Source organism: Pseudomonas sp. GM33, assembly GCF_000282295.1.
GTDB lineage: Bacteria > Pseudomonadota > Gammaproteobacteria > Pseudomonadales > Pseudomonadaceae > Aquipseudomonas > Aquipseudomonas laurylsulfatiphila.
The window spans coordinates 1-57671 of record NZ_AKJO01000073.1; the positions used below are offsets into that span (position 1 = coordinate 1).

Genomic DNA, 57671 nt, shown 5'->3' on the forward strand with positions numbered 1-57671 from the left:
AAACTGCGTAACTCTTTGTTTATCAAGGAGTTTTCTGTTTCGACTGCGCCGGAAGTGGGGCGAATTATAGGCCTCCAGAATCTGCCGTCAAGCACTGATTCAGGTTTTCTACCGATATGTGCAAAAACACTGCTTATATATAGACGCGCCTGCGGGGAATGCGCAGTATATTGCCCAACACACATAGAAACGCCCCTGGTTTCCATATTTCGGACGATGCCACCTAATGAATGATCAGCCTCGCAGCCTGGCCTCTACCCTGTTCTCGGTTGGGCTGCTGCTCATAGCCATGGCGTCGATCCAGTCCGGAGCTTCCCTGGCCAAAAGCATGTTCTCCGTTGTCGGTCCCCAAGGGACGACAACATTACGGCTGATTTTTGCCAGTGTGATCATGATGCTGATACTGCGTCCATGGCGGGCAAAGCTCACCGCCAGGTCCCTGCGCACCGTCATCGTCTACGGGATGGCACTGGGCGGTATGAACTTCCTCTTCTATATGTCATTGCAAACCGTACCCCTGGGCATCGCAGTGGCGCTTGAGTTCACCGGCCCATTGGCCGTGGCGATCTACGCCTCGCGTCGCGCGATCGACTTTTTATGGATCGCCCTGGCTGCCGTCGGCTTGCTGCTGCTGATACCGACTGGAGAAGCGAGTGCAGGAATCGATCTGGTGGGCGCCGGTTATGCCTTGGGGGCGGGGGTCTGCTGGGCACTGTACATTCTGTTCGGGCAAAAAGCGGGGGCCGATAATGGCGTGCAAACCGCAGCGCTGGGGGTAATGATCGCTGCGCTCTTCGTAGCCCCTATCGGCATTGTCCATGCTGGTTCCGCTTTGCTGACCCCTTCATTGATCCCGGTTGCCCTCGGCGTCGCCGTCTTGTCCACAGCCCTCCCCTACACCCTGGAGATGGTCGCTCTGACCCGCATGCCTGCCAGAACCTTCGGCACACTGATGAGCATCGAGCCCGCCTTCGGCGCGTTGTCAGGCTTGCTGTTCCTTCATGAATACCTCTCGCTGTCGCAGTGGATGGCAATCATGTGCATCATTCTGGCCTCCGTCGGTGCAACCATGACCATGGGCAATGCCACCAGGCCAGCAGTCGCGGCAGATTGATAGCAGATATGACGCAGGTCTGGTATTTACCGCTCAATTAGGCCATGTTTAGCCCCGCCCCCAGAGTCATGCCATGGACAATTTCAGATAGAGATATCGTTACGCTTCAAGCGAAAGCGAATGCAGCCAGACCCGGGCACAAGATCCGGGGACGCTATAAGGACAGTAATGAAACGATTTTTGATGCTGATCGCCGTACTTGCAATTGCGGGCTGCGCAGCGACATCCGACACACAGATCAAGCACGGCAAGAAAGGACTCCACATCAACTGTTCCGGACTGTCTTCGTCCTGGGACAAGTGCTACGCCAGCGCTGCCAACTCCTGCGCGCCCAAGGGATACAAGGTCATCGCCAAGTCGGGAGACGCCGTGGAAGAGCCCGGTGATTATCCGTTTGGCCTCAATCCCGCGGGTTATACCAGCCGCAGCATGATTGTCATCTGCAAATAGGCAGGGCCGTCGCGTCAGGTTCCCGAACTTGCGATCTGACGGCCGATTTCCTCGTAGCTGGACTTCAGCACCCTGCGCTGGACATCCGGGCTAGCCAGCATGCGCGCTACGACCAACGCGCCAATGCATTGCGACAGAATCGCCCACGCCAGGCTGTCGCTTTGCAAGACACCTGCCCAACTTTCCTGAAGACGGCAAATCCAGTGCTCAGCCTGTTGGCGGACATTCACATCGGAACGGGCAATTTCCGCCCCCAATGCCGGTAACGCACAACCGGTTTCCGGATTCTCGACGTGAGACATGCTCAGGTACATTTTCAGGCAGCGCTCAAGTTTGTCACGGTCCTGCCCTTCCCCCAGCCGCGCCAGACTTTGACCCAACTCACGTTCGACAATGGTTGCAAACAACTCGTCTTTCGATGAAAAGTGGCTGTAGAAGGCCCCACCACTCAAGCCAATGGCTTTCATCAGGCCGTCCACACCCACCGTTGAAAAACCGGACTTCTTGGCCGACAACGCGCTGCTTTCCAGCAGCTTTTGCCTGGTTTCCAGCTTGTGACTGGCTGAATAACGCATTGTCTTTCCCCTGAGTTGCTCACCTTGACGTCTGTCGAATCATAGCATAACGTTCGTTTAGTTAACGATCGTTTACCAAAGGGATCAACCCATGAATAACAAGAAGGTCGTATTGGTCGTCGGTGCAGGTGATGCAACGGGCGGCGCCATTGCCAAGCGGTTTGCCCAGGAAGGCTTTGTCGCCTGCGTCACCCGCCGCAGCGCGGACAAGCTCCAGCCACTGGTGGAGGCCATCGAGACTGATGGCGGAGAGGCCCACGGGTTTGCCTGCGATGCACGTAAAGAAGAGGACGTGATCGCGCTGGTCGAGCAGATCGAAAGCCAGATCGGCCCCATCGAAGCATTTGTCTTCAACATCGGCGCCAACGTGCCGTGCAGCATTCTCGAAGAAACCGCCCGCAAGTATTTCAAGATCTGGGAAATGGCCTGTTTTTCCGGTTTTCTCAATGCCCGAGAAGTGGCCAAGCGCATGGCCAGGCGCCAGCGCGGCACGATCCTGTTCACCGGCGCCACCGCAGGCATGCGTGGTGCTGCCGGGTTCGCCGCATTTGCCGGCGCCAAGCACGGCATTCGAGCATTGGCGCAAAGCATGGCCCGGGAGCTCGGGCCGATGAACATTCACGTTGCCCATGTCATCGTCGATGGCGCCATCGATACCGATTTCATCCGTGAAAGCTTCCCCGAGAAATACGCGACCAAGGATCAGGATGGCATCCTCAATCCCGAGCATATCGCCGAAAACTATTGGTACCTGCACAGCCAGCCCCGCGATGCCTGGACCTTCGAGCTGGACCTTCGCCCCTGGAGCGAACGCTGGTAATCGCCCACACACAACAATAAGACGAGCGCCTTGAACATGAGCAAAACCGTGGAGTTCTACTTCGACCTCGGCAGCCCCGCCACCTATCTGGCCTATACCCAGCTACCGAAGATTTGCGCACAGACCGATACCCGGCTGGTCTACATTCCGCTCTTGCTGGGCGGCGTATTCAAAGCCACCGGCAATGCTTCTCCAGCGACTATCCCGGCCAAGGGCCGCTACATGTTTCAGGACCTGGACCGCTACGCCAAACGCTACGGCGTGCCCCTCAAATTCAATCCGCACTTCCCGATCAACACCTTGATGCTCATGCGCGCCGTAACGGGCATGCAATTGCGCCACCCGGAACGCTTTGCCGCCTTCCTCGACTGCCTGTTCAAGGCCATCTGGGTAGAGGGTCGCAGCCTGGACGAACCGGCAACCGTCGCCGCAGTGCTCAGCGAAAACGGCTTCAACCCACAGGAAGTGCTGGCCCTGACCGCCGATGAAGAAATCAAGACGGCGCTCAAGGACAACACCGAAAAAGCCGTACAGCGAGGCGTATTCGGAGCTCCGAGCATGTTTGTCGACAACCAGCTGTACTTCGGCCAGGATCGACTGGACTTCGTGCTCGAAGCCCTGAGTTAGACCTCGATGACCAACCGCCCCTTTGCCGCTCCCGACAAGAGCAGTGTATGGGCGGCTTCTGCCGACTCCAGTGTGAACGAGTGCGGGTCAAGCAACGGCACGAGCTTACCCGCCTCGATCAACCGCGCCGCCTCGCGCAGAATCTCGCCGTGATGCTCGCGTCCCTGGCCCGTCAACAGTGGCAGCAGGGTGAAGACACCGGAATAAGTCGCCCCGCGAAAGGACAGCGGTGCCAGGCTGTGCTGGCCCCACCCCAGGCAACTGAGTACATGACCGTGATACACCCGGGCAGCCTTGAATGACGCATCCAGCGTTTCGCCCCCCACTGTGTCATAGACAATGTCGAAACCCTCACCGGCCGTGTGCTCGGCCACATAGTCTTCGACCGAAGACTTGCGGTAATCGATAAACGTCGCGCCGAACCCTTCGATGATCGATTGCTGCCCGGCCGAGCCCGTGGCAAAAACCTCAGCACCAAAAGCGCGGGCGATTTGTACCGCTACATGTCCGACGCCCCCGGCACCGCCATGAATCAATACCTTCTGCCCGGGTCGAACACGAGCCCGGTCCACCAGGCCTTCCCAAGCGGTGATCAGCACCAGTGGCAATCCGGCCGCTTCGCGCATGCTCAGGTTGTGCGGTTTGCGAGCCAACAGGCGGGCATCGACCGCCGCGTATTCGGCCAATGAACCTTGAATACCACCAATACCGGTGGCCATCGCGTATACCTCATCCCCCGGCAGCCAGCCACTGACGCCCTCGCCCAGCGCCTCTACGGTCCCGGCCAGATCCATTCCCACGATCGCCGGCAGTGGTTGCCCCGCATGAGTCGCCTGCCCAGAGCGGATTTTTCCATCCAGTGGATTCACACCGCTGGCCTTGATCCTGACCAATACCTGCCCGGCCTGTGGCACGGGCCGCGCGATGGAAACCAGGCGTAACGGGGCATTGGCCGAGTCGATCATCAGAGCGCGCATGTTCAGTGAGTCAGTCATTTCGCCATCTCCCATCAGAAGTGAATACAGGGTGAATCTTGCCTCGCCCTATACATGCCGATAAGACGCTATATCGCTATAGTGATCATGCCGATACAGCATCAATGAGAAATACCGTGGACACACTCAATGCAATGGCGATTTTCGTACGGGTGGTTGAGCGTGGCAGCTTTTCCGCCGTTGCCCGGGAGTTGCAGACCAGTCAGCCAACCATCAGCAAGGTGCTGCAAGCGCTGGAAACCCGATTGGGCGGAAAGCTGATTGCCCGCAGTACCCGCAAGCTATCGCTGACGGACGAAGGTCAGCGCTACTACAACGAATGCCGGATCATCCTCGCTGCCGTGGATGCGGCGGAACACAGCTTCCAGTCCGGCCGGGAGCGGGTTGCAGGGCCTCTGAAAATCGGTTCGTCGGTCAGTTTCGGCCGCTTGCATATCGCCCCCCGATTGCCGGACTTTCTCAGGCACTACCCTGACGTACAGATAGACCTGCAACTGAACGATCAGAACCAGGATCTGGTCAGCGAAGGGCTGGACGTCACCTTCCGGATCGGTGCCCTGAACGACAGTGGCCTGATCGCTCGCCTGGTGGGTACGACCCATCGGGTGACCGTCGCATCACCTGACTACCTCAGGCAATACGGGCAACCGCAAACACCGCAGGAGCTGGACAGGCACAACTGCCTGATGTTCAACCTGCTGAGCAGTCAAAACCTGTGGGTTTACACAAAAGATGCGCAGCGTCATGAGGTGCGGATCAAGGGCAATGCGCAGAGCAACAGTTCCGAGGCGATCCGCGAACTGGTGCTGGGGGGATTGGGGATTGCGCTGTCGCCGGTGTGGTTGTTCAGCGAGGATCTGAAAGCCGGGAGCGTGACGGCGATTCTTGAGGACTACACGGCGCAGTCGCTACCGATTCATGCCGTGTCCCCGGCGAATCGTCGCCAATCCGCCAGGGTCAAAGCCTTTGTTGACTACATGAGCCGGGCGCTGGAGACAGCGCCCGAACTGAAAGCAATCAAATAGCCGCGGTACGGGTGTTCAGCCACTCGAGGGCTGCGCCCTCGACCAATGGGCTCAGGCGTTCGCGCACTTCGGCGTGGTAGGCGTTGAACCACTGCTTTTCGTCTTCGCTCAGCAGCGAGGTTTCCAGGCAACGGGTGTCGATCGGGCAAAGGGTCAGCGTTTCGAACTTCAGGAACTCACCGAATTCGCTTTTGCCTGCCTCACGGTTCATTGCCAGGTTTTCGATCCGCACGCCCCAACGGCCCGGACGATAGGTGCCCGGTTCAATGGACGTGATCATGCCCGGTTGCATCGCCGTTTGCGGGGCAGGCGCAGCCTGATAGGCGATGACTTGCGGACCTTCATGAACGTTGAGGAAGTAACCGACGCCATGACCGGTGCCGTGACCATAGTCGACACTTTCCGCCCAGATGGGCGCACGGGCGATGGCATCGAGCAGCGGCGACAGAATGCCTTTCGGGAACTGCGCGCGGGACAAGGCAATCACGCCCTTGAGCACACGGGTGCAATCGCGCTTTTGCTCATCGGTCGGGGTGCCCACCGCAACCATCCGCGTGATGTCAGTGGTGCCGCCCAGGTACTGGCCGCCGGAGTCGATCAACAGTAGACCGTCCCCTTCGATGACCGCGTGCTCCTCTTCGGTGGCGTGGTAGTGCGGCATCGCGCCATTGGCGTTGTAGGCGGCAATGGTATTGAAGCTCAGCGACACATAATCCGGACGGCGCTCACGAGCAGCAGTGAGTTTTTCGTCGATGGTCAGTTCGGTGATGCGCTCATTGCCCAGCGCCGAGTCCAGCCAGGCGAAGAATTCGCACAGTGCTGCGCCGTCCTGCTCCATGGCCTGACGGATGTGTTCGGCATCGGCCAGGCTTTTTTGCGACTTGGCCAGGGTGGTCGGGTTCAGGCCCTCGATCAGTTTCACCCCGCTGTCGAGGTTGTCCAGCAACCCCGCCGTGACTCGCGCCGGGTCGACTTGCAGGCTCGCGCCGCTCGGCACGGCGCGCAGTGCGGCAGCGACTTCGCTGTAATCGCGCAAGGTCACGCCATCCTGTTCAAGGATGGCGCGCAGTTCGGCACTGACTTTGCTCAGGGCGACAAACAGCGTGGCCTGTTGCTGGTTGATCAAGGCGAAGGAAACGAATACCGGGTTGAACGACACGTCGCCGCCACGCAGGTTGAACAGCCAGGCGATGTCATCGAGGGTGGCGATGAAATGCCAGTCGGCACCGCGGGCCTGAAGGGTTTCACGCAGTTTGGCGAGTTTTTCGCCACGGCTGACGGTCGCCTGTGGTGGCAAGTGCTGATAGATCGGTTCGTTCGGCAGGCTTGGGCGGTCGCTCCAGACTCCGCCAAGCAGGTCGATGTCGGTGCGCAGACGGGCGCCACGCTCTTCGAGTTTAGCGCCCAGGGTCCGTGCCGACGCCACGGCCATGACCGCGCCATCGACCGCGACAACGCCACCCTCGGGGGTTTGCTCGGCCAGCCATTCCAGTGGCCCGGGTTGACCCGGTTGCAGCTTGACCAGGTCAATGCCGCTGCCCTTGAGTTCCTTGGTCGCCTGCTCCCAGTAACGGCTGTCGGCCCAGACGCCGGCAAAATCCGGGGTCACGATCAGGGTGCCGACCGAACCATGGAAACCCGACAACCACTGGCGCCCCTGCCAGTAACCCGGCAGGTATTCGGACAGGTGCGGGTCGGCCGACGGCACCAGCAAGGCGTGTATGCCCTCCCGGCTCATCAGTTCGCGGGTTTGCGCCAGGCGCTGGGGCACCGATCCATTGATCGAAAGCTGCGTATTCATCGTGTCTCCTGCTAACCACTTCATCATTATTGTTGAGTGCCGATCAACGTCGGCGCTTCGTCGCCCTATTGCCAGAATGCCGGAGCACTGGCGCAGGCTGCCTTGATCAGTTGAACCGCCTGGTCGATGTCCTGCTCGGTGGTAAAACGCCCGAGGCTCAAGCGGATGGTGCGGCTGGCCGAGCGGGCATCATGCCCCAGGGCCAGCAGCACATGGGATGGGGTATTACTCGCGGAATTGCACGCCGAGGTCGCGGAAAACGCGATCGAGGACAGCAACGCCGCCGGGTTGAACTCGCCTTCTGCGAAGGTCAGGCTCAGGGTATGGGGAATGCGCCGGGTCGGGCTGCCGTTGAGACGCACGCCGGGAATGTCCTGCAATTGCTCGAGCAAGCGTTCACGCAATCGCACGATGGTGGCTTTCTCTGCATCGAACGCAGCCGCCGCCAGTGCAAAGGCCGAACCCATGGCCACGATCTGATGGGTCGCCAGGGTGCCCGAACGCAATCCGCCCTCATGCCCGCCGCCATGGATCTGCGCCTGCAATCGTTGTTGGGCACGCGGCCCGACGTACAACGCACCGATGCCTTTGGGGCCGTACAGTTTATGCGCGGAAAACGACATCAGGTCCACCGGCCACTGCCCGAGGTCGATCGCCACTTTGCCCGCGCCCTGTGCGGCGTCGACATGGAACAACGCCCCGCGTTCACGCACCACCTGACCGATGGCCGGAATATCGTTGAGCGTCCCCAGTTCGTTGTTGACCAGCATCAGCGACACCAGGAAGGTGTCCTCGCGCATGGCTTCGCTGACCGCTTGCGCGGTGATCAGCCCATCGGCATCCGGCACCAGGTACGTCACGGCGACACCGGCATCCTGCAGTTGCCTGGCGGTATCGAGAATGGCCTTGTGTTCAATCTGGCTGGTGATGATATGGCCACCGCCAGTGCCGCGGCCCTGGGCTACGCCCTTGAGCGCGAGGTTGTTGGATTCGGTGGCGCCTGAGGTCCAGACGATCTGTTCAGCTGTCGCGCCGACCAGTTCGGCGACCTGGCGTCGCGCCTGCTCAACCGATTGCCGGGCCTGTTGACCGAAGACGTGGGAGCTGGAGGCCGGGTTGCCGAAATTGCCGGTAAAGCCCAGACACTCGACCATCACCTTGATGACCCGCTCATCCACCGGCGTGGTGGCGGCGTAATCGAAATACAACGGACGTTTGTTCATAAAAGACTCACAGAGCGTGTTCCGGGATCAGGAAGCTCATGACTGTAAACGGCAAAGCGCAGCCTTGTGAGCTGCGCGCTGTTTTCAGAACGTTACCAATACCTGATCGGATGCCGTTAAAGAAGGACTACTTCATTTAATAGTGCGTAGGAACGCTCCTGAAAAGTCAGCTTAACAGGCATCGGGCAACCGGTTGAAGCAATGCGTCAGCTAAAGCTTTCGAGCAGCAGCGGATACAGCGAACCCACGAGCAGCGCGGCCATGCCCCAATTGAACAGGCGCAGCCAGCGGCGATCCTTCAGAACGTTGCGCAACAGCGTGCCGCAAGCGGCCCAGACACCAACGCTCGGCAGGTTGATGATGGCAAAGACGGCCGCAATCACGATCACATTGGTGAAGTAACCCTGCATCGGCGTGTAGGTGCTGATGGCGCCAATGGCCATGATCCAGGCCTTGGGGTTGACCCACTGGAACGCGGCGGCGCCCAGATAGCTGATCGGTTTCGCCTCGCTCTGCTGACTCTCCGACATGGGCCCGGAATGAGCGATTTTCCACGCCAGATACAGCAAATACGCCGCACCCAAGTAACGCAGCACGGTGTAGAGCAATGGGTAAGCCTGGAACGCCGCGCCAAGGCCGAAACCGACCGCCACCACCAGTACAAAGAAGCCACAAGTGATGCCGAGCATGTGCGGAATCGTGCGGTTGAAGCCGAAGTTCACCCCGGATGCCAGCAACATGGTGTTGTTCGGACCGGGTGTGATCGAGGTGACGAGGGCGAACAGGGCAAAGCCCAGCAGCAGGTCGAGTGAGAGCGTCATGGGTGGCAGTCCGTCAGGGTCGGTCAGGTGTTGACCCTATCGCACACCTAGGGCGAAACCCATGGACAGTTACGCGAAACTTGGAGCAGTACAGTTTTGCCTCAGCTTGGACGACCGTGAAGCTGTACAGATCGCCCGGCGTTCATTTCCCCCTGGTTGTCGTAGCTGAACGACTTTTGCGGCTGGCCGAGCAATTCGGCTTTCTTCGCGTGGTATTCGTCGAAGGACAATCCGCGACGGTTCAGCGCCTCCAGCGCCAGTTCTTTGCTTTCTTCAGCCGTGTAAGGGCGAAGCTCCGGGGAAACATGGCTGGCACATCCGGCGAGTACGGAGACAGCGAGCATCAGCAAAGTGGCGATCATCGGTTTCATTTCTGGCGTCCTGGCGACTGGGTTCGAGGCAATGAACACAGGCTACCCGCGCGTTCCGGGTAGCAGAAATCAACGCTTTCAATAGTGGCTATCAGGAAATGACGATCATTGTCCTTATCAACACTTGTCCAGAGCACAGGCCCGGAGCGCATTGGCTGGAGCCGACCTAATGGCATTTGTGTGGCGTTGCTGCTCGTCGGGCGCTCGGTGAGGCGAAAGCGGCTGGCCTATATTTATTCGGCTGTACAACGAAGCAGGTACTTTCCATTCACAGAACAAGAACAGGGAGATCCATCATGAGTGTCAAACCCATTCCGGAGGGGTATCACAGCATCACCCCCTATCTGGGCATCCAGAAAGCTGCCGAAGCCATCGATTTCTACAAGAAAGCCTTCGGCGCCATTGAGGTCATGCGCCTGGCCATGCCCGATGGTGGCATCGGTCACGCCGAACTGCGCATCGGCGATTGCCCGATCATGCTGGGCACGCCGTGCGATCAGGGACCGTTGAGCAATCCGGACAATTCGCCGTCCGTGGGTCTGCATTTGTATGTCACCGATGTCGATAAGTCCTACAAACAGGCCATCGATGCCGGTGCCACCGTTGTATCCGAGGTCAAGGATCAGTTTTACGGCGATCGCTCGGGGACCTTGAAGGATCCCTACGGGCACCTGTGGTTCCTGGCGACGCGCAAGGAAGACCTGACTCAGGAACAGATTGAACAACGGGCGAAGGAGATGTTTCAGCAGGGTTGAAATCTTCGCGAGCAGGCTTGCTCGGAATCTGTGGGAGCGGGCTTGCTCGCGAAGGCGGTGTGTCAGGCAACATTGACTTTGAATGTGCCGTCCCCTTCGCGAGCAAGCCCGCTCCCACCGTTTGATCTTCAGTGAATGTGAATCCTGCGGCCGGCCGTGCGCGGGTTGCTCTGCCTTTCTGCCTATCGAGAAATATTTTCTTTCACTTCCCCTTTCGGGATTTCCTTTGCTCATCCGTCTTACCTAGATGCAGTCCTGTCGCGTAGGCAAAAGCCACGACTGGACCTTCAGGGCGCTCATCCCTGCGAAGCCCGCAGCCGAGCGGCCTCTCATCCAGGCAAGACCTTCAATATGTCAAAGAAATCCCGCTCAAAAATCTGGTTCCTGGTCCACAGCTGGCTGGCGCTGCCGATCTGGTTTTTCGTGCTGATCGTCTGCGTGACCGGCACCCTGGCAGTGATCAGCCAGGAGATCGTCTGGCTGGCCAACCCGCCCATGCGCGCCAGCCAGCCCTCGGACGATGCACCGCTGCTCAGCTATCAGCAGGTCATCGAGGCCATCAACAAGGCCGAGCCGCAGACCGTGGTGCAGAGCATCAGTCGGCCCGACGAGTCGCACTTCGCGCTGGATGTCGAAGTCAGCTATCCCGACGGACGCTCGGTGGTGATTTATGTCAATCCATACAGCGGCGTGATCCAGGGCGTAGCGCCGGAGTTCAACTTCCGCGCCTTCACCCGGGCGCTGCACGGCTGGTGGCTGGTGCCGTTCACCAACGGCTACAGCTGGGGCTGGTACCTGGTGTCGTTTCTCGGCTTGCCGCTGCTGGCTTCGCTGGTCACCGGGCTGGTGGTCTACAAACGCTTCTGGAAAGGTTTTTTCCGCCCGACCCTGCGGATTCGCCACGGCGCGCGGATTTTCTGGGGCGACTTCCACCGCTTGAGCGGCATCTGGTCGATCTGGTTCATCGCGGTGATTTCCATCACCGGCACCTGGTTTCTGATCCAGGCCTTGCTGTTCGATAACCAGATTTCCATCTCCACGGAAAAGATCATTCCGGCGATGTCCCGCGAAGCGGTACCGCTGTCGCCCGATGGATCGCCCCCGCCGCGCATCGACCTTGATCGCGCGATTGAAATCGCCACGCAGAAAATCTCCGGACTGGAAGCCAGCTTCGTCAGCCTCCCGGGCAATGCCTACAGCCATCTGGATGTCGGAGGACGCGGTTGGTATCCACTGATGTTCCAGACCGCGACCCTCAACCCGTATACCGGCGAAATCGCCGCCTCTCGCCTGATTTCGGACCGTTCGACCCTGGAGTTCGTCACCGAATCCATGCGCCCGCTGCACACCGGCGACTTCGGTGGCCTGTGGATCAAGCTGATCTGGGCGTTCTTCGGCCTGTTGCTGAGCATGATGGTGCTCAGCGGCTTGCTGATCTGGACCAAGCGCACGGCACTGGCGACGGCCAATGCCTTCAAGCGCAGCAACAGGACACCACGCGGCGCCACGGCGCAGCCGGCCACCCGCAAGGAAACCTCGGAGGCCAACCTGTGAGCAAAGACATCGCGGTCTCACAACCCTCGCGCCTGAGCGTGCTCTGGCACAAATGGCGCTTTCACCTGAACGTCCTGTTGCTGCTGATTCCACTCGGTTTCATGCCCAAGTACTTCGCGGATGAAGCATTGATGCGTGGCGACAGTGGCCTGGGCGAACGCGACGTCGGCGAAGTCCAGGTCGGCCCCTGGAGCCTGCGCCTGGCGGAGTTGCGCAACGCCGCCCCCACGCTCGATGGCCCGGCCGGCTACATGAAGGGTTTCAACGCGGCCCTGTGCGAGGCCTGTATCGGACAGGTCAAGGCCACCTACCTGCGCATCGGCAAACCCCGCAGCCTGCGCGCCGCCGGCGTGATTTTCTTCGGCACACCGTACCGCATGGGCGCTTCACTGCCCGTTCCGGAAAAGACCACGGCCGACGCCGAACTGTGGATCACCATGGAAGGCTGGGACGGAGCCATGCATCAGGCATCCATTCCTTTGAGCCAGGCCTCCCCCGCCACCCTCGCCTGGCTGAACAAACAAGGAGGCAAACCATGATCAACCCGCTTCGTCCACTCACCACCCTGTTGCTGCTGCTCTGCGCCGGCTTCAGCGCCAGCGCCCTGGCCCACAACCCGATGTGCGAATGCAAGGCCATCGACGCCGAGCAGATCAAATGCACCGGCGGTTTTTCCGACGGCAGCGGCGCTCCCGGCGTGACCCTCGATGTGATCGGCTACGACGAAACCATTCTGGTGCCTGGCAAACTCGGAGCCGATTCGACCCTGACGTTCAAGAAACCCGGCGCCGAGTTCTATGTGCTGTTCGACGCGGGCCCCGGTCACGTGGTGGAAATCGACCAGGCGGACATCCAGGCGCCATGAATACTTCAACGACCCAAGTGGTGCGCCCGGCCGGTGCCGGCCACGAAACCCTCTACGTCCTGCTGCTCTGCCTGATGATCCTTGCGGTCGCCGGTTCGGTGGTGCTCTGGCGCGGGGAATCCCATGAGGTGAGCAGCGTCAACAGCCACCAACTGGATGCCCGCCGCGACCTCAGCGCTGCCGAGCAAGGCATCTACGCCGATTTGCGGGTGACCCTGGACGAGATCCATTTCCTGCGCCAGGAACAGCAAACCCTGCCGACGCCCGAGGCCCTCGCCGACGAGGGTTTTGCCCCGTTTGCCCAGGATGCCAGCTCCGTCAGCCGTGGCAGCCATGTCTGGCAATTGCTCAATGCCAAGGCCTACTTCGGCCAGAGCCAGACACCGACGGTCGCCGGTTCATTCCTGATGCGCCTGACCGCCACCGATGACGCTCCGGACATCTGGCTCAACCGCGCCGGCACCCTTACGGCTCCGGCCGACCTCAGCGACAGCGCGCTCGAAAGTGCCGGCTGGCAACAGATCGTCGCGCAATTCGATGCCGGCGTGACCCGCCAGCACCAGCATTGAACCCTCGCCCTCACCCGAGAGAAGACCGCTTTCCCATGCCTATTTCATCTCAACATTCTATCTTGCGCGTGCTGCTGATCGGCCTGCTGGCCAGCCTGCTGCCATCCCTCGCCAGTGCCGAGGCAGCCAAGCGCCTGCGCATCGGCATCACCCTGCACCCGTATTACAGCTACGTGGCGAACATCGTCGGCGACAAGGCCGAAGTGGTGCCGCTGATTCCGGCCGGTTTCAACCCGCATGCCTACGAACCCCGCGCCGAAGACATCAAGCGCATCAGCGGGTTGGACGTGATCGTGCTCAACGGCGTTGGTCATGATGATTTCGCCGACCGCATGATCGCCGCCAGCGAAACCCCGAACGTACCGGTGATCGAAGCCAATGAAAACGTGCCGCTGCTTGCCGCCACCGGTGTTGCCGCCCGGGGTGCCGGCAAGGTGGTGAACCCGCATACCTTCCTGTCGATCAGCGCCTCGATTGCCCAGGTCAACAACATCGCCCGGGAGCTGGGCAAGCTCGACCCGGCCAATGCCAAAACCTATACCGAGAACGCCCGCGCCTACGGCAAGCGCCTGCGCAAGATGCGCGCCGATGCCCTGGCCAGACTGACCCAGGCGCCGAACGCGGAGTTGCGCGTGGCCACGGTGCACGCCGCCTACGACTACCTGCTGCGCGAATTCGGCCTGGAAGTGACCGCCGTGGTCGAGCCGGCCCACGGGATCGAGCCGAGCCCGAGCCAGTTGAAAAAGACCATCGACCAGTTGCGTGAGCTGGACGTGAAGGTGATCTTCTCGGAGATGGATTTTCCCTCCACTTACGTCGACACCATCCAGCGCGAATCCGGCGTGAAGCTGTATCCGCTGTCGCATATTTCCTACGGCGAATACGCCGCCGACAAGTACGAAAAGGAAATGACCGGCAACCTCAACACCGTGGTGCGGGCGATTCAGGAGTCGGGGGCATGACTGCCAAGGAGATCATCAGTGCACAAAACCCCGTTCCAAGTGAATCCGAATCCATTGTGGGAGCGGGCTTGCTCGCGAAGGCGGACTGTAATTTGGCAATGATGCTGACTGACCCACCGCTTTCGCGAGCAAGCCCGCTCCCACAGGTTCCCGGGCCTACCCTGAATTTTGCCGACATCAGCCTGACGCTGGGCCGCACGACGATCCTCGACAAGGTGACCCTCCAGGTCCATCCCGGCAGCGTGCATGCGCTGGTCGGCCCCAACGGCGGCGGCAAGAGTTCGCTGATCAAGACCCTGCTCGGGCAAATGCCGCATCAGGGCCGCTTGAGCCTGCAGTGGTCGGCCGAACCGGGGACCATTGGCTATGTGCCACAGGCGCTGGAGTTCGACCGGGGCTTGCCGATGACCGTCGATGATTTCATGGCTGCCATGTGCCAGCGTCGACCGGCCTTTCTCGGTTTGAGCAAACATTACGCGGCGGCGATTGGCGAGGCCCTTGAACGGGTCGGCATGCAGGACAAGCGCAAGCGTCGCATGGGCGCATTGTCCGGCGGCGAACGCCAGCGGGTATTGCTGGCCCAGGGGCTGATCCCGCCTCCGCAATTGCTGGTGCTCGACGAGCCGATGTCGGCCCTCGATGAGGCCGGGATCCGGGTGTTCGAACGTCTGCTTGGCGACTGGCGAGCGGCGGGCATCACCGTGCTGTGGATCGAGCACGACCTGGAAGCGGTCGGGCGCCTGGCCGATCACGTCACCGGCCTCAATCGCCGCGTGCTGTTCGACGCCACGCCGCAACAGGCACTGACGCCGGAGCGCCTGCTGACGCTGTTCTCGACTCACCCACGGAGCCTTGCCTGATGAGTTACGAAGCTTTTCGCCTGATGGTCCAGGGTTGGGCATCGTCGGGTTATCTGCCCGAGGCGCTGGCCTATGGATTTGTGGTCAATGCGCTGCTCGCCGGCCTGCTGATCGGCCCGGTGCTGGGCGGCCTGGGTACGCTGGTGGTGGTCAAGCGCTTCGCGTTTTTCTCCGAAGCCGTCGGCCATGCCGCGTTGACCGGCGTGGCCATCGGCATTTTGCTCGGTGAACCCTACACCGGTCCCTACGGCAGCCTGTTCGGCTACTGCCTGCTGTTCGGCATTCTGCTCAACTACCTGCGCAACCGCACCGGCCTGGCGCCGGATACCTTGATCGGCGTGTTCCTCTCGGTGTCGCTCGCCCTGGGCGCCAGCCTGCTGTTGATTCTGGCGGGCAAGATCAACGTGCACATCCTGGAAAACGTGCTGTTCGGTTCGGTGCTGACGGTCAACGGCAATGACCTGCTGGTGCTGGCCATCGTCGGTTCGCTGGTGATGGCCCTGGCTTTGCCTTTGTACAACCGCATCATGCTCGCCAGCTTCAATCCGCAACTGGCGGCGGTGCGCGGGGTGGCGGTGAAGGCCCTGGATTATCTGTTCGTGATTCTGGTGACGCTGATCACCGTCGCCGCGGTGAAGGTCATCGGTGCGATTCTGGTCGGCGCGCTGCTGGTGATTCCGGCAGCGGCGGCGCGTTTGCTCAGCCAATCGCTGAAGGGCTTTTTCTGGTGTTCGGTGCTGATCGCCACCGTCAGCACACTGTGCGGGATTCTCGCGCCGATCGTCTTCGACCTGCCGATTCCGTCCGGCGCCGCGATCATCCTCGTGGCCGGTCTCGCCTTCGCCCTGGCCGCCATTGCGCGCGGCATCGTCCCCAGCCTGAAAGGGAACCTTGGATAAATGATTTTTTCTCTGCGCCAACTGACCCTCGCGGTGGCCCTGTGCGGGCTGACCGCCACGACTTTCGCCGCAAACAACGGCAAACCGCTGCGTGTGCTGGCCTCTTTGCCGATTACCTATGGTCTCGGTGAAGTGCTGCTCAAAGGCACCGATGTGAGCCTCGAACGCGCCGCGTCGGCCAATCTGCCCGGCAGCCGCCAGACCGCCTACTTCACCGGCCGAGGTGCCCCGGCGCTGGCCCAACTGGCGAAGGATGCCGATGCGGTGATCGGCCTGCGCTCACTCTGGCCGGATGACCCGCTGTACCCGATCTCCCGGCGCAGCAATATCCGTATCGTCGAAGTCGATGCCGCCCGCCCGGTGGACGGCGCCCTGCCGGGCATCGCCGTGCAGCCGGGCAACAGGGTAGACGGCCTCAACAGCCAGCCGTGGTTTTCCAGCAACAATATGGGCCGCATGGCCGACGTGATGGCGGCGGACCTGGTACGCCTGGCTCCCGAGGCCAAGCCGAAGATCGACGCCAACCTGGCGGCCCTCAAGCAACGCTTGCTCAAGCTCAGTGCTGACAGCGAAGCGCGGCTGGCGACGGCCGATAACCTCAGTGTGATGAGCCTCAGCGATCATTTCGGCTACCTGATCGGTGGGCTCAATCTGGAGCTGGTGGGACTCGATGCGCGACCGGATGCGCAATGGACACCGGAAGCGCTCAAGGCGTTGAGCGCGATGCTCAAGGACAATGATGTGGCGGTGGTTTTGCATCACCGGCAGCCGTCGGATGCTGTAAAAGCGGTGATTACCGAATCGGGTAGCCGGTTGGTGGTGTTGAGCACCGATGCCGGGGATCCGGTGGCGGAGCTGGAGGGGAATGTGGATCTGGTCATCAAGGGGCTTAGTGGCGTGCAACCTCAGTAGGACCGCGTTATCGTTCTTCGCGAGCAAGCCCGCTCCCACATTGGAAATGCGGTCCCCTGTGGGAGCGGGCTTGCTCGCGAGGTCGGCCTGACAGACAACACAAAATTCCGATATGAAAAAGCCCGCTGACCTTACCGGCTCAACGGGCTCTTTTATGGGCGACGGATCAGTTCGCCACAACCGCCTGCTCATCCATCTTCCGGCGCAGGCTCAACGGACGCATGTCGGTCCAGGTCTCTTCGATATAGGCCAGGCATTCCTTTTTCAGCCCGCTTTTGCCCACGGTGCGCCAGCCCTGCGGCACGGCTTTGTAATCGGGCCAGATCGAGTATTGCTCTTCGTGGTTGACCACGACCTGAAAGAGGATGTCCTCGCGGTCGAATACTGAAGTCATGCTGTCTCTCCATCGATGTTGGGCGGGCTGCGCCGTGTGCGCAGCCGTTATGTAGAAGGAACGTTGCGCGGCGCGAAAAATTTACTGATCGCGGGTGGCAGCAGCCAGGGCCCGGCCGAAAATCCCGGCTACCTGATCGATTTCCGCAGCGCTGATCACCAGTGGTGGCAGGAAGCGCACCACCGCGCCATGGCGGCCACCGAGTTCCAGGATCAAGCCTCGCTTGAGGCATTCGCGCTGTACCAGGGGTGCCAGGCGGGCGAACGCCGGCGGGTGACCCTGGGCATCCGGTGCGCCCGTCGGATCGATCAGTTCGACACCGAGCATCAAGCCACGCCCACGAATATCACCCAGTTGCGGGAAGTCCCGTTGCAGGATGCGCAGGTGCTTGGCCAGGCGCTCGCCCATGGCGGCGGCATGCTCGCAGACCTTGTGTTCGACCAGATAACGCATCACTGCGGAACCGGCGGCCATGGCCATCTGGTTGCCACGGAAAGTCCCGGCATGGGCGCCCGGCAGCCAGGTGTCGAGCCAGTCGCGGTAGACCACCACCGCCAGCGGCAGGCTGCCGCCGATGGCCTTGGACATCACCACGACATCGGGAATGATCCCCGCGTGTTCGAAGGCAAACATCTTGCCGGTACGGGCGAATCCGCTCTGGATTTCATCGACGATCAGGGCGACGCCCGCCTTTTCGGTGATCCGCCGCACACCGCGCAACCAGTCCAGGTCGGCCGGGATCACCCCACCCTCGCCCTGCACCACTTCCACGATTACCGCCGCCGGCAATTGCACGCCGGCCTCGGGGTCGTTGAGCAAGTTTTCCAGATAACTCAGGTTGGCTTTCACCCCTTGCGTACCGCCCAGCCCGAACGGGCAGCGGTAATCGTAAGGGTACGGCATGAACTGCACGCCGCTGCCGAGCAAGGCGCCCAGCGGTTTTTTCGGCCCGAGGCTGCCCATCAGGCTCAACGCGCCCTGGCTCATGCCGTGATACCCACCCTGGAACGAGATCACGGTGCTGCGGCCGGTGGCGGTACGCACCAGCTTCAGGGCGGCTTCCACGGCATCGGTGCCCGTGGGACCGCAGAACTGGATCTTCGCTTCAGCGGCCAGGGCAGGCGGCAGCAGTCCGAACAAGTCCTGGACGAACTGATCCTTGACCGGGGTGGTCAGGTCCAGGGTGTGCAGCGGCAGTTCATCGGTCAGCACTTGCTGGATGGCCTGGATCACCACCGGGTGGTTGTGCCCCAGGGCCAGGGTCCCGGCACCGGCCAGGCAGTCGATGAACCTGCGGCCTTCGACGTCTTCGACGTAAAGACCCTTGGCGCGCTTGAGCGCCAGGGGAATGCGTCGCGGATAGCTGCGGGCGTTTGATTCCTGCTGGCTCTGGCGGGCCAGCAGCGGTGATTCGTTGAATTGATAAAGCGTCTCGGCGGACGTCGGAGCGACCCGGGCCGGCTGATCTTCGATAAGGCTGGTAGCGACTGACATCTCTCGACCCCTCAATACGGTTTTCCTGTTCTGGAAACGCATCAGCGCTTGAGGGATTTAGGTGGTAACACGGAAACCTTTATAGGAGCGAGCTCTGCTCGCGATGGACTCAAGAACACCGCGTGCATTCAGAAAGCACGCGTTATCGTTATCGACCATCGCGAGCAAGCTCGCTCCTACAGGGGGTTGTGGTGTTTTTCAGACTGGCTGCAGCGGCATTGTCAGTTCGACCCGCAAGCCGTCCGGTCGGCTATCGAATTGCAGTGTACAACCGCAACGCTGAACGATCGCCTGGACAATCGCCAGCCCCAGGCCACAACCCGTGCTCTGGCCGTTGCGCCAGAAGCGTTGGGTCAAGTGCTGCAAATCCTCTTCGGCAATCCCCGGCCCATGGTCGCGCACCACGAACTGCACACGATTGCCGGTGGTTTCCAGGCTCAACTCCACCGCTTTGTCGGCGGGAGTATGGCGCAGTGCATTGTCGAGCAAGTTGCGCAACGCGGCGATCGACAGCACGGCGGGCATTTGCACTGGCGCAGCGGAGACCTTGCCCGGTGCCTGAAACCTGATGCGCTGGCGATCACCGCTCGCCGCATCCTGAATCGCCAGTTTTGCCACTTGCTCGGCGTTGCACTGCACACCGTCGTCAAACGACAGGCTGCCCTCGACCCGCGCCAGCAACAGCAATTGCTCGAGGGTGCGGTGCATGCGATCCGCGCCTTCTTCGGCGCGCGCCAGGGATTGGTCCCGGGCGCTACCGTCGGTCATGCGTGCCACTTGCAGGTGGGTCTTGATGGCGGTCAGCGGGCTGCGCAACTCGTGGGCCGCGTCACCGGTCAGGCGCCGTTCGCGCTCGATGGTCTTGCCGATGCGCTGGAGCAACTGGTTCTGGGTTTCCAGCAAGGGTTGCAGCTCGCTGGGCAATGGCTGGATCTGCAAGGGTTCCAGGGAGTCGGCGCTGCGGCGCATCAAGGCGTCGCGCATGCGGTTGAGCGGCGCCAGCCCCTGGCCGATGCCCAGCCAGAGCAGGCACAGGCAACCGAGCAGCGCCACGCCCACCGGTACCGAAGCGGCCAGCAGGATCGACATGTTCAACGCCTCACGCTCGATCTGCCGGTCGGCGGTGGTGATGCGCAGATCGCCCCGGGCCAGTGTGAAACTGCGCCACGGCGCGCCGTCGATCATCTGATCGTGAAAGCCCAGCTTCTCGGCCTCCAGCGTCTGCTGCGGATCGGTGTGGCTGCGGGCCAGGATTTCACCGCGCAGCGAGCTGACCTGGCACGCCATGCCACCCGGTATGTTCAATTGTTCGGCACTGAAGTGGGTGCCCTCGCCCTTGCTCGGCACGGGCGGCAGTTGCTCCATCAGGCCGGCGACCATGCGTGCCGACGCCACCAGGCGCTGGTCGAGGGAAAACATCATTTGATTGCGCAAATCGCTGAGCATCCAGGCCGCGGCCAGGGCCCAGATCAGCGCAAACGCGGCGCCGAGCGTCAGGCTCAGGCGCAAACGCAGACTCATCACTTCGATTCTTCTCCGCCATCAGCCGGCCCCAGGCGATAACCCAGGCCGCGCACGGTCTCGACAATGCCATTGCCGAGCTTGCGCCGCAGGTGATGGATATGGACGTTGAGGGCGTTGCTTTCCAGTTCGTCGTTGAAACCGTAGACGCTGTCCTTCAGCTGCTCGGTGGACAGCACCCGGCCACGGTTATGCAACAAGGCTTGCAGCAGCGACTGCTCGCGACGCGAGAGGTCCACCGGCTGGCCAGCGAGTGTGGCTTCGCGGCTGCTCGGGTCGTAGGTCAGGGCGCCGTGTTCGATCAGGTTGACGCTGCGCCCCGCCACCCGTCGCAACAGCGTGTGCAGGCGTGCAGCGAGTTCGCGCAGGTCGAAGGGCTTGAGCAGGTAATCATCGGCACCGGCTTGCAGGCCATCGACGCGGTCGGTGACCGAATCCCGCGCGGTGAGGATCAAAACCGGCAACTCCAGGCCCTGATGGCGCAACTGCTGCAGCAGCTTGAGACCGTCTTCGTCCGGCAACCCAAGGTCGAGCACCATGACGTCGAACTCCGCCACCTTGAGCATCGCCCGGGCGGCGGACGCCGTGGCCACGTGTTCCACGGTCAGGCCCTGGGCGGTCAGGCCGGCGACGATGCCGCTGGCGATCAGCTCATCGTCTTCGCAAACCAGTACGTGCATGGGGAGCCTCGTAGAAATAAAGCTGATTAAGCCTTTGACCGATTAAGCCGACATTATGCCGCAGACGCCATCGCCACAAGGCCGGGGCGGTTAATCATCGGTTAATCGCCACACGCCACTGTGCACCTCACTAGTACCGGGCAAAGGCTTATCCATGCATCGTCTGTTTTTACTGTTTACCCTTTTGATCGCGGGCCTGGCCCAGGCGGGAACCAGTCCGTTCGACACCAAACCTGAATTTCTCCCGGTTGATAAAGCCTTCACCTTTACCTCTGAACGCCTGGAATCCGGTGAAACCCAGCTCTATTGGCAGATCACCGACGGCTACTACCTGTACCAGAAACGCTTGAAGTTCGACGGATTGCCTGTAGGGCAGCATCCTGCGTTGCCGGAAGGTGAAGCCCACAGCGACGAGTTTTTCGGTGAACAACAAGTCTACCGCCAGGGTCTGGAACTGAAGATACCGGCGGGTGCCAGCGGCCAGGTCAAGGTCAGTTACCAGGGTTGTGCCGATGCCGGTTTGTGTTATCCACCGCAAACCAGGATCGTGGACCTGGGCAATACCAGTGTGCAGAGCGCGGCCAACGAAGCACCGGACCAGGCGCTGGCCAGCGGCCTGCAACAGCGGGCGCTGGGCTGGAGCCTAGTGCTGTTCTTCGGCCTGGGCCTGTTGCTGGCGTTCACCCCCTGTTCATTGCCGATGCTGCCGATTCTGGCGGGGTTGATCGTCGGCAGCGGCGCCACGCCCAAGCGCGGTTTTGCCCTGGCAGGCAGTTACGTGGTCTGCATGGCGCTGGTGTATGCGGCCATGGGTGTCCTGGCAGCCTCCCTCGGGGCGAACCTGCAAGCCTGGTTGCAAAGCCCCTGGCTGCTGGGCAGTTTTGCGGCGATTTTCGTGTTGCTGGCGCTGCCGATGTTCGGCTACTTCGAGCTGCAACTGCCGGTGGCCGTGCGTGATCGCCTGGAAAACGTCTCGCGCAATCAACGCGGCGGCAGCCTGATCGGCGCCGGGGTGCTGGGTGCCCTGTCGGGTTTGCTGGTCGGGCCCTGCATGACCGCACCACTGGCCGGTGCCCTGCTCTACATCGCGCAAAGCGGTAACGCGTTGCATGGCGGCTTGATTCTGTTTGCCATGGGCATCGGTATCGGCGTGCCGCTGTTGGTGCTGGTGACCGTCGGCAATCGCTTCATGCCCAAGCCGGGCGCGTGGATGAACCTGGTCAAAGGCATTTTCGGCTTTCTGTTCCTCGCCACCGCGTTGCTGATGCTGCGCCCGGTGCTGGACGAATCCCTGTGGGTCGGCTTGTGCGGTGCGCTGCTGTTGATCACGGCCTACAGTGCCTGGAAACAGTCGGAAGGTTTCGGCCGCATTGCCCACCTGTTTGGCGCCAGTTCGTTGCTGCTCGGTTTGTGGGGCGGCCTGCTGGTGATCGGGGCGGCCGGAGGCAGTGACGATCCGTTCAAGCCGTTGCAGGTCTTCCGCGCCTCGAACCAGGCGGTGGCTGCCGTGCCGGTAGGCCACGATGCCTTCACCACCATCAAGGATCCGCAGGCATTGCAACGGGAGCTCGACGCCGCGCAGGCTCAGGGCCAGTGGGTGCTGTTGGACTACTACGCTGACTGGTGTGTGTCGTGCAAGGTCATGGAAAAACAGGTCTTCGGCAAAACCAGTGTCCTGCAAGCCTTGAGCGATGTGCGCTTGCTCCGCCTGGACGTCACCGCCGACAATGCCGCCAGCCGCGAGTTGCTCGGCCGTTACAAAGTGCCAGGGCCACCGAGCCTGCTGTGGATTGGCGCTGACGGTGAAGAACGTCGCAGCCAGCGCATCACCGGCGAGGTCGATGCCGACACTTTCCTGCAACGCTGGATTACCACCCGAGACGCCCGTTAATGCTGACCTTCACCCTCGGCACCTTTGCCATCGCGCTCAATCACCTGCTGCTGATCAGTGCGCTGGCACTGGCCACGTTTGTCGGCTGGCGGGTGGCCAAGCGTGGCGGTGATAACCCCGAGTCCGCGCTGTTCAGCCTGTTTCTGCTGGGCATGCTGGCGGCCCGGATCAGCTTCGTGGCGGTCTATTGGGCGCACTACCGCAATGATCCGTGGCAGATCATCGACCTGCGCGATGGCGGTTTTCTCGCCTGGCCGGGGGTGATTGTCGTGCTGCTCGCCACGCTGTATCGCGGCTGGCGTCGCCCGGGCTTGCGCCGCCCACTGGGCTTTGGCGCGGCCAGCGGCCTGGCGTTCTGGTTGTTGGCAACATTCTCCCTGTCGATTTATGAACAAGGCACCCGCCTGCCGGAAATCGCCCTGCGCAATGCCGCCGGCGAAACCGTGCAACTGGCCGACTACAAGGGCGGCCCGTTGGTCATCAATCTCTGGGCCACCTGGTGCCCGCCCTGCCGCCGGGAAATGCCGGTGCTGGAAAGCGCCCAACAACAACGTCCGGACTTGACGTTCCTGTTCGTCAATCAGGCGGAAAGCATGCAAAGTGTCGCGACCTTTCTGGAAACCCAGGGCCTGAGCCTGTCCAACGTTCTGTTCGACGGCGGCGGCCGACTGGGCCAGGCCGTCGGCTCCATGGCATTGCCGACTACGCTGTTCTACAGCCCCGAAGGTCGCCTGCTGGGCAGCCATCTGGGTGAGCTGTCAAACGCCAGCCTGGCTCGCGCACTGGAAAACTTCGACACCGTACCCGCCACCTCTTCAAGGAAACTGCCATGCCCCGCCTCCGCCACCTGCTGACCCTGAGCCTCGGTGCTGCCCTGCTGCACCTGCCATCGGTGCAGGCCGAAGAGTTGCCCGACGCGATCAGGAAAATCGAGGCCAAGGGCGCGAAAATCGTCGGCCAGTTCGACGCCCCTGACGGCTTGCGCGGGTATGCCGCGCAATACCAGGGCCGCGGCATGGCGCTGTACCTGACCCCGGATGGCAAACACGTGTTGCTGGGCAACCTGTATGACGCCGAGGGTAACGACCTGAGCAGCGCGCCATTGCAGAAACTGGTGTATGCGCCGATGGCCAAGGAAGTCTGGGCCAAGTTCGAAACCAGCAACTGGATCGGCGACGGCAAGAAGGATGCGCCGCGCGTGGTGTACCTGTTCAGTGACCCGAACTGTCCGTACTGCAACATGTTCTGGGAACAGGCCCGGCCGTGGGTCAAGGCCGGCAAGGTGCAGTTGCGCCACATCATGGTGGGCATTATCCGCGAGGACAGCCCGGGGAAATCCGCCGCACTGCTCGCCGCCAAAGACCCGGAAAAAGCCCTGCAGGATCACGAAGCCGCCGGCAAGGCCAGCTCGCTCAAGGCCTTGAAGGAAGTGCCGCCAGCAATTCAGGCAAAGTTCGCGGCCAACATGCAATTGATGGAAGAGCTGGAGTTGCAGGCGACCCCGGCGATTTTCTACATGGACGACAAGGGTAATCTGCAACAACAGCAAGGCGCGCCGTCACCGGACAAGCTGGTGAAGATTCTCGGGCCCAAGTAAGCAAGATCAAAAGATCGCAGCCTTCGGCAGCTCCTACAGGGCTGCGATCTTTTTTCGAAAAACCTACGCCGGATTGCGCTCAGCCAAAAACTCCAGCAGCGCCTGACTGACAAACTGCGGATTCTCCAGGCTGGAAATATGCCCCGCCTCCGGCACCAGTACCCACGGGCAGCCAATCAACTCAGCCATTTCACGGGCTTCCTCCGGCGGACGCGGGATGTCCTGATCACCGCACATCACCAGAGTGCTGGCAGCGTCCAGCTCGCCCAGCCGGTTCATACAGTCATCACGACCAAAGGTAATGCGCCCCATCGGCACGATGCTTTCACGCAGGCGACCAGCGGGCAAGGCAGCCAACGCCGCACGGAAGTTCCGGTACAGCGCTGATTGCGGGTCGATACCGGGGCGAAAGAAGATCGGCACCACGATATCCAGCAGCGCAGGAGTGATGACACCCGCCTCTTCGATCTGCTTCAACAGTGAAAAGTAATACTGGCGAGTCGGCTCAGGTTCAGCACCGACGTAGGTGTCCATCAGCACCAGCCCGTTGATCCGGTGTGCAGCCGATAAGGCCAGGCGCGTTCCCCACATGCCACCGACCGACAAACCGACCAGCGTGACCCGCTCGATGTCCAGATGATCGAGCAAGACCAATGCCTGACGCGCCAGGTCATCCAGCGATACAGTGCCGACAGGCAACGGCCCGGATTGACCGTGCCCCCACAGGTCCAGGGCTATCACACGATACTGTTGCGCCAGCGCGGCAATCTGCGGCGCCCACATGCCCTGGTCCCACAGGTAACTGCCGGCCAGCAGTACAGCGGGGCCAGTGCCTTGATCGATGTAGTGAAGGGCTTGTCCGTCTATCGTTACGAAGGGCATCGACTGTCTCCGCGAGCAAAAAGGGAGCCCGAAGACTGAGCGGCTCACGGATCACAGTCAATCGCGAGAATGTATGCGTTTGTACCACCGCCTTCGCGGGCAAGCCCGCTCCCACAGGGTTTCAGGTGTTCATGAGTACACCACCAAACCTGTGGGAGCGGGCTTGCCCGCGATGAGGCCGGTACAGCCGCTGGAGATCTACAACCCCTCCAGCTCCGCCATCAGGTCATTCAGGCGATCCACCTTCTCCTCGGTGATCTCGCTGGCCGCCAATCCGTCGATGTACCCGGCCAACTCCTCCACCGTGCTGCACTCGAACATCGCCCGCAACGGCACGTCCCGTTGCAGGGTTTTCTGCACCCGTGAGGCGATCTGCGTGGCCAGCAGCGAATGCCCGCCCAATTCGAAGAAATTGTCGCGAACCCCCACCTTCTCGACCTTCAGTACCTCAGCCCAAATGTCCGCCAGGGTCTGCTCCAGGTCATTGCGCGGGGCCTGGTAATCCTGGCTCTGCATCTGGCCGATCTCCAGCGCCGGCAGGGCCTTGCGGTCCAGTTTGCCGTTGGCGTTGAGCGGCATCTTGTCCAGCCACAACCAGTGCAGCGGCACCATGTATTCCGGCAATTCGGCGCGCAGGCGTTGCTTGATCCGCTCCAATCCCTCGGCCGAACTCAACTCCACCTGCGCCGCGACCAGATAGCCCACCAGATGCTTGCCATTCGCCCCTTCCTGCACACCCACCGCCGCATCGCGGACTTCCGGTTGTTCATGCAGGCGAGCCTCGATTTCACCCAACTCGATGCGGTAGCCGCGAATCTTCACCTGATGGTCGATGCGCCCCACGTACTCCAGCACGCCATCGCTGCGACGGCGCGCCAGGTCGCCGGTGCGATACAGGCGCTCACCCGGTGCACCGAACGGGTTCGGTACAAACACCGGGGCCGTGCGCAGCGGGTCGCTGACATAACCGCGGCCGACCCCGGTGCCGGCGACACACAGTTCACCCACAGCACCCAGCGGCACCATTTCCAGTGCGCCATCGAGCACATACAACCGGTTATTGTCGGTCGGCGTACCGATCGGCAAATAGCTGCCACGAGTCGAGGCCAGGTCGACACGGAAGAACGCCACATCATCCGAGCACTCCGCCGGACCGTAGGCATTCACCAGGCCGATCTGCGGATAACGCAGCAACCATTGATGCGCCAGCTCCGGCGGCATCGCCTCACCGGTCGGCAGCATCCAGCGCAGGCCGTCGAGGCTCATACGCTCCTGGGCGAGCATGCCCTGGATCAGCGACGGTACGCTTTCCAGCACGGTGATGCCCTGGGCCGCCACATGCGCCAGCAAACCCTGCGGATCGTGGGCGATGGTGTTCGGCACGATGTCCACCCGTGCGCCGAACAGCGGCGCGGCGAGGAACTGCCACACGGAAATGTCGAAGCTTTGCGAGGCGGTCTGGGCGATCACGTCGGCGTCGCTCAGGTTCAGGTACGGCACTTTGCTCAATTGGTTATTGAGCATGCCGCGCTGCTCGACCATCACGCCTTTGGGCAAACCGGTGGAGCCGGAGGTGTAGATCACATAGGCCAGGTGGTCCGGGCCGCTGTAGATGCCGGGATTTTCCGTCGACAGCGCAAGGGCCTGCACCTCCTCCCAGACCAGCAGCCGTGGCCGGCCGGCGCAGCCGAACTCGTCGAGCAAGGCCTGCGCCTGTTCACGGCACGCTTGCGTGCACACCAGCAGTGGCGTGCGGCTCAGTTCGATGATCCGGCTCAGACGCTGGCTCGGCAGGCCCGGGTCCAGCGGCAGGTAACCCGCGCCGGCCTTGAAGCTGCCGATGATCATGCCGAGCAAATCGAGACTGCGTTCGGCCAGCAATGCCACCGGTTGATCGCGTCCGACACCGGCGGCGATCAACGCATGACCGAGGCGGTTACTGCGCTGATTCAGCTCCGAATAACTGTACTGACGGTCAAGACAACTGGCGGCAATGCGCTGCGGGTGTCGGGCGACCTGCGTCTCAAACAATGAAACGTAGCTCTGCTCCAGCGGATACTCGTGTTCGCTCTTGTTGCAGCCATGGAGGAGGAAGTCCTGCTCCTCGGCTCCCAGCAACGGCAGCTCCGCCATGTCGCCATGGAAACCTTCCACCAGCGCCAGCAGCAAACGCTTGAACTCGCCGAGCATGCGCTCGACCGTGGCTTCATCGAAGTAGCGCTGGTCGTAGGACAGGTGCAAGCCCAGGTCATCACCCGGATAGCACACCGCCGTCAGCGGGAAATTGGTGTGGGTCCGGCCCGAATCCGAGGTCGCGTTGAGGCTCTGCGCACGGTCCAGCACCGAGACTTCCACCGGGGCGTTTTCGAACACGAACAGGCTGTCGAACAGCGGCTGCCCCTTGGGCAGCTCGCTTTGCTCCTGGATGTTCACCAGGGGCAGGTATTCGTATTCACGCAGTTGCATGTTGTTGTCGAGCAGACCGCTGAGCCACTGGCGCACGCTGCATCGCTGACCGTCCTCGGGCATCTTCACCCGCAGCGCAATGCTGTTGATGAACAGGCCGACAGTGCGCTGCATCTGCGGCATCTCCACCGGACGCCCGGCCACGGTGACGCCGAACAGCACGTCGCGATCACCGCTCAAGCGCCGCAGCACCAGCGCCCACGCCGCCTGGGCGAAGGTGTTGATGGTCAGTTGATGGGCCTGGGCCAGTTCGCGCAATTGCGCACCGTCACGGGCATCGAGCCTGGTGTAGCGGTCGCCAACGACCATGCCGCCACTGTCGCCGGCATGTTCGCGCAGGAACGGCCGGTCGCTCGGGATCGGCGTGGTCCGCTCAAACCCCTGCAGGTTGGTTTTCCACCATTGCCGCGCTTCGTCCAGGCTCTGGCGTTGCAGCCAGCCAATGTAGTCGCGATAACGCGACACAGGCCCGAGCTGCGCTTCCCGGCCTTCGCCGAGGGCGCTGTAGATCTCGAAGAAATCGTTCATCAGCAGCGAGCGGCACCAGGCATCGATGAGGATGTGGTGGTTGCTCATCATGAACCAGTAGCGCGCGGCGTCCACACGGATCAAACGCAAGTGGAACGGCGCCTGGTTGAGCAGATCGAACCCGGCTTCGCGTTCGGTCTTGAGCAAGGTTTGCAGCTTCGGTTCTTGCTCGGCTTCGGCGATATCACGCCAGTCGAGGTACTCGATCGGTGTGCTGCCCGGTTTGTGGATCACCTGCAGCATGTCCTCGCCGACGTTCCAGCAGAACGACGCGCGCAACGCTTCGTGGCGGGCGACGACGGCTTGCCAGGCCTGGGCGAAACGCTGCGGATCCAGCTCGCTGTTGATGCGGTAGCGGTCCTGCATGTAGTACAGGCCGGTGCCCGGTTCCAGCAAGGTGTGCAACAGCATGCCTTCCTGCATCGGGGTCAACGGGTAGACGTCTTCGATAGCGGCGGCCGGCACCGGCAGCGCATCCAGTTGCGTCTGATTGAGCTGCGCCAGCGGGAAGTCCGACGGCGTCAGGCCACCGGCGTCGTCGCGCAGGCAATGCTCGATCAGACTGCTCAACTCACCGAGGTAGGCATCGGCCAACTCGCCGATGGTTGACGGATCGAAGCGCTCGGCGCTGAACGTCCAGCGCAATACCAGTTCACCGCCATACACCTGACTGTCCACGCTCAGCTCGTTGGGCAACGGTGCATGGGCATCGTGGGCCGCGCCGATGGCTTCATCCAGTGGATGGAACAGCGCGTCCGCGCCGAAGCTCTGGTCGAACTGGCCGAGGTAGTTGAAGGTGATCGGTGCCTGCGGCAACGCCGCCATGCTGTGGCGACTCGGCTCATCGGCGAGGTAACGCAGCACGCCATGACCCAGGCCCTTGTGCGGCACGGCACGCAGCTGTTCCTTGATCGCCTTGATCGACGCGCCCTGCCCGGCGGCTTCTTCGATGTTCGACGGCGTCAGGCGCAGCGGATAAGCACTGGTAAACCAGCCCACAGTGCGGGTCAGGTCGATGTCGTCGAACAGCGCTTCGCGGCCGTGACCTTCCAGCTGAATCAGCGCCGATGGCTGACCGTTCCAGCGACACAGCACGCGGGCCAAAGCGGTCAACAGCAAGTCGTTGACCTGGGTGCGATAGGCACTTGGCGCCTGTTGCAGCAACTGCCGCGTACGCTCGCTGTCGAGACGCACGCTGACGGTTTGCGCATGACGGTTTTGCCGCCCGCCTTCAGGGTGATCGCAGGGCAAATCGGCACTTGGCCCGGCCAGTTGCGCCTGCCACCAGCCCAGCTCTTCGCGCAGGGACTCACTGCCGGCGTAGGCCTGCAAGCGTGCTGCCCAGTCCTTGAAGGCGCTGGTTTTCGCTGGCAGTTTCACCGACTGCCGCGCCTCCAGTTGGCGATACACGGTTTGCAGGTCATCGAGCAGCACCCGCCACGACACACCATCCACCACCAAGTGGTGAATGGCGATAAACAAGCGTTGCTGGCCTTCAGGGCCGTCGACCAGCAACACACGCAGCAACGGGCCTTGTTCAAGGTCGAGACTGCGCTGGGCATCGGCGAACAAGGCCGCGCATTTATCCATGGACGAAACACGCACTTGCCACAACACCGGCGCATCGGAAACCGGCTGGTGCAAGGCCTGCCACTGGCCGGTAACCTTGTCAAAGCGCAGGCGCAGGGCGTCGTGCTGTTCGATCACCGCCAACAAGGCTTGCTCCAGACGATGAGATTCCAGCACCACCGTCGGTTGCAACAACAACGCCTGGTTCCAGTGTTGGCGTTGCGCGATATCGGTGTCGAAGAACCAGTGCTGGATGGGTGTCAGGCGCGACTCGCCCATGATCAAGCCCTGCTCGGCGTTGACCTGCTCGCTACGGGTGGCCACGGCGGCCAGGGTCTGCACGGTCTGGTGCTGGAACAGGTCGCGAGGGCTGAAGTGAATGCCTTGCTGCCGCGCCCGGCTGACCACCTGGATCGACAGAATCGAGTCGCCGCCCAGTTCGAAGAAGTTGTCGTTGAGACCGACCTGCTCGACGTTCAGCACGTCGCACCAGATCTGCGCCAGCGTGACTTCGAGCTCGTTGCTTGGTGCCACGTAGTCTTGGCGATTCAGCTCCGGGTCCGGTGCCGGGAGCGCGCGGCGGTCGAGCTTACCGTTGCCGGTCAACGGCATGCTCGCCAGCAGGATCAGGTGCGTGGGCACCATGTAATCCGGCAGTTGCGATTTCAGATGCGCCTTGAGGGCTTCGCGCAACATCGATTGCTGCGCTTCGCCCTGTTCGGCGACATCCGTCACCAGATAGCCGACCAGTTGCTTGCCGCTCGGTGCGTCAAGCGCCAACACGACCGCCTCACGGACTGCATCATGGTCCAGCAGGCGGGTTTCGATTTCACCGAGCTCGATGCGGAATCCGCGAATCTTCACTTGATGGTCGATGCGTCCAAGGTATTCCACCAGGCCATCTGCACACTGGCGCACCAGGTCACCGGTGCGGTAGATACGCCCGCCATCGGCAGCAAACGGATCGGCCACAAAGCGCTCCGCTGTCATGCCCGGACGCTGGTGATACCCCAGAGCCAGACCCGCGCCACCGACGTACAACTCGCCCGTCGCGCCTTGTGGCACCAACGCCAGGTCGGCGTCGAGAATGTAGGCCACGCGGTCGCCGATCACACTGCCGATCGGGACGCTGCCGGCGCCCTCTTCCAGCACTTCAGGCGCAAGGCTGGCCAGCGGCATGACCACGGTCTCGGTCGGGCCGTAGGCGTTGAAGAACCGGCTCGGCTGGAACGCTGCACGAATACGCGCCAGGTGCTCACCGGTCAGCGCTTCGCCGCCGGTGATGATCATGCGCACCGGCAGGGTCTGATCCTGGGTCGCCAGCCATTGCGCCAACTGGCTGCCGTAGCTCGGCGTGAAACCGAGTACGCTAATTTGATGACGACGGATCAGGCCGCAGATTTCTTCCGCGTCCCACTGCCCTTGCGCTCGCAACACCACGTGCGCGCCACTGAGCAGCGGCACCAGCAACCGCTCGGTGGCGGCGTCGAAGTTGATCGAATAGAAGTGCAGCTCGCAGTCGTCGGAGCGCATGCCGAAACGCTCGATCACCGCGCGGCAATGCATGGCGATTTCACCGTGGGACACCACCACGCCTTTCGGTTTCCCGGTCGAGCCCGAGGTGTAGATCAGGTAGGCCTGATGCTGCGCCAGACTGATCGATGGCAGCTCGCTGGCCGGGAAATGGGCCAGCGCAGCGGCGTCTTCTTCAAGACACCAGCGGCCGACGGTCGCCGGCAACTCGCCGAGGGCCTTGAACATCGCCGCATCGCTGAGCAGCAAACCAATACCGCTGTCTTCGATCATGTAGTGCAAGCGGTCCAGCGGGTATTCCGGATCCAGCGGCACATAGGCGCCGCCCGCCTTGAGGATCGCCAACAGGCCGACCACCATTTCCAGCGAACGCTCGAGTGCCAGGCCCACACGAACCTGGGGGCCGACACCACGTTCGCGCAGCATCCAGGCCAGGCGGTTGGCACGGCTATCGAGTTCGGCGTAGCTCAGGGTCTGCCCGGCGAAGGTCAGGGCCGGCGCGTCCTGGCGCAGCAGGGCCTGTTCGGCGAACAGGTGATGGATGCACTGATCCAGCCGATGCTCGCCCGGCTCGACGCCGAGGCTGTCGAGCAGAAGCTGTTGCTCGCCGGACGCCAGCAGCGGCAGTTCGCTCAAGCGTTGTTGCGGATCGGCAATCAGCGCCTCCAGCAGGTTGCGCCAATGCCCGGCCATGCGGGCGATGCGCGGTTCGTCGAACAGATCGGTGCTGTAGGTCAGGCAGCAACCCAGGCGATGGTCGAGGTCGGTGACTTCCAGGTTGAGGTCGAACTTGGTCGCGCGGGCATCGTTGGCCAGGTACTCGACCGTCATCCCGGCCAGAGTGCGGCTTTGCTGGAACTCCCAACGCTGCACGTTGCACATCACCTGGAACAACGGGTTGTACGCCGCGCTGCGTGGCGGTTGCAGGGCTTCCACCAGATGATCGAATGGCAGGTCCTGATGGGACTGGCCTTCGATCACCGTGTGCCGCACCTGCTCGAACAGCTCGCCGACAGACATCTGCCCGTCGAGCTGGCAGCGCAGCACCTGGGTGTTGAGGAATGCACCGATCAGCCCTTCGCTTTCCGGACGAATGCGGTTGGCCACAGGTGCGCCGATGCGCAGATCGGTCTGGCCGCTATAGCGGTACAACAGGGTCGCCAGTGCGGCAGTCATGGTCATGAACAGGGTCAGGCCATGTTGTGCATTGAAGGCGCGGACCCGTGCCGCGAGCTCGTCGCTCAGGTCAAAGCGATACAGCTCACCCTGATGGCTTTGTACCGGCGGGCGCGGACGGTCGGCCGGCAACTCCAGCAGCGGATGCTCATGGCCCAGTTGCGTGGTCCAGTAATCGAGCTGACGCTGACGCTCGCCCGACTCCAGCCACTGACGCTGCCACACGCTGTAATCCAGGTACTGCACCGGCAACGGCGCGAGCGGCGACTCACGGTCGTCGACAAAGGCTTCGTACAGCGCGCTGAGTTCCCGGGCAAAGATGTCCATCGCCCAGCCTTCGGTGACGATGTGGTGCAGGGTCAGAACGAAGTAGTGTTCCTGCTCGGCAGTCTTGACCAGGCAGGCACGCAGCAGCGGTCCGGCTTCCAGATCAAACGGCTGGTGCGCTTCGTCGTCGGCCAGTTGCTGGACCTGCCACTCACGGCCTTCGGCATCCAGCGCGGTGAAATCCTTCCACGCCATGCGCACGCCGGTCTCCATGTGCACCTGTTGGCGAGCGACGCCGCCAACGCTCGGGAACGTCGTGCGCAGGGTTTCATGGCGCATGATCAAGGCTTGCAGCGCCGCTTCGAAACGCGCGACATCCAGCACGCCGCGTAGCCGCGCCATGCCACCGACGTTGTAGGCCGGGCTGTCCGGCTCCATCTGCCAGAGGAACCACATGCGCTGCTGAGAATAGGACAGCGGCACCGCCTGGCGGCGGTCGATTGTTTCAATCGGCGGCTGTTTATTGGTGCTGCCGCTGGCCTGGATCAAGCGGACCTGTTCGGCAAATGCACCCAGTTCGCTGTGTTCGAACAGCGCCCGCAGCGGCAACTCGACGTCACAGGCCTGACGGGTGCGGGAGATGATTTGCGTGGCCAGCAGCGAGTGGCCGCCGAGGGCAAAGAAATCATCGCGCAGGCCGACTGGCGTCAGGCCCAGCACTTCGCGCCAGATGCCGGCGATCTGTTGCTCCAGTTCGGTCACGGGCTCAACGTGTTCGCGAACCTGCCACTGCGGTTCCGGCAAGGCACGACGGTCGAGTTTGCCGCTCGGGCCGAGGGGCATTTGGTCCAGACGCATCAGCTGGGCCGGGACCATGTATTCCGGCAGCTGCGCCGTCAGCGCCGCTTTCAGGCGAGTCGTTTGCGCATCGACGGACTCAGCAGTATCGGTGGTGGTGAAGTAACCGATCAGTTGTCCACCCGCCGCCGTTTCGCGCACCAGCACCACCGCTTGGGCGACACCCTCCTGCGCCAGCAGACGGGCTTCGATTTCCTGCGGCTCGACACGGAAGCCGCGCAGCTTGACCTGCTGATCGAGGCGACCGAGATACTCGATCACGCCATCGCCAGTCCAGCGTGCACGATCTCCGGTGCGGTACAGACGCGCGCCGTGCTCGTCCAATGGGTCGACGACAAAACGCTCGGCAGTCAGCCCCGGGCGGCCCAAGTAGCCACGCGCCAGACCGCTGCCACTGATGCACAACTCACCCGGTACACCGGCCGGCACCGGATTGAGCTCGCTGTCGAGCACACGGCAGATCACATTGCCCAGTGGCCGGCCAATCGGCGAGCGTTCGCCATCAGCGCTGGAGCACGGCCAATGGGTGACGTTGATCGCGGTTTCGGTCGGACCGTAGCGGTTGTGCAACTGTACGGCCGGCAGTTGCGCCAGCACGCGGTTGCGCAGCTCCGCCGGCAAGGCTTCGCCGCCGGAGAATACGCGGCGCAGGCTGGAGCATTGCGCGCTGAGCGGTTCGTCGATGAACAACGAAAGCAGCGGGGGCACGAAGTGCAGCGTGGTCACCCCGTACGCTTGCACAAGCTGCGCGATGCGATCGGGATCACGGTGTTCGCCGGGGCCGGCAAGCAATAGGCGACTGCCGGTGATCAGCGGCCAGAAGCACTCCCACACCGACACGTCGAAACTGATCGGCGCCTTTTGCATCAGTACGTCGGCTTCGTTCAACTGATAGGTTTGCTGCATCCATTGCAGGCGCTCGGACAGCGCCGCGTGGGTGTTGCCGACGCCTTTGGGTTGACCGGTCGATCCCGAGGTGTAAATCACATAGGCGAGGTTGTCGCCTTGCAGATGCAAGCCCGGCGCCTGGCTTGGCCAGTTGTCCAGGTGCAAGGTGTCCATGGCAATCACACTGACGCCCTGGCTGGCCGGCAAACGATCGAGCAACCCGGTTTGCGTCAGCAGCAATTGGACACCGCTGTCGCTGAGCATGTAGGACAGGCGCTCGGCCGGGTAGTCCGGATCCAGCGGTACATAGGCACCACCGGCCTTGATAATCGCCAGCAGGCCGATCAGCAGTTGCGGCGAACGCTCGCAGGCAATGGCCACGCAGACGTCCGGGCCGACGCCCTTGTCGCGCAGGTAGTGGGCCAGACGGTTGGCCTGGGTGTGCAGTCCGGCGAAGTCCAGCTGACCGCCGTCCCACAGCAGTGCCGTGCGCTGCGGGGTCAATCGGGCTTGTTGGTCAAGCCGTTCCGGCAGCCATTGACTGGCCGGTGTGCAGGGTGCAACGGACCAGTTCGCTTGCTGGTTGTGCTCAGGCTCAGTGAGCAGCTGCAGATCGCCGAGGGCCGTTTGCGGACGCTCGCACACTTCACGCAACAGGTTGACGAAATGCCCGGACAGGCGCTCGATGGTCGCCGCATCGAACAACTCGCTGGCGTAGTCGAAGGACAGGCTCAGGCGACCGTTGCGATCTTCTTCACTGTGCAGTTGCAGATCGAACTTGGCTTCCCGGCTGTGCCACGGCAGCTCTTCGGCCAGCAACCCCGGCAGACGCTTCAAGGCACTGAGGTCGCGCTGCTGGTGGTTGAACATGACTTGGAACAAACCCTGTTCACGGGCCTGCGGGAAGGCTTCAAGCAGTTGTTCGAACGGCAAGTCCTGATGCGCTTGCGCACCCAGCGCTGCCTGACGGGTTTGCCCCAGCAGTTCGGTGAACGGCAGCCGCGAATCCACCTCGGCGCGCAGCACCTGGGTGTTGATGAAAAAGCCGATCAGGCCCTGGGTTTCCAGACGCGGACGGTTGGCGTTCGGCACGCCGATGCGGATGTCACGCTGACCGCTGTAGCGATGCAGCAAGGCCTGGAACGCGGCGAGCAGCAACATGAAGGAGGTCGAATCGTGGGCCTGGGCGGTCTGGCGAATCCCATCGCTGAGGGCCGCACCCAGTCGCAGGGTATGGCGGGCGGCGCTGTGCAGTTGTTGGGCGGAGCGGGGATGATCGGTGGCCAGGCTCAGGGTCGGATGCTCATCGCCCAAACGGGCTTTCCAGTAGGCCAGTTGCCGCTCGCCCTCCCCTTGCGCCAGCCATTGGCGCTGCCAGCTGGCGTAATCGGCGTACTGCGTCGGCAATGGCGCCAGCAGCGCTTGCTGGCCCTGGGAGGCCGCCGCATACAGGCGCGAAAACTCGTCGATCAGCACATTCAGCGACCAGCCGTCCGCAATGATGTGGTGCATCGTCACCAACAACTGATGGTCTTCGTCGTCGAAGCGAACCAGCGTCACCCACAACAGCGGGCCTTTCTCCAGATCGAACTGGGTACGCGCCTCGTCCTCACGGATTTGCAGTGCACGGGCCTCACGCTCGGCAGCCGGCAGATCGCTGATGTCGATCATTTGCAGGTTGAACTCGGCACCCGCAGTGACCTGCTGCAGGGCCACGCCATCACGCTCGAAGAAGCGTGTGCGCAGGGATTCGTGGCGCTCGATCAACTGCTGGAAACTGGTGCGCAATGCGTCCTCGTCCAGCTCGCCACGCAAGCGCAAGACACCCGGAATGTTGTAGGCGCTGCTGTGGGGGTCGAGTTGCCAGGTGATCCACAAACGGTTTTGTGCCAGCGATTGCGGCATCGGTTGCTGGCGCGACAGCGCCGTGATCGCGCCCTGGGCCAGGCCACCGTCCTGTTGCCGGCGGGCCACGGCATCGGCGAAGGCGCCGAGGGTCGGGGCTTCGAACAGCAGGCGCAGGTTCAACTCCAGCCCCAGCGCCTCACGCAGACGCGCCACCACTTGCGTCGCTGCAATGGAGTTGCCGCCGAGCAGGAAGAAATGATCGTCGGCGCCCACTTGCCCGACCTGCAATTGCTCGCACCAGATCCGACCGATCAGGCTTTGCAGCTCAGAGCCCGACTCGACCTGGCTTGCACTTTCGACGCTGGCCGACGGGAACACCGCGTAGCTGTCGAGGCTGCCGTCCACCAGTCGACTGCGGCACGCCGAGCGTTGCAGTTTGCCGCTGGACGTCTTGGGCAGCGCGCCCGGATTGAGCAGCACCACCATGCTCGGTGCTTCCTGATACGCCTCGGCGACGGCCTGGCGAATGGCTTTGATCAGGGCCTCGGGCGGCAGGATTTTCTGCACGCTGCGGCTGATTTCGGCGGCGATGCCGATGCCCTCCTGACCACCGACCGTGACAGCAAAGGCGGCAACGCGGCCCTTGCGTACCACTTCCACTTCGCGCTCGACGGTCTGTTCGATGTCCTGCGGGTACAGGTTGTGCCCGCGCACGATCAGCATGTCCTTCAGGCGGCCGGTGATGAACAGCTCGCCGTTGCGCACGAAACCCAAGTCACCGGTTCGCAGCCAGGTCTGGCCGGCGTGCCGCACAAACGTCCTGGCGGACGCCTCAGGGTTGCGCCAATAACCGAGGGCGATGCTCGGCCCGCTGGCCCAAACTTCGCCGACGGTGTTGTCGGCCTGTTCGCTGAGCGAGACCGGGTCGACGATCAGCACCGCGTGAGCCGGCTGGCTGATGCCACAACTCATGATCGGGCTGCCCTCGCCCGCTTCCACCCGGTTCTGCGCCAGGGCCTGATCGTCCACCCGCAGGTTGCCGATGCCTTCGCCACGTGCTGTGCCGGCCACAAACAAGGTGGCTTCGGCCAGACCGTAAGAGGCCATGAAACTGTCCGCAGTGAAACCGCAGGTCGCGAACTTCTCGGCAAAGCGTTCCAGGGTGTCGAGGCGAATCGGTTCGGAACCGGAATACGCCACGCGCCAGCCACTCAGGTCAAGCCGTTGCAGGGCCGACTCGCTGACCCGCTCGCTGCACAGGCGATAAGCAAAATCCGGCCCGCCGCTGATGGTGCCACCGTACTCGCTGATCGCTTCCAGCCAGCGCAACGGCCGGCCGAGGAAGTACGCCGGCGACATCAACACGCAAGGCACGCCGCTGAAAATCGGCTGCAGCAAGCCGCCGATCAGGCCCATGTCGTGATACAGCGGCAGCCAGCTGACGATTACATCGTCGGGGTTGAGGTCGATGCCGAAGCCGTGACGAATCAGCAATTCGTTGGCGACCAGATTGCCGTGGCTGACCTGCACGCCCTTGGGCAGCGCGGTGGAGCCGGAGGTGTATTGCAGGAAGGCGATGTGATCGTCCTGCAAATCCGCCGCGACCCAGCGTTCGGCCAGTGCGCCGTCGAGGGTGTCGACACACAGCAACGGCGGCGCCCCTTCGATTGACTGCAATGCATCGCGCAGCCCGGCACTGGTCAGCAGCAGGCGCGGTTGGGCATCGCTGATGATCGACAGCAGGCGTTCCTGGTGATGACGGCGCGTCGACTCCGGCGGGTAGGCCGGCACCGCGATCACCCCGGCGTACAGGCAACCGAAGAACGCCGCGACGTAATCCGGGCCGCTGGGGAACAACAGCACGGCGCGGTCGCCAACATCCGCTTGAGCCTGCAAGGCGCCGGCAATCATCCGCGCCCGCTGATCCAGTTCGCGATAATTGAGCACCACAGCCTGTTCCTGGGTCTCGGCAAGAAAACGCAGCGCCACCCGATCCGGCGTCAGGGCCGCGCGGCGCTGAAGGGCTTGGACCATTGTGCTGGGGAGTTCGAATGCGTCGGTCATGAGGTTTCCTGCCTGAATTCGGCTTGGTAGGAGCGAGCCTGCTCGCGAAAATCCGGAGAACACCGCGGGGTGTCAGGCGCCCATCGTCATCGTTGACGACCATCGCGAGCGAGCTAGCTCCTACGGGGTGATGAGGGTTGCGCTGTGCAATTCACCAATGAGAACGGATGACGTCTTGAAATAATTAGTCGCCAGGTTGCAGCGCCAGGCGGGCTGAAGGGGCGTCAATGTGTCGCAGTTCGCACTCTGCCCTATTGCCGCGCATCAATTCCTTTTCTCATTTGACAATAATTATCATTAAGCCTAATTTGTCGCTCGATTGTGCAGGACGGCCCCCCGGTTTATCCCCGTCCCACTAACCTTTTGCAGCAAGGTGATTTCCATGATGGAACCAGTATCCACAAGCAGGTGCGATACACCGCTACTTCAGGCATTCGTCGATAATCGACTGATTCTGGTGAAGATCGCAGCCCGTATTACCGGTTGCCGCTCACGTGCCGAAGATGTTGTGCAGGACGCGTTCTTCCGGTTGCAATCGGCCCCGCCCATCACCAGTTCGATCAAGGCCCAGCTCAGCTACCTGTTCCAGATCGTGCGCAACCTGGCGATCGACCACTACCGCAAGCAGGCGCTGGAGCAGAAGTATTCCGGCCCTGAAGAGGAAGGGCTGAATGTGGTGATCCAGGGTGCGTCACCGGAAACCTCGCATATCAATTTCTCGACGCTGGAGCACATTGCCGATGCGTTGACCGAATTGCCGAGCCGCACCCGCTACGCCTTCGAGATGTATCGCCTGCACGGCGTACCGCAAAAAGACATCGCCAAGGAACTCGGCGTCTCGCCGACCCTGGTGAACTTCATGATTCGCGATGCGCTGGTGCACTGCCGCAAGGTGTCGGGGAATCGTGGCGATATAGCCGCTCGCCACTAAGATCTGAAATCTGCGTCGCTCCCTTCGCGAGCAAGCCCGCTCCCACAGATTCAGCACACACCCTGTAGGAGCGAGCTTGCTCGCGATAGCGGACTCAAGGTCTATACAGAGCTTGAGCCGTACCTATCAAGCCAGTGCGCACCGATCGAAAAACCGCTCACGCCCCAATACCATCAAGGCCGCGCGTTTGTGCGGGAAGTCGAACTCCTTCTCGCAGTGAAAGCACTGGTTGTGCATGTACCCGATCATCTTCGCATTATCGGCACGCGGCTCCGCCACTACGCGCTGCGTGCGCGGATCATCGAGAAACAGGTAATGCACCAGCGCCGATAACCAGCTCGCCACCTTGTGCGGCCCGCGATGGCTTTCCTCACCCACCAGCATGTGAATGCCACGGTCGTAATCGCCGGCATCATAGAAAGGTGCGATGCGATCCTCCTTGGCCCAGTAGGCTTCGAAGTAAGCGAACGGCTGATCGTCGAAACACCCGATCAGCGTCAGGGTGTGCGGATCGGTCTCGAGTTTGCTCAGGTATTGGCGATGCTGTTCGAGGCTGCCCTGCTCCTGCCAGAAGCTGGCGACGCGCGGACTGTTCTGCCAATGATTGAAACGCGCCAGGTCCTGCTCGATTTCCAGGGTACGCAGGGAAATCCAGGCGCCCAGCCGCGCATCGAATCGTCGATACACCTCACCCCGGGGTTTCACTGCTCGCAGCGGATGACGCTTGCCGCCGGTGATGACCATTTGCTGTGGGTAGCTGCCGGTCAGGGAGTGCCCCAGCCATGGCTGCGGCAACTGCCAGAACAAGGTGCGCTCGCAGCAATACTGGCCATTGAAGGGAGTCGGAATCAGCAAACCACTGAGCACAGCTTCGTGCGGCACCTCTTGCAGTTGCCAGACCAGACGCTGACAGTCGGGATCGCGGGCGAACAGCCAGTAACAGGCCGCCCATATCGCTTGCCCTTCGGGGTGACTGAAGCGCTCCAGCAATTGCACGTGCAACTCGGGGCCACGATTGAGCCGCAGGGTGAGCAAGGGCTGCCCTTCCAGGCTGAGGCTCAGGCGGCCTTGCGTTTCATCAGCGGCAAGACGACTGCCGGTCGGCAGGCACAGGGCAATCAGGTCATTCAGATTGGACATGGGGCGGGCTCAAGATAATCGTCGACAGTTCAACGAGGTGACGTCAGCCACGGCGGGAAATTTAGGAAAAGAACGTCAATTGACGACGTGAGGTAGCGGTTCGTTGTGCGGCACCGGCACCACCGCAATCTTGTACGGATCGAAAATCCTCAACATCTGGCCACTGTCGCGCAAGCCCTGCAACAACTTGCCGAAGGCTTCGCCGCTGATGGGGGCCGCCGGGCGCAGGATGGCGTAATGGTGATAGACCTGATCGATGCGATCGGACGCCAACAACTCCTTGGCGACATTCGGATTGCGCAAAAAATAGTCGTTCAGGTAAGAGCGCGTGACCAGGGCGATGTCGGCGCGACCGCGTAACACCATCAGCAGATTGCTGTCATGGGAATAGGTCAGCGTGGCGTTGTAGTTTTTTTGCAGGTACTGGGGCTCGGCATTGAAGTTGGCGAACTCGTAGTGATAACCGCTGAAGAGTGCCAGGCGCTTGCCGCTCAGGTCGGCAAAATAGCTTTGCTGCCGATCGGGCAGGCGTTGCGCGACAAAAATCTCGGCGTCTTCCAGCCCCATGTCGACGGCGGTATGGGGAATGTCTACCCAACCCCAGGCCGGATTTTCGAAGATGGCCATGTCGACCCGGCCCTGCTTCAAGTCACCGAAACGCCGTGGAATGGACGTGGGCACCAGGACAAACTGATAGTCACTTTGCGCTGCGTTCAGGGCCTCGACCAGTTGCGGCAGCAACCCGGTATCGGCCCCGGATTCCGGGCGCACGGTGTAGGGCGGAAAATGCGCGGCACCAATGCGCACCAGTTGCGCAGCCTGGGATGGCAGCATCGTTAACGCCGCAAGCGTCGCGAGCAAAAGCCGCGAAGCTGTCCGAATTGGCGACCCCCTCAAAACAAGCTCACTCCCCAATAAAACGGCATCAATGCCTTCAAGCTAGGCGTTTTCTACAAGTTAGCCAGTTTAATGCCGGGCAACACAACTTTATTGCCGGTCTTCCAGCACCAGAATCAACGCTTCATCGGCCAACTGATCAAGGCTCATGCTACCGCCGGCGCGAAACCAGGTGGTGGTCCATGACAATGCGCCGGTCAGGAAGCGGCGGGTAATGAACACATCGCCGCGGATAAACCCGGCGCTCTTGGCTTCGCCCAGTACTTGCAGCCAGATGTCTTCGTAGATTTCGCGCAGCGCCAGGACCTTGGCCTGGCCCTCTTCGGACAGCGAGCGCCATTCGTAGACCAGCACGGCCATTGCCTCGCCGCTGCCGCCCATGATCGACTGCAATTCGCAGCGGATCAGCGCCAGCACCCGTTCGCGCACATTGCCGGCCTCGGCGATGGCCGCACGCATCAACGCGGTGTTGTAGCGGATGGTTTCCTCCATCACCGCGCGCAGGATTTCGTCCTTGCTTTTGAAGTGATGGAAAATACTCCCGGACTGAATGCCCACGGCACCGGCCAGATCGCGCACGGTGGTGCGCTCGTAGCCTTTATTGCGGAACAGGTGGGCCGCCACTTGCAGCAGCTTGCCACGGGCGCTGTCCGGGTCGGTCAATTGGCCGTCGTCCACCAATTCACGCATGACCCTCAGGGCTTTTTGCTCGTCCACCCGTTCTCTCCTACAGTCGATCAATCAATAACGCCGATCACCCCGAAAACAACGGGGTTGCGCGGGCAATTTAAGCTCATGGATGCAACCAAGCAAGCGCTTGGCAGAAGATAACCCAGTCATTTACAAACCAAGCGCTTGCTTGGTAATGTCGGACGCACTTGGGTTGGAGGTGGCTATGGAACGGACTGCGCCAAAATCAATTCGCATCGGTTGCGCCAGCGCCTTCTGGGGCGATACCTCGACCGCTGCCGCGCAACTGGTGGAACACGGGCATCTGGACTATCTGGTCTTCGACTACCTGGCCGAGATCACCCTGTCGATCATGGCCGGCGCACGGATGAAAGATCCCCAGGCCGGGTATGCGGGTGACTTCATCGAAGTGCTCGCGCCCTTGCTGCCGCAGCTCGCGCAGCACAACATCCGGGTCATCAGCAATGCCGGCGGGGTCAATCCCCAAGCCTGCGCCGCCGCCCTGCAAGCGGCCTGTGACAAGGCCGGGGTGGCGTTGAAAATCGCCGTGCTGCTGGGTGATGACTTGCAACCGCAATTCAAACAGCTGGCCAGCCAAGGCATTCATGAAATGTTCAGCGATGCGCCCCTGCCATCGAGGTGCGTCTCGACCAATGCCTACCTCGGCGCACCCGGCATTGTCGAAGCCCTGCGTCTGGGCGCGGACATCGTCATCACCGGGCGCGTGGTCGACAGTGCGGTGGTCAGCGCCGCGCTGGTGCATGAGTTCGGCTGGTCGTGGCACGACTACGACAAGCTCGCGCAGGCCGCATTGGCCGGGCACATCATCGAATGCGGCGCCCAGTGCACGGGCGGCAACTTCACCGATTGGCGCGACGTGCCCGACTACGAACACATCGGTTTTCCCATCGTTGAAGTCAGCGCCGACAGCCAGTTCATCGTCAGCAAACCGCAAGGTACCGGCGGGCTGGTCACACCGCTGACGGTGGGCGAACAGATGCTCTATGAAATCGGTGATCCGCGCGCGTATCTGCTGCCCGACGTGGTGTGCGACTTCACTCAGGTCAAACTGCTGCAACAAGGCAAGAACGCGGTGCAGGTGCACGGCGCCAAAGGCCTGCCGCCGACGGCTCAATACAAGGTCAGCGCCACGTATCCCGATGGTTTTCGCTGTACCGCCAGTTGCCTGATTGCCGGCATCGATGCCGTCGACAAGGCGCGGCGGGTCAGCGCGGCGATCATCAATAAGACCTCGGAAATGTTCAGCCAGCGCGGCTGGGCGCCGTACAGCGAGGTGAATATCGAGTTGCTGGGCAGCGAGGCCACCTATGGCCCCCACGGCCAGCGGCAGGACAGCCGCGAAGTGGTGATCAAACTCGCCGTGCGCCATCCGGACAAGCAGGCCTTGATCCTGTTCTCCCGGGAGATTGCCCAGGCCGCCACCGGCATGGCGCCAGGGCTGACCGGCATTGTCGGTGGTCGTCCGACGGTGTATCCGCTGATCCGACTGTTCTCGTTCCTCATCGACAAAACCGCCTGCACGCTGGACATTGATTTCATGGGCCGGCGCCACCCCTGTGCCCTGCCCGCCCTCGATACGCTCGACCCGCTGGACCTGCCAGCCCCGTTCGTTGCGCCGAAGCCGACTGGCCAGGCCGACGCCAGCGTGGCCCTGGTCAAGCTGGCGGTCGCCCGCTCCGGCGACAAAGGCAACCACAGCAACATCGGCGTCATGGCGCGCGATCCCGAATTCCTGCCATGGATCGCCGAAGCCCTGACCCCGGAAGTGATCGTCGACTGGATGGGCCACGTCCTCGATCCCCTCCACGGGCGGGTCGAACGCTGGTACTTGCCCGTCAGCCACAGCCTGAATTTCCTGCTGGAAAACGCCCTCGGCGGCGGCGGTGTCGCCAGCCTGCGCATCGACCCGCAAGGCAAGGCCTTCGCCCAGCAACTGCTGGAAATCCAGATCCCGGTGCCGCAGCGCATCGCCGACCAGTTCAACTAGAGGAATGCCGCCATGGCCTACGATTCGATTTTCAAAGCCGATTTGTTTGCCGGCCAAAACATCATCGTCACCGGTGGCGGCAGCGGCATCGGCCGCTGCACCGCCCACGAACTGGCGGCCCTCGGCGCCCATGTGTTGCTGGTCGGGCGCAAGGCCGACAAGCTCAAAACCGTTGCGGCAGAGATCGCCGAAGACGGTGGCAAGGCCGACTGGGCCGTTTGCGATATCCGCGAGGAAGAAGCGGTGACGCATCTGGTCAGCGAGCTCATTCGCAAGCATGGACCGATCCATGGCCTGGTCAACAATGCCGGCGGGCAGTACCCGTCGCCCTTGGCCTCGATCAATCAGAAGGGTTTCGAAACCGTGATGCGCACCAATCTGGTGGGCGGCTTCCTGATGGCCCGGGAAGTGTTCAACCAGTCCATGAGCCAGCACGGTGGCGCCATCGTCAACATGCTCGCCGACATGTGGGGCGGCATGCCCGGCATGGGCCACTCCGGCGCGGCACGTTCGGGCATGGACAACCTGACCAAGACCGCCGCGTACGAATGGGGTCATGCCGGCGTGCGGGTCAACGCCGTGGCGCCGGGCTGGGTTGCCTCCAGCGGCATGGACACCTACGAAGGCGCCTTCAAGGCCGTGATCCCGACGTTGCGCGAACACGTACCGCTCAAGCGCATCGGCACCGAATCGGAAGTCAGCGCGGCGATCGTTTTCCTGCTCAGCCCGGCTGCGGCGTTCGTCAGCGGCAGCACCCTGCGCATCGATGGCGCCGCCAGCCTCGGCGGGCGCGCCTGGCCGATCCACAAGGCGACCAACAGCGAGTCGTACAACGGTTTCCACCGCGCCTACATACCCGACGTGTTGAAGGACAAGGAATAACCCATGCCGGTGATTCAGTCGCAACTCGATCCCCACAGCGAGCCGTTCGCCCAGAACCGCAAGGCAATGCTGAGCGCCATCGAACAAGTCCGCGTGCTCGAACAGAACCTGCTGGACAAGGCCGCCGAAGCCAAACCCAGGTTTGAAAAACGCGGTCAGTTATTGCCCCGCGAGCGCCTCAATCTGCTGCTGGATCCCGGCGCGCCGTTTCTCGAACTGGCGAGCCTGGCCGGCTACAAGCTGCACGACGACAAGGACGGCAGCTCTGCCGGTGGCGGCCTGATTGCCGGTATCGGCTATGTGTCTGGCGTGCGCGTGCTGGTGGTGGCGAACAACAGCGCAATCAGGGGCGGGACCATCTCCCCCAGCGGCTTGAAGAAATCCCTGCGCCTGCAACAGATCGCCATGGAAAACAAACTGCCGGTGATCACCCTCGCCGAAAGCGGCGGCGCCAACCTCAATTACGCGGCGGAGATTTTCGTCGAAGGCGCGCGCAGCTTTGCCAATCAGGCGCGGATGTCGGCCATGGGTTTGCCGCAGGTGACTGTGGTGCACGGCTCGGCCACGGCGGGCGGTGCCTATCAGCCGGGTTTGTCGGACTACGTGGTGGTGGTGCGCGGCAAGGCCAAGCTGTTTCTCGCCGGGCCGCCCCTGCTCAAGGCCGCCACCGGCGAAGTCGCGACCGATGAAGAACTGGGTGGCGCCGAGATGCACGCACAAACTGCCGGTACCGCCGAATACCTGGCTGAAAACGATGCCGACGGTGTGCGTCAGGTACGCGAGATTGTCAGCCTGCTGCCGTGGAACGAGCAGCTGCCACCACTCCCCGATCGACGCTGGGAGGAGCCGCTGTACCCCATCGACGAACTGCTCGGCCTGATCCCGGATGACCCGAAAAAGCCCTACGACGTACGCGAAATCATCGCCAGGATTGCCGACGCTTCGAACTTTCTCGAGTTCAAGGGCGAGTTCGATCAGCAGACCGTCTGCGGTCACCTGAAAGTTCAGGGACGCGCCTGTGGCTTCATCGGCAACAACGGCCCGATCACGCCCAAGGGTGCGAGCAAGGCCGCGCAGTTCATCCAGCTGTGCGACCAGAGCCAGACGCCGTTGCTGTTTTTCCACAACACCACCGGGTTCATGGTCGGCACCGAATCCGAACAGCAGGGCGTGATCAAACACGGCGCGAAAATGATTCAAGCGGTGGCCAACGCCCGGGTGCCGAAGCTGACCATAGTCGTCGGCGGTTCCTACGGTGCCGGCAACTATGCAATGTGTGGACGCGGTCTCGACCCGCGCTTCATCTTCGCCTGGCCCAACAGCCGCACCGCCGTGATGGGCGGCGCACAAGCGGGCAAGGTGCTGCGCATCGTCACCGAGGCCAAACAGGCCAAGGACGGCCTGGTGCCCGATCCGAAAATGCTCGACATGCTCGAACAGGTCACCGCGCAGAAACTCGACAGCCAGTCCACGGCGCTCTACGGCAGCGCCAATCTGTGGGACGACGGTTTGATCGACCCGCGTGATACCCGGACCTTGCTCGGTTACTTGCTGGATATCTGTCACGAGGCCGAGGTGCGGCCATTGCAAGCCAACAGTTTTGGCGTAGCCCGGCTCTAGGCCGGCTCAAGGAGAACAATAAAAATGATCTTCACCCAGGAACACGAAGCACTGCGCCGCACCGTACGCCAATTCGTCGAGCACGAGATCAACCCGCACGTCGAGGAATGGGAAAAGGCCGGGCGCTTCCCCATCCACGACATCTTCCGCAAGGCCGGCGATCTCGGCTTGCTGGGGATATCCAAGCCGGAAAAATTCGGCGGCATGGGGCTCGACTACAGCTATTCGATCGTCGCCGCCGAAGAATTCGGCACCATTCATTGCGGCGGCATCCCGATGTCCATCGGCGTGCAGACCGACATGTGCACGCCGGCACTGGCCCGTTTCGGCTCCGATGAGCTGCGCGAGGAATTCCTGCGCCCGGCCATCAGCGGCGAGCAGGTCGGTTGCATCGGTGTTTCCGAAGTCGGTGCCGGCTCTGACGTCGCCGGGTTGAAAACCACCGCACGCAAGGACGGCGACGACTACGTGATCAACGGCAGCAAGATGTGGATCACCAACTCGCCGAGCGCCGACTTCATCTGCCTGCTGGCCAATACGTCGGACGACAAGCCGCACATCAACAAGTCGCTGATCATGGTGCCGATGAAGACTCCGGGCATCAGCTTGAGCTCGCACCTGGACAAGCTCGGCATGCGCAGTTCGGAAACCGCCCAGGTGTTTTTCGACAACGTGCGCGTACCGCAGCGCAACCGCATCGGTCATGAAGGCGCGGGGTTCATGATGCAGATGCTGCAGTTCCAGGAGGAGCGCCTGTTCGGCGCGGCCAACATGATCAAAGGCCTGGAATATTGCGTCGACAGCACCATCGAATACTGCAAGGAGCGCAAAACCTTCGGTAATGCGCTGATCGACAATCAGGTCATCCACTTCCGTCTCGCGGAGCTGCAAACCGAAATCGAATGCCTGCGGGCGCTGGTCTATCAGGCCACCGAGCAATACGTCAAAGGCCAGGACGTCACGCGCCTGGCCTCGATGGCCAAGCTCAAGGCCGGGCGGCTGGGCCGCGAAGTCAGCGACAGCTGCCTGCAATATTGGGGTGGCATGGGCTTCATGTGGGACAACCCGGTGGCCCGTGCTTACCGCGATGTGCGGCTGGTGTCGATTGGCGGCGGCGCCGACGAAATCATGTTGGGGATCATCTGCAAATTGATGGGCATCCTGCCGGGGAAAAAGAAATGAACAACCTGCCGGTTTGCCAGACCTTGCTGCTGGAACTGCACAACGGCGTGTTGCACGTCACCCTCAACCGCCCGGAATGCCGCAATGCGATGAGCTTGCAAATGGTCGCCGAGTTGCGCGCGGTGCTGGCGGCGGTACGCGATAAACCAGGGGTTCGCGCGCTGGTGATCGGTGGCGTCGGCGGGCACTTCTGTGCTGGCGGCGACATCAAGGACATGGCCAACGCCCGCGCTCAGGGCCCCACTGCGCACCGGGACCTGAACCGGGTGTTCGGCGCGTTGCTGCAAGAGGTGCAACACGCACCGCAAGTGGTGATCACGGTGCTGCAAGGCGCGGTACTCGGCGGTGGTCTCGGCCTGGCCTGCGTCAGCGATATCGCCCTGGCTGATCACCAGGCGCAATTCGGCCTGCCGGAAACCAGCCTGGGTCTGCTGCCGGCGCAGATCGCGCCATTCGTGGTCCAGCGCATCGGCCTGACCGAGACCCGGCGACTGGCCCTGACCGCGGCCCGGTTTGATGGCAACCAAGCACGGCGCATGGGGCTGGTGCATTTTGTCGAGCATGATCCGCAAGCCCTGGCCGAGCGTCTCGATGAGGTGTTGGCCCATGTCTTGTGTTGTGCGCCAGGGGCGAATGCGGCTACCAAGAAACTCTTGCTGGCCAGTGCCGGACAACCGTCGGATGCCCTGCTGGATCAGGCTGCCGAATGGTTCAGCGAAGCGGTGACCGGAGCAGAAGGCGTCGAGGGAACGATGGCCTTCGTGCAAAAACGCAAACCGGGTTGGGCCTCCTGAAAAGCTTCGCTGGCAAGCCAGCTCCCACACTGGAATGCATTTCAAATGTGGGAGCGGGCTTGCTCGCGAAGAGGCCCGAACAAACACCGCACAACCTGAGAGACACCTCCCATGCCCGGACTCAAGAAAATCCTCATCGCCAACCGCGGTGAAATCGCCTGCCGCATCCAGCGCACGGCCCAGGCGCTGGGCTATCGCACGGTCGCCGTGTTCAGCGATGCCGACGCCGATGCCTTGCACGTGCAGATGGCCGACGAGGCAGTCAACATCGGTCCGGCCGCGGTGCAACAGTCTTATTTGAACATCCCGGCCATCCTCGACGCCGCCCGGCGCACGGGCGCGGATGCGGTCCATCCGGGCTACGGTTTCCTCTCGGAAAACGCCGGGTTTGCCCGCGCCTGCCAGGATGCCGGCATCACCTTCATCGGCCCCAGCCCCGAGGCCATCGAACTGATGGGCAGCAAGCGCCTGTCGAAGATCGCCATGATCGAAGCCGGTGTGCCCTGCATTAAAGGCTATCAAGGCGCCGAACAGGACGACGCCACCCTGAGCCGCGAAGCCGCGCGCATCGGCTATCCGTTGATGATCAAGGCCAGCGCTGGCGGCGGTGGACGCGGCATGCGCCTGGTGCACGAAGCCGGCAACCTGCTGGAACAGATTCGCACGGCGCGCTCCGAGGCCCTGAACGGATTTGGCAGCGACGAACTGATTCTCGAACAGGCATTGATCGAACCCCGTCATGTCGAGATTCAGCTGTTCGGTGACCGGCATGGCAACCTGATTTACCTCGGCGAGCGCGATTGTTCGGTGCAGCGCCGGCACCAGAAAGTCATCGAGGAAGCCCCCTGCCCGGTGATGACGACTGAACTGCGGCAGGCCATGGGCGAAGCAGCGCTCAAGGCCGGCCGGGCAGTACATTACGTCGGCGCGGGCACCGTGGAGTTTCTGCTGGATGCCCGCGGGCAGTTCTATTTCCTGGAGATGAACACCCGACTGCAAGTCGAGCACCCGGTGACCGAATTGATCACCGGGCTGGACCTGGTGGCCTGGCAACTGAACATCGCCGAAGGGCAACCACTGCCCTTGCGCCAGGAACAGGTGCAACTCACGGGCCACGCCATGGAAGTGCGCCTGTATGCCGAAGACCCGACCCAGGGTTTCCTGCCGCAAACCGGTCGCGTCGTTGCCTGGGAACCGGGAATGCAGGAGGGCGTGCGGATCGACCACGGCCTGATCGAAGGTCAGCTCATCAGTCCCTTCTACGACCCGATGCTCGGCAAGCTCATCGCCCACGGCGCCACCCGCGAGGAGGCCCGGCGCAAATTGCTGCGAGCGGTACAAGACAGCGTGCTGCTGGGGGTGCAAAGCAATCAGCGTTTGCTCGCCAGCCTGCTGGAGCACCCGCAGTTCGCCAGCGGTGACTTCAGTACCGGGTTCATCGCCCAGCACTTTGCCGACCCTGCCTGTCTGCAGTCTCATGCCCCGGACGCGCAACACCTGGCCATCGCAACCGCCCTCTTCTATCAAGATTCGGCACAGGCTCATCCCGCCCCGCTGGGCGGTTGGCGCAACAATGCCAGCGTGCCCCTGCACTATCGCATCGGCCTTGAGGATCAGGACTGGGTGGTGACGTTGCAGGCAATCCCGGGTGAACCATTGCGCATTCAGGTCGCCGAACGCTGCCTCGAGCTGAAGGTCCTCCACTGCGACGGACGCTGGGCCACCCTCGAAATCGATGGCATCCGCCAGCGCCACGCCTATCGCCTGGAGACAGGCCAACTCTGGTTGTTCAGCCGGCCGGGCAGCCTGCAGTTTGCCGATCGCACTCAGGCACAGGTTTCCAGCCGGGCCAGTGTCAGTTGCGGCACCCTCAAGGCCCCGATGGACGGTGCGATTGTCGACGTCCTGGTCAATGAGGGCAGCCCGGTCACCAAGGGTCAGCTGCTAGTGGTACTGGAAGCGATGAAAATGGAGCACCCCTTGAAATCAGGTATCGACGGTGTCCTGAAACGCTTGCAGGTCAAAGTCGGGGATCAGGTGAAAAACCGGCAGATACTGTTGGAGGTCGAATAAGGCGCTAGGCGGAACCGCCGGGTTTGGCTACGCTCAAACCCTACAGGACGCGGATACCAGGAACCCTGCAATGCCTCATTGGCTGGTCATTGATCTGGAGGCCACCACCGATGAGGGTGGATGGCCCGTAACGGATATGGAAATCATTGAAATCGGCGCCACCCTGGTGGACCGCAAGGGACGCGAACTGGACCAGTTCCAGCGCTTCGTCCGCCCCTTGCGGCGGCCGTTGCTGACGCCGTTTTGCCGCGAGCTGACGCACATCACCCAAGCCAACATCGATGCGGCGCAACCGCTGGGCGAAGTCTGGCCGGCATTTGAACGCTGGCTCGGCCATCACCACACGCGACTTGAAGGCTGGGTCAGCTGGGGCGACTACGATCGCAAACAGCTGCTTCAGGAATGGCAGCGGCTGGGGCTCGCCAGTGTGCTGGCCAACGTGCCCCATATGAACCTCAAACAGCGCTTTGCCAAGGCCAGGCGCCTGGAACGCCCGCTGGGGCTCAACGGCGCCCTGCAACTGGCCGGACTGCAGTTCACCGGCCAGCAACACCGGGCGCTGGAAGATGCGCGCAATACCGCACGCCTGCTGCCACTGGTTCTTCCGCTTTAGACAGGTGACGACACTCAGGGCCTTGTGCATACTGGCCGGCCCTTTTTAGCCCTTTTCGAGGAATCGCCCATGTTTAAAGTCAACGAGTACTTCGACGGCACCGTCAAGTCGATCGCCTTTGGCACCGCAGAAGGTCCAGCGACCATCGGCGTCATGGCTCCGGGCGAATACGAATTCGGCACCAGCCAGCGTGAAATCATGCACGTGGTCAGCGGCGCATTGACCGTCAAACTGCCAGACAGCAACGACTGGGAAACCTTCGCCGCCGGCAGCCAGTTCAACGTGCCGGCCAACAGCAAGTTTCAGTTGAAAGTGGCCGTCGACACCGCTTACCTGTGTGAATACCGCGGCTAAACCCGCAGGCTTTGCCGAAATAAAGGTCAGCGCAATAAAAATGCCCGTGTTTTTCGACACGGGCATTTTTTGCTCTGCGCAAAATTATTCGAGGATCTCCACCGGCATGCCGACCTCGAGTCGACCGTTGCCGTCGTTCACCAGGTTCTGGCCAAACATCGCGCCGTCCGCCTGCGAACGGTATTTCTGCAAGGTTGCCAGGGGTTCGCGGTCGTCGCTGCGCTCGCCGGTTTGCGGGTCGATGGTGGTCAGGATGCAACGTGAGCAGGACTTGACCACGCGGAACTCGACATCGCCGATGCGGATACGCTTCCAGCCGTCCTCGGCGAAGGCTTCACTGCCTTCGATCACCAGGTTGGGCCGGAAACGCAGCATCTCCAACGGACGTCCGACCCGTTTCGACAAGTCCTCGAGAGAGGCCTGGCCGATCAGCAACAGCGGATAGCCATCGGCGAACGCCACCTGGTCGTCATCCTTGCCGTAGCCCGCCTCCGTCATCCGCGCCCGATCCAGCGGCACTTGCACCAGACGTGTCGGTTTACCAATAAATTCGCTGACCCAGGCTCCAGCTGCATCGCCTGCATCGGGGACCCGCAAGGTATCGCGCCAGATCGTCACGCCACGCAGTTCTGCATCGCTACCAGGCAAGGCAATGTCGATCGGCGAATGGCCCGGCGCACGGAGGGTCAAGCCGCCTTCGGCATTCCACAACGCCGACAACTGGCTCATCTGCGCCACCGCACGCTGGGTCAGGAAACGACCGCTGGCTTCATCCACCAGCATCCAGCGGCGATCGCCGTCCAGACCCAGTTTATCGAGACCGATCTGTTGCAGCGTCTCGCCCTTGGCGGACTTCAACGGATAACGATACAGCGCGCTCAGACGCAACATGGCCAGCTCCCTTTTAGGCAAAACGCCACCCTATACGAGCTTGATGATCGAATCAAAGACTGACAACCAAACACCACAACCCTTGTGGGAGCGGGCTTGCTCGCGAAAGCGGTGTGACAGTTGGCACAGTCATCGACTGACACTCCCACTTCGCGAGCAAGCCCGCTCCCACAGTTGTGCAGACCCGCTCAGGCCGGTACTTCGTCAAGCATCAGACGCTGACGTACCACGTCGACGAGTTTGTCCGGCTGGAATTTGGAGAGGAAATTGTCGCAGCCGACCTTTTTCACCATCGAATCGTTGAAGCTGCCGGACAAAGAGGTATGCAGCACCACGTACAAGCCACGCAGACGCGGATCGTTGCGAATTTCGGTGGTCAGGCGATAGCCATCCATTTCCGGCATTTCCGCATCGGTGAAGACCATCAGCAGTTTCTCGGTCATGTCCACGCCGGTGTCGGCCCACGCCTTGAGCATGTTCAAGGCCTTCAATCCGTCGCTGGCGATGTGCATCTTCACGCCCAGCTGTCCCAGGGTATCGCGCAATTGCGCCAGGGCCACGTTCGAGTCATCCACCAGCAGCACCTCACGGCCACGGGCGCGTTCCAGTACTGGATCTTCGAGCTTGTCACGGGAGACCTTGGCGTTGTACGGGACAATTTCGGCCAGGACCTTTTCGACGTCGATGATTTCCACCAGTTGATCATCGACCTTGCTGATGGCCGTCAGGTAGTGCTGGCGACCGGCACTGCTCGGTGGCGGCAGGATGGCTTCCCAGTTCATGTTGACGATCCGGTCCACGCCACCGACCAGGAAGGCCTGCACCGAACGGTTGTATTCGGTGACGATAATCGTGCTGCCAGGCCCCGGCACCAACGGACGCATGCCGATGGCCTGGGACAGGTCGATCACCGGCAGGGTCTGGCCGCGCAGATTGACCACGCCGCAGACAAAAGGATGGCGCTGCGGCATCAGCGTCAGCTTTGGCAACTGCAGGACTTCCTGTACTTTAAAGACGTTGATCGCGAACAATTGCCGTCCGGCGAGCCGGAACATGAGAATTTCCAGGCGATTCTCACCCACCAGTTGCGTGCGTTGGTCTACCGTGTCGAGAATGCCGGCCATCAATGACTCCTGGTCTTATTCGGATGAATTCACTTAGAGAAGGTTATCGGCTGTTTTCGCCGAAGCTTGACCCTCTCTAAAATGCCACGCACAGGCATTGATGTCACATTAACATCATGCTTTACTGGCGGCGTGATTACATCTGCTGCACTTCTGCGCCGCGACCCCGGTTCTTGCGAAAGGTTCCGCTGCGTAAGGGATTCCCCTATCAACAATCAGGTGCAACCTGATATTCGCAATATCCAATAGCCATTAATGTGACGCCATTCTCATTGCATGAACGGAGTCAGGCTTTTGTGTGCGATCGCAAGCCAGTGGCCAACCACCTTCTCGGTTTCCCAGCCTGTCTCCGGGCCAGCCGCCGTTCGTTCACCCGACGACTCGGCAATGCCGGGGTTCCGAACGCCCTCGTCGACACACACGCTATCCCCTCATTTGACATGACGTTGTGGAGATAAGTATGCCGAACGACCGTAAAGAGTGGGCCCAGCGGCTCCCGGAGTTTCTCGTCGAGGCTGAAACACTCCTGGCCAAGACCGAGGAATGCCTGAGCCATCTGCAGTTGATCAGCAATGACAAGGACGCTATCGACTGCATGCTGAGCACGCTGCTCAAGCTGGCCAACAAGGCCGATGCCCTGGCGTTGGCGGCCGTGTCTGAGTTTTCGCTGCATATTCATGGGTTACTGAACCACGCGCAGCACACCATGAGCCTGCACGACGAGGCGCTGAGCGCCCTGAAAGACTGTCTGACCCTGATTGCCTGGCAACTCGAACTCATCGACCAGACCACCGGGCAGCTCAGCCTCGACGACAGCGAGCAGGCCACCCTTATCGAAGCCTTTGCCTTCCAGGTCGGGCAAAGCCGGTTTCAGCCACCAGTCAACTCCAGACCGCTCACCCTCGTGCCCTATTCGGAACGACGGGCTTGAACTGATCCAACTATGCCGTATGGCGTGGTTTGGTTATCAGTACCGCACTGTTACTTGAGTGCGCATATGTCGCAAATGAATAATTCATAGCTATAAGCGACATTTTTAAAACAATCATTATTGTCCATCGACATTGCGCACCCGCCTTGATCAGGTATTGCCTGGTATCAACAGCAACTCCCCGGGGCTATCGGCATTTTGCCGCGGCAACAGCCAACTTGCCCCATTATGGAAGCATCTTCTAAACGACTGGATTCCTGACTTTTCGGACATGTATACGGACGCGACCAACGGTATCTTAAGTGCTACTATGCCGCCTGTTAGTTGACGCCAATTTATGGCTGTGTGATCGCAGTCGAACTCGTCGGCGCTCCACATAAAAAACAGGGGCCTGTCAGCCAGCATGACCGGTCAGCCCGCAGCGAACATCCATTGGCTCCATCCGCTATGTACGCCAGCCTCAAGTCAATCGCCAAGTGGCCGCCCTCCCGGGAAAATGCCCGCAGATTCACGCTGTTGCTATGCGCCTGCTCGACCCTCGGCAGTTTGCTGGTCCATGGATTGTCCATTCCGTTGCCCCTGTCATTGCTGGTGCTCAACATTGCAGCGCTGACCAGTGTTGCCGTGCAGTACTGCCTCTCACGCAAGTCGATCAAATTCCAGCCTCAGGAGCTGGCCGACCGGCTGTTGCAGGTCCAGGAAAACGAGCGTCACCGACTGAGCCGCGAACTGCATGACGACATCGGTCAATTGCTGACCGCCGCAAAATTGCAAAGTGACTGGCTCAAACGCCGGATGCCCGAAGAGCTCCAGGGACAATGCACGGTCCTGTGCGACACGCTGGAAGAAACCCTGGCCAAAGTTCGTGACGTATCCGCCATTCTCAATCCACGACAGTTGACCAGCCTCGGGCTGGAAGCCAGTCTGCGGGCACACCTGCTCAAGACCCTGGCCAACACCCCGGTGCACTGGAGCCTGGAATGCCAGCAACGCCTGACCGGCATACCGGAGGAAATGGCCGTGGCGGCTTTTCGCATTACCCAGGAAGCGGTCACCAACATCCTGCGACATGCCCAGGCCAAAAACCTGCGGGTATGCCTGCAGCGCCAGACCCAAGGCCTGAGGTTGCAGATCAGCGATGATGGTCAGGGCTTCGCACCCGCCACAGACCCAGGTCGCGAAGGGCAACGCGGTATGGCCGGGATGTCGGAACGGATCGATCAACTGGGCGGCACGTTGACCGTTATCAGCGAGCCGGGCAAAGGCACGCAAATCGAAGCTCTATTTCCCTGGGCGCCCCGTGCGCTCGAACGGGCCAGTTCGAATAAGGTTATGCATTGACTTGTAATTTACTACTGGTGGATGACCACTCGCTGATCAGGGCTGGCGTGCGCGCCCTGGTAATGGACCTGCCCGGCTACGCCGTCATCGGTGAGGCCAATGACGGCTCGCAGTTGCTCGAAATGGTCGGGCATCTGTCCCCGGATATTGTCCTGCTGGATATTTCGATGCGCCAGACCGGCGGCCTCGAAGCCTTGCAACAGCTCAAGCGGGTGCGCCCGCAGAGCAAGGTCCTGATCCTGTCGATGCACACCGACCCGGCCCTCATCATGCAGGCCCTGGAGTCCGGCGCCCACGGCTACCTGCTCAAGGACACCACGGCGACCGAACTCGAACACGCGCTGGACGCCCTGCGCAACAACGAGCGCTATCTGAGCCCGGCCATTGCCCACACAGTGATCACTCAGGCCCTGACCCGAAATCAGAAGCACCAGGCCGAACCTGCCGACTCGCACAACCTGACGGCACGCCAGCTGGAAATCCTGCGGTTGATTGTTCGCGGCAAATCCACTCGAGAGATCGCCAACGGCCTGGGGCTGAGTGTCAAGACCGTCGAAACCCACCGCTCGCAGATCATGAAGCGTTTGCAGATCTACGATGTGGCCGGCCTGGTGCTGTTCGCCGTGCGTGAACACATCATCAGCCTTGATGACTAGCCACTTCACTGGCCCGTAGCAGCGGCGAATCCTCAGGCAGATGCACGAGCAACGCCGCTGGACGCACCGAAAAACGCAGGTTGTCTCCTTCCAGCGGTTCACCATCCAGGTTGATGTACAACCCTTCCGAAACCTTGATCTCGACCCAGGGCAGGCGCGCACGGATAAACATGTTGTCGATGCCAAAACCTTCGGTCAGCAGGTTTTTCAATGTACCGACCACCTCCTGCGGTGCCGGCAGGATACTGATGTCGAGCAAACCATCATCGACCAGGGCCTGTGGGCACAATTCCCGCCCACCACCGGCCTGCCGGCCGTTGCCGATACCCAGTGCCAGCAGATCGCCGCTCCAGTGGAAATCCGGTCCCTGCAACTCACCGTAGGCGGTATGCAGCTCATTGAAGCGTGACAGGCCGGTGAACAGGTACGCCGCACCGCCAAGGATTTTCTTCAAGTCCTCCGGGGTGTTCGCCGTGACATGGCTGCCAAACCCACCGGTCGCCATGTTCAGGAATATCTGCCCGTCGACCTCCCCCAGATCAATGGCGGTCGGCGCGGTATCCAGCAACGCCATCGCCTGATCAGGCTGCAGGGGTACGCCCGCCGCACGCGCAAAATCGTTGGCGGTGCCCAGCGGCAACAGTACCAGGCTGGCTTTTTGCGAGTGCTCCGCCATGGCCTCGGCGATAT

At 61.8% G+C, this 57671-nt stretch carries 47 protein-coding genes (1 of these 47 running past the window's edge); 29 read left to right on the forward strand and 18 right to left on the reverse strand.

The features are described 5' to 3' along the window. The first annotated feature begins 226 nt into the window (after positions 1-226). Both rhtA and PMI26_RS18765 read left to right on the forward strand, forming a co-directional pair. A complete protein-coding gene (gene rhtA / locus PMI26_RS18770) occupies positions 227-1114 on the forward strand; it encodes a threonine/homoserine exporter RhtA (RefSeq protein WP_007973398.1) in 888 nt (295 codons plus the stop codon). Positions 1115-1282: 168 nt separating this feature from the next. After that, positions 1283-1564, forward strand: a complete 282-nt coding sequence (locus tag PMI26_RS18765) for a hypothetical protein (protein WP_007973400.1) — start codon at positions 1283-1285, stop codon at positions 1562-1564. A 14-nt stretch (positions 1565-1578) separates the two neighbouring features. On the opposite strand, the gene PMI26_RS18760 is transcribed toward PMI26_RS18765, so the two are convergent. Beyond that, the gene (locus PMI26_RS18760) at positions 1579-2139 is read right to left on the reverse strand and encodes a TetR/AcrR family transcriptional regulator (protein ID WP_007973402.1); all 561 of its coding nucleotides are present in this window, start codon (positions 2137-2139) and stop codon (positions 1579-1581) included. A 91-nt stretch (positions 2140-2230) separates the two neighbouring features. Between PMI26_RS18760 and PMI26_RS18755 the strand changes: the two genes are divergently transcribed. Further along, complete coding sequence (locus tag PMI26_RS18755) at positions 2231-2959, forward strand: SDR family oxidoreductase (RefSeq protein WP_007973403.1); 729 nt, start codon at positions 2231-2233, stop codon at positions 2957-2959. A 36-nt stretch (positions 2960-2995) separates the two neighbouring features. Next, the gene (locus tag PMI26_RS18750; RefSeq protein ID WP_007973404.1) at positions 2996-3586 is read left to right on the forward strand and encodes a 2-hydroxychromene-2-carboxylate isomerase; all 591 of its coding nucleotides are present in this window, start codon (positions 2996-2998) and stop codon (positions 3584-3586) included. On the opposite strand, the gene PMI26_RS18745 is transcribed toward PMI26_RS18750, so the two are convergent. Next, a complete protein-coding gene (locus PMI26_RS18745) occupies positions 3583-4581 on the reverse strand; it encodes a zinc-dependent alcohol dehydrogenase family protein (protein ID WP_007973405.1) in 999 nt (332 codons plus the stop codon). The two genes, PMI26_RS18750 and PMI26_RS18745, sit on opposite strands and share 4 nt — an antisense overlap. A 104-nt stretch (positions 4582-4685) precedes the next feature. Between PMI26_RS18745 and PMI26_RS18740 the strand changes: the two genes are divergently transcribed. Next, complete coding sequence (locus tag PMI26_RS18740) at positions 4686-5606, forward strand: LysR family transcriptional regulator (RefSeq protein ID WP_007973406.1); 921 nt, start codon at positions 4686-4688, stop codon at positions 5604-5606. Here PMI26_RS18740 and PMI26_RS18735 read toward each other — a convergent pair. The 4 genes from PMI26_RS18735 to PMI26_RS18720 form a co-directional block, all read right to left on the reverse strand. Continuing rightward, entirely contained in the window at positions 5599-7407 is a 1809-nt protein-coding gene (locus tag PMI26_RS18735) for an aminopeptidase P family protein (RefSeq protein WP_007973407.1), read from the reverse strand. The two genes, PMI26_RS18740 and PMI26_RS18735, sit on opposite strands and share 8 nt — an antisense overlap. Positions 7408-7472: 65 nt before the next feature. Beyond that, positions 7473-8630, reverse strand: coding sequence for a cysteine desulfurase family protein (locus PMI26_RS18730; RefSeq protein ID WP_007973408.1), 1158 nt, complete (start codon positions 8628-8630; stop codon positions 7473-7475). Between the two features lie 206 nt (positions 8631-8836). Next, positions 8837-9451: a LysE family translocator gene (locus tag PMI26_RS18725; RefSeq protein ID WP_007973409.1), complete on the reverse strand. Its 615-nt coding sequence runs from the start codon at positions 9449-9451 to the stop codon at positions 8837-8839. Between the two features lie 101 nt (positions 9452-9552). Continuing rightward, positions 9553-9822, reverse strand: a complete 270-nt coding sequence (locus PMI26_RS18720; RefSeq protein WP_007973410.1) for a hypothetical protein — start codon at positions 9820-9822, stop codon at positions 9553-9555. 296 nt (positions 9823-10118) lie between these two features. On the opposite strand from PMI26_RS18720, the gene PMI26_RS18715 reads away from it, so the two are divergent. From PMI26_RS18715 to PMI26_RS18675, 9 genes are all read left to right on the forward strand, one after another. Continuing rightward, on the forward strand, positions 10119-10577 hold the full coding sequence (locus PMI26_RS18715) for a VOC family protein (RefSeq protein WP_007973412.1): 459 nt from the start codon (positions 10119-10121) through the stop codon (positions 10575-10577). Positions 10578-10928: 351 nt separating this feature from the next. Next, positions 10929-12131: a PepSY-associated TM helix domain-containing protein gene (locus PMI26_RS18710; RefSeq protein WP_007973414.1), complete on the forward strand. Its 1203-nt coding sequence runs from the start codon at positions 10929-10931 to the stop codon at positions 12129-12131. Beyond that, positions 12128-12670 carry a hypothetical protein gene (locus PMI26_RS18705; RefSeq protein WP_007973416.1) on the forward strand — a complete coding sequence of 181 codons (543 nt, stop codon included), beginning with the start codon at positions 12128-12130 and terminating at the stop codon, positions 12668-12670. Before PMI26_RS18710 ends, PMI26_RS18705 begins: the two co-directional genes overlap by 4 nt. Next, positions 12667-12996 carry a hypothetical protein gene (locus tag PMI26_RS18700; RefSeq protein ID WP_007973417.1) on the forward strand — a complete coding sequence of 110 codons (330 nt, stop codon included), beginning with the start codon at positions 12667-12669 and terminating at the stop codon, positions 12994-12996. The genes PMI26_RS18705 and PMI26_RS18700 overlap by 4 nt, the downstream gene beginning before the upstream one ends. Further along, entirely contained in the window at positions 12993-13565 is a 573-nt protein-coding gene (locus PMI26_RS18695; RefSeq protein ID WP_007973419.1) for a DUF6162 family protein, read from the forward strand. The genes PMI26_RS18700 and PMI26_RS18695 overlap by 4 nt, the downstream gene beginning before the upstream one ends. Positions 13566-13600: 35 nt before the next feature. Then, positions 13601-14527, forward strand: a complete 927-nt coding sequence (locus PMI26_RS18690) for a metal ABC transporter substrate-binding protein (RefSeq protein ID WP_007973420.1) — start codon at positions 13601-13603, stop codon at positions 14525-14527. Between the two features lie 101 nt (positions 14528-14628). Next, complete coding sequence (locus tag PMI26_RS18685) at positions 14629-15387, forward strand: metal ABC transporter ATP-binding protein (protein ID WP_162130277.1); 759 nt, start codon at positions 14629-14631, stop codon at positions 15385-15387. Beyond that, the gene (locus PMI26_RS18680; protein ID WP_007973425.1) at positions 15387-16286 is read left to right on the forward strand and encodes a metal ABC transporter permease; all 900 of its coding nucleotides are present in this window, start codon (positions 15387-15389) and stop codon (positions 16284-16286) included. The genes PMI26_RS18685 and PMI26_RS18680 overlap by 1 nt, the downstream gene beginning before the upstream one ends. Continuing rightward, on the forward strand, positions 16287-17198 hold the full coding sequence (locus PMI26_RS18675; RefSeq protein ID WP_007973426.1) for a metal ABC transporter substrate-binding protein: 912 nt from the start codon (positions 16287-16289) through the stop codon (positions 17196-17198). It begins immediately after the preceding gene. A 166-nt stretch (positions 17199-17364) separates the two neighbouring features. On the opposite strand, the gene PMI26_RS18670 is transcribed toward PMI26_RS18675, so the two are convergent. The 4 genes from PMI26_RS18670 to PMI26_RS18655 form a co-directional block, all read right to left on the reverse strand. Beyond that, entirely contained in the window at positions 17365-17592 is a 228-nt protein-coding gene (locus PMI26_RS18670; RefSeq protein ID WP_007973428.1) for an MbtH family protein, read from the reverse strand. Positions 17593-17673: 81 nt separating this feature from the next. Next, complete coding sequence (locus PMI26_RS18665; protein ID WP_007973430.1) at positions 17674-19086, reverse strand: aspartate aminotransferase family protein; 1413 nt, start codon at positions 19084-19086, stop codon at positions 17674-17676. A gap of 198 nt (positions 19087-19284) precedes the next feature. After that, on the reverse strand, positions 19285-20610 hold the full coding sequence (locus PMI26_RS18660) for an ATP-binding protein (protein WP_007973431.1): 1326 nt from the start codon (positions 20608-20610) through the stop codon (positions 19285-19287). Further along, positions 20607-21287, reverse strand: coding sequence for a response regulator (locus tag PMI26_RS18655; protein WP_007973435.1), 681 nt, complete (start codon positions 21285-21287; stop codon positions 20607-20609). Before PMI26_RS18655 ends, PMI26_RS18660 begins: the two co-directional genes overlap by 4 nt. A gap of 154 nt (positions 21288-21441) precedes the next feature. On the opposite strand from PMI26_RS18655, the gene dsbD reads away from it, so the two are divergent. Genes dsbD through dsbG form a run of 3 tightly spaced genes read left to right on the forward strand, consistent with a single transcriptional unit; the run spans position 21442 to position 24775 of the window. After that, on the forward strand, positions 21442-23178 hold the full coding sequence (gene dsbD / locus PMI26_RS18650) for a protein-disulfide reductase DsbD (protein ID WP_007973436.1): 1737 nt from the start codon (positions 21442-21444) through the stop codon (positions 23176-23178). Next, complete coding sequence (locus tag PMI26_RS18645) at positions 23178-24032, forward strand: TlpA disulfide reductase family protein (protein WP_007973439.1); 855 nt, start codon at positions 23178-23180, stop codon at positions 24030-24032. Before dsbD ends, PMI26_RS18645 begins: the two co-directional genes overlap by 1 nt. Beyond that, a complete protein-coding gene (dsbG, locus tag PMI26_RS18640) occupies positions 24008-24775 on the forward strand; it encodes a thiol:disulfide interchange protein DsbG (protein ID WP_007973440.1) in 768 nt (255 codons plus the stop codon). The genes PMI26_RS18645 and dsbG overlap by 25 nt, the downstream gene beginning before the upstream one ends. 63 nt (positions 24776-24838) lie before the next feature. Here dsbG and PMI26_RS18635 read toward each other — a convergent pair whose 3' ends face one another. Both PMI26_RS18635 and PMI26_RS18630 read right to left on the reverse strand, forming a co-directional pair. Next, complete coding sequence (locus tag PMI26_RS18635) at positions 24839-25657, reverse strand: alpha/beta fold hydrolase (RefSeq protein ID WP_007973441.1); 819 nt, start codon at positions 25655-25657, stop codon at positions 24839-24841. 198 nt (positions 25658-25855) lie between these two features. Next, complete coding sequence (locus PMI26_RS18630; protein WP_007973442.1) at positions 25856-38854, reverse strand: non-ribosomal peptide synthetase; 12999 nt, start codon at positions 38852-38854, stop codon at positions 25856-25858. A 382-nt stretch (positions 38855-39236) separates the two neighbouring features. Here PMI26_RS18630 and PMI26_RS18625 point away from each other — a divergent pair, with 382 nt between their 5' ends. Then, entirely contained in the window at positions 39237-39785 is a 549-nt protein-coding gene (locus PMI26_RS18625) for an RNA polymerase factor sigma-70 (protein WP_007973443.1), read from the forward strand. A 126-nt stretch (positions 39786-39911) separates the two neighbouring features. Here PMI26_RS18625 and PMI26_RS18620 read toward each other — a convergent pair whose 3' ends face one another. The 3 genes from PMI26_RS18620 to PMI26_RS18610 form a co-directional block, all read right to left on the reverse strand. After that, the gene (locus PMI26_RS18620; RefSeq protein ID WP_007973444.1) at positions 39912-40925 is read right to left on the reverse strand and encodes a GNAT family N-acetyltransferase; all 1014 of its coding nucleotides are present in this window, start codon (positions 40923-40925) and stop codon (positions 39912-39914) included. Between the two features lie 75 nt (positions 40926-41000). After that, on the reverse strand, positions 41001-41759 hold the full coding sequence (locus PMI26_RS18615; RefSeq protein WP_007973445.1) for a substrate-binding periplasmic protein: 759 nt from the start codon (positions 41757-41759) through the stop codon (positions 41001-41003). Positions 41760-41912: 153 nt separating this feature from the next. Continuing rightward, the gene (locus PMI26_RS18610; protein WP_007973446.1) at positions 41913-42539 is read right to left on the reverse strand and encodes a TetR/AcrR family transcriptional regulator; all 627 of its coding nucleotides are present in this window, start codon (positions 42537-42539) and stop codon (positions 41913-41915) included. Positions 42540-42717: 178 nt separating this feature from the next. On the opposite strand from PMI26_RS18610, the gene PMI26_RS18605 reads away from it, so the two are divergent. The 8 genes from PMI26_RS18605 (at position 42718) to ppnP (ending at position 52038) form a co-directional block, all read left to right on the forward strand. Next, entirely contained in the window at positions 42718-44520 is a 1803-nt protein-coding gene (locus tag PMI26_RS18605; RefSeq protein WP_007973447.1) for an acyclic terpene utilization AtuA family protein, read from the forward strand. Between the two features lie 12 nt (positions 44521-44532). After that, positions 44533-45402, forward strand: coding sequence for an SDR family oxidoreductase (locus PMI26_RS18600; protein WP_007973449.1), 870 nt, complete (start codon positions 44533-44535; stop codon positions 45400-45402). Positions 45403-45405: 3 nt separating this feature from the next. After that, the gene (gene atuC, locus PMI26_RS18595) at positions 45406-47022 is read left to right on the forward strand and encodes a geranyl-CoA carboxylase subunit beta (RefSeq protein WP_007973451.1); all 1617 of its coding nucleotides are present in this window, start codon (positions 45406-45408) and stop codon (positions 47020-47022) included. A 24-nt stretch (positions 47023-47046) separates the two neighbouring features. Then, entirely contained in the window at positions 47047-48204 is a 1158-nt protein-coding gene (gene atuD / locus PMI26_RS18590; RefSeq protein ID WP_007973453.1) for a citronellyl-CoA dehydrogenase, read from the forward strand. Next, on the forward strand, positions 48201-48998 hold the full coding sequence (locus PMI26_RS18585; RefSeq protein ID WP_007973455.1) for an enoyl-CoA hydratase/isomerase family protein: 798 nt from the start codon (positions 48201-48203) through the stop codon (positions 48996-48998). The genes atuD and PMI26_RS18585 overlap by 4 nt, the downstream gene beginning before the upstream one ends. Before the next feature lie 111 nt (positions 48999-49109). Further along, positions 49110-51071, forward strand: a complete 1962-nt coding sequence (locus tag PMI26_RS18580; RefSeq protein ID WP_007973457.1) for an acetyl/propionyl/methylcrotonyl-CoA carboxylase subunit alpha — start codon at positions 49110-49112, stop codon at positions 51069-51071. A 70-nt stretch (positions 51072-51141) separates the two neighbouring features. Next, the gene (locus PMI26_RS18575; protein ID WP_007973459.1) at positions 51142-51684 is read left to right on the forward strand and encodes an exonuclease domain-containing protein; all 543 of its coding nucleotides are present in this window, start codon (positions 51142-51144) and stop codon (positions 51682-51684) included. A 69-nt stretch (positions 51685-51753) separates the two neighbouring features. After that, a complete protein-coding gene (gene ppnP, locus PMI26_RS18570) occupies positions 51754-52038 on the forward strand; it encodes a pyrimidine/purine nucleoside phosphorylase (protein WP_007973461.1) in 285 nt (94 codons plus the stop codon). 84 nt (positions 52039-52122) lie between these two features. Here ppnP and PMI26_RS18565 read toward each other — a convergent pair whose 3' ends face one another. Continuing rightward, positions 52123-52929 carry an MOSC domain-containing protein gene (locus PMI26_RS18565; protein WP_007973463.1) on the reverse strand — a complete coding sequence of 269 codons (807 nt, stop codon included), beginning with the start codon at positions 52927-52929 and terminating at the stop codon, positions 52123-52125. 188 nt (positions 52930-53117) lie between these two features. Beyond that, complete coding sequence (locus PMI26_RS18560) at positions 53118-54053, reverse strand: chemotaxis protein CheV (protein ID WP_007973464.1); 936 nt, start codon at positions 54051-54053, stop codon at positions 53118-53120. Positions 54054-54513: 460 nt separating this feature from the next. Here PMI26_RS18560 and PMI26_RS18555 point away from each other — a divergent pair, with 460 nt between their 5' ends. From PMI26_RS18555 to PMI26_RS18545, 3 genes are all read left to right on the forward strand, one after another. Next, positions 54514-54984, forward strand: a complete 471-nt coding sequence (locus PMI26_RS18555) for a hypothetical protein (RefSeq protein WP_007973465.1) — start codon at positions 54514-54516, stop codon at positions 54982-54984. A 447-nt stretch (positions 54985-55431) separates the two neighbouring features. Then, a complete protein-coding gene (locus tag PMI26_RS18550; RefSeq protein ID WP_007973467.1) occupies positions 55432-56325 on the forward strand; it encodes a sensor histidine kinase in 894 nt (297 codons plus the stop codon). Further along, the gene (locus tag PMI26_RS18545; protein ID WP_033047726.1) at positions 56322-56981 is read left to right on the forward strand and encodes a response regulator; all 660 of its coding nucleotides are present in this window, start codon (positions 56322-56324) and stop codon (positions 56979-56981) included. Before PMI26_RS18550 ends, PMI26_RS18545 begins: the two co-directional genes overlap by 4 nt. Here the strand turns inward: PMI26_RS18545 and yegS are convergent. Then, positions 56965-57671 carry the 3' portion of a lipid kinase YegS gene (yegS, locus tag PMI26_RS18540; RefSeq protein ID WP_007973469.1) on the reverse strand. Its footprint extends 211 nt past the window's final position, so only the last 707 of its 918 coding nucleotides appear in the window; the start codon falls outside the window, past its right edge; the stop codon is at positions 56965-56967. The genes PMI26_RS18545 and yegS overlap by 17 nt on opposite strands.

Bases quoted from the DNA above. Each gene is read 5' to 3' on its own strand.
- rhtA (WP_007973398.1), top strand. From the start codon at position 227: ATGAATGATCAGCCTCGCAGCCTGGCCTCTACCCTGTTCTCGGTTGGG.
- PMI26_RS18765 (WP_007973400.1), top strand. From the start codon at position 1,283: ATGAAACGATTTTTGATGCTGATCGCCGTACTTGCAATTGCGGGCTGC.
- PMI26_RS18760 (WP_007973402.1), bottom strand. From the start codon at position 2,139: ATGCGTTATTCAGCCAGTCACAAGCTGGAAACCAGGCAAAAGCTGCTG.
- PMI26_RS18755 (WP_007973403.1), top strand. From the start codon at position 2,231: ATGAATAACAAGAAGGTCGTATTGGTCGTCGGTGCAGGTGATGCAACG.
- PMI26_RS18750 (WP_007973404.1), top strand. From the start codon at position 2,996: ATGAGCAAAACCGTGGAGTTCTACTTCGACCTCGGCAGCCCCGCCACC.
- PMI26_RS18745 (WP_007973405.1), bottom strand. From the start codon at position 4,581: ATGACTGACTCACTGAACATGCGCGCTCTGATGATCGACTCGGCCAAT.
- PMI26_RS18740 (WP_007973406.1), top strand. From the start codon at position 4,686: ATGAGAAATACCGTGGACACACTCAATGCAATGGCGATTTTCGTACGG.
- PMI26_RS18735 (WP_007973407.1), bottom strand. From the start codon at position 7,407: ATGAATACGCAGCTTTCGATCAATGGATCGGTGCCCCAGCGCCTGGCG.
- PMI26_RS18730 (WP_007973408.1), bottom strand. From the start codon at position 8,630: ATGAACAAACGTCCGTTGTATTTCGATTACGCCGCCACCACGCCGGTG.
- PMI26_RS18725 (WP_007973409.1), bottom strand. From the start codon at position 9,451: ATGACGCTCTCACTCGACCTGCTGCTGGGCTTTGCCCTGTTCGCCCTC.
- PMI26_RS18720 (WP_007973410.1), bottom strand. From the start codon at position 9,822: ATGAAACCGATGATCGCCACTTTGCTGATGCTCGCTGTCTCCGTACTC.
- PMI26_RS18715 (WP_007973412.1), top strand. From the start codon at position 10,119: ATGAGTGTCAAACCCATTCCGGAGGGGTATCACAGCATCACCCCCTAT.
- PMI26_RS18710 (WP_007973414.1), top strand. From the start codon at position 10,929: ATGTCAAAGAAATCCCGCTCAAAAATCTGGTTCCTGGTCCACAGCTGG.
- PMI26_RS18700 (WP_007973417.1), top strand. From the start codon at position 12,667: ATGATCAACCCGCTTCGTCCACTCACCACCCTGTTGCTGCTGCTCTGC.
- PMI26_RS18695 (WP_007973419.1), top strand. From the start codon at position 12,993: ATGAATACTTCAACGACCCAAGTGGTGCGCCCGGCCGGTGCCGGCCAC.
- PMI26_RS18690 (WP_007973420.1), top strand. From the start codon at position 13,601: ATGCCTATTTCATCTCAACATTCTATCTTGCGCGTGCTGCTGATCGGC.
- PMI26_RS18685 (WP_162130277.1), top strand. From the start codon at position 14,629: ATGCTGACTGACCCACCGCTTTCGCGAGCAAGCCCGCTCCCACAGGTT.
- PMI26_RS18680 (WP_007973425.1), top strand. From the start codon at position 15,387: ATGAGTTACGAAGCTTTTCGCCTGATGGTCCAGGGTTGGGCATCGTCG.
- PMI26_RS18675 (WP_007973426.1), top strand. From the start codon at position 16,287: ATGATTTTTTCTCTGCGCCAACTGACCCTCGCGGTGGCCCTGTGCGGG.
- PMI26_RS18670 (WP_007973428.1), bottom strand. From the start codon at position 17,592: ATGACTTCAGTATTCGACCGCGAGGACATCCTCTTTCAGGTCGTGGTC.
- PMI26_RS18665 (WP_007973430.1), bottom strand. From the start codon at position 19,086: ATGTCAGTCGCTACCAGCCTTATCGAAGATCAGCCGGCCCGGGTCGCT.
- PMI26_RS18655 (WP_007973435.1), bottom strand. From the start codon at position 21,287: ATGCACGTACTGGTTTGCGAAGACGATGAGCTGATCGCCAGCGGCATC.
- dsbD (WP_007973436.1), top strand. From the start codon at position 21,442: ATGCATCGTCTGTTTTTACTGTTTACCCTTTTGATCGCGGGCCTGGCC.
- PMI26_RS18645 (WP_007973439.1), top strand. From the start codon at position 23,178: ATGCTGACCTTCACCCTCGGCACCTTTGCCATCGCGCTCAATCACCTG.
- dsbG (WP_007973440.1), top strand. From the start codon at position 24,008: ATGCCCCGCCTCCGCCACCTGCTGACCCTGAGCCTCGGTGCTGCCCTG.
- PMI26_RS18635 (WP_007973441.1), bottom strand. From the start codon at position 25,657: ATGCCCTTCGTAACGATAGACGGACAAGCCCTTCACTACATCGATCAA.
- PMI26_RS18630 (WP_007973442.1), bottom strand. From the start codon at position 38,854: ATGACCGACGCATTCGAACTCCCCAGCACAATGGTCCAAGCCCTTCAG.
- PMI26_RS18625 (WP_007973443.1), top strand. From the start codon at position 39,237: ATGATGGAACCAGTATCCACAAGCAGGTGCGATACACCGCTACTTCAG.
- PMI26_RS18620 (WP_007973444.1), bottom strand. From the start codon at position 40,925: ATGTCCAATCTGAATGACCTGATTGCCCTGTGCCTGCCGACCGGCAGT.
- PMI26_RS18615 (WP_007973445.1), bottom strand. From the start codon at position 41,759: ATGCTGCCATCCCAGGCTGCGCAACTGGTGCGCATTGGTGCCGCGCAT.
- PMI26_RS18605 (WP_007973447.1), top strand. From the start codon at position 42,718: ATGGAACGGACTGCGCCAAAATCAATTCGCATCGGTTGCGCCAGCGCC.
- PMI26_RS18600 (WP_007973449.1), top strand. From the start codon at position 44,533: ATGGCCTACGATTCGATTTTCAAAGCCGATTTGTTTGCCGGCCAAAAC.
- atuC (WP_007973451.1), top strand. From the start codon at position 45,406: ATGCCGGTGATTCAGTCGCAACTCGATCCCCACAGCGAGCCGTTCGCC.
- atuD (WP_007973453.1), top strand. From the start codon at position 47,047: ATGATCTTCACCCAGGAACACGAAGCACTGCGCCGCACCGTACGCCAA.
- PMI26_RS18585 (WP_007973455.1), top strand. From the start codon at position 48,201: ATGAACAACCTGCCGGTTTGCCAGACCTTGCTGCTGGAACTGCACAAC.
- PMI26_RS18580 (WP_007973457.1), top strand. From the start codon at position 49,110: ATGCCCGGACTCAAGAAAATCCTCATCGCCAACCGCGGTGAAATCGCC.
- PMI26_RS18575 (WP_007973459.1), top strand. From the start codon at position 51,142: ATGCCTCATTGGCTGGTCATTGATCTGGAGGCCACCACCGATGAGGGT.
- ppnP (WP_007973461.1), top strand. From the start codon at position 51,754: ATGTTTAAAGTCAACGAGTACTTCGACGGCACCGTCAAGTCGATCGCC.
- PMI26_RS18565 (WP_007973463.1), bottom strand. From the start codon at position 52,929: ATGTTGCGTCTGAGCGCGCTGTATCGTTATCCGTTGAAGTCCGCCAAG.
- PMI26_RS18560 (WP_007973464.1), bottom strand. From the start codon at position 54,053: ATGGCCGGCATTCTCGACACGGTAGACCAACGCACGCAACTGGTGGGT.
- PMI26_RS18555 (WP_007973465.1), top strand. From the start codon at position 54,514: ATGCCGAACGACCGTAAAGAGTGGGCCCAGCGGCTCCCGGAGTTTCTC.
- PMI26_RS18550 (WP_007973467.1), top strand. From the start codon at position 55,432: ATGTACGCCAGCCTCAAGTCAATCGCCAAGTGGCCGCCCTCCCGGGAA.